This window comes from Chitinophaga sp. YR573, assembly GCF_900110995.1.
Lineage (GTDB): Bacteria > Bacteroidota > Bacteroidia > Chitinophagales > Chitinophagaceae > Chitinophaga.
Window position 1 is genome coordinate 1,211,101 of record NZ_FOJF01000003.1, and the last position, 57,671, is coordinate 1,268,771.

Consider the following 57,671-nt stretch of genomic DNA (forward strand, 5'->3'; position numbering starts at 1 on the left):
TATCCTCTAATGGAATAGCTCCCAATAGCGGCTCACAATCGCTGGGCAAAACTATAGCCCGACATATGGTAAGTCTATTTTTAAACCGTAGTTCAACAGGTCCAACGATATCACATTCTTGTTGTTCACCATCAGCTAATTCTACTATATGTCTTCCTAAAACACGACATTGTAAATGCGCCTGCATAGGTTCATTAATAGTGAGCATAACAGCTCCTGTGTCAACAAGTATTTTCTCAACCTTCAGTGACCTTACATCATCTTTACTGATAACGTTGTCATGTGCCCTGGTAAGATCATCCGCGTTAAATAATTCTACTTCTGCATAGATTAATCCCATAATGATAATTGTGTTTTAAAAATGAAAAAAAAATTATGCAGGTTATAAAAACACAGAACCCGGTAGCTGAATTACTCAGTACCACCGGGCGTTAAGAAGAAATGAAGGTATAGAAAAAAACAAATCAAACTTCACCCTCTCAAAAAAAAATGCAACTTTCCCCGAAAAAATTAATAGTTTAAGCAAACCATAAAAGAACCACGATTATGCTTAAACACCTTGCAATTGCTTTTTTTGTACTGTTATGCATGCCCACCAGGGCCCAAAAACAGATTTCCATAGAAACAGATCACCTGCAATTACTACTCTCAGTAAATGAAAAAGGTAAACTCTTCCAGAGTTACCTGGGTCAGAAACTACTGGAAAGTACCAATGTAGAAAGTGGCAAACACGAAGCCTATGTTTCCGCCGGTACCAACAACCTGTTCGAACCTGCCATCAGCGTAATACATACAGATGGTAACCCTTCTCTGGAATTATTATTCGTTGCTGATAAAACAGAGAAGGCAGATGATAATGTAAGTACTACCACCATCTCTTTAAAAGATCCTAAATACCCTTTTGAAGTACTGTTACACATCACCGCCTACCATAAGGAAGATATCTTTAAAAGCTGGACGGAAATCAAACACCAGGAGAAGGGGCCCGTTACACTCTATAACTTTGCCTCCGCCATGCTGCACTTCGATGCACATAAATACTGGCTCACCAACTTCCACGGTGACTGGGCAGAAGAAATGAAAATGAAAGAAAATGAACTCACCAGCGGTATCAAAATACTGGATACTAAACTGGGTACAAGAGCTGATATGTACCAGGCTCCTTTCTTCTTCGTTTCTCTCGATGAACCAGCTACCGAAACACATGGTTCTCTGATAGCAGGTACACTGGCATGGACAGGCAACTTCCGCTTTGCTTTTGAAGTAGATGAACGGAATTCATTACGTGTAGTTGCCGGCATGAATACCTACTCATCTCAATATAAATTACTACCCGGACAAACATTCGAAACACCCGCATTTATCTTCACTTATTCGGATAACGGAAAAGGGATCGCCAGCCGTAACTTCCACCGCTGGGGTGCTACTTATGGTGTACTGGATGGTAACATCCCGAGAAATGTATTGCTGAATAACTGGGAAGCTACCGGCTTCGATTTCAATGAACAAAAACTGGAAGGCTTATTTGATAACACCCGTAAACTCGGTGCAGATCTTTTCTTATTAGATGATGGATGGTTCGCTAATAAATACCCCAGGAACGATGACCACACAGGACTGGGCGACTGGCAGGAGAACAAAACCAAACTGCCAAATGGTATTGGACATTTAGTAAAAACAGCCACGGGGAAAAATATCAAATTCGGAATATGGGTAGAACCTGAAATGGTGAATCCTAAAAGTGAATTATATGAGAAACATCCCGACTGGATACTGAAACTCCCCAACAGAGATGAAGACTATTTCCGTAATCAGCTGGTACTGGATTTAGTAAATCCTAAAGTACAGGATTTCGTATTGGGGGTATTGGATAATATGCTCACGGCAAACCCTGGTATCGCCTATATTAAATGGGATTGTAACCGCATGATCACAAACGGGTATTCTCCTTATCTGAAAGATAACCAGTCGGCCTTATACATAGAATACACCCGTAGTTTATACCAGGTGCTTAAACGATTACGTACAAAATACCCGCATCTTCCTATTATGTTATGCTCAGGCGGCGGTGGTCGTGTGGATTACGGCGCATTACCTTATTTTACAGAATTCTGGCCAAGCGATGATACCGACGCATTTGAAAGAGTATTTATCCAATGGGGATATTCTTACTTCTTCCCATCTTTTACAGTAGCCAATCACGTTACCTCATGGGGAAAACAATCGCTTAAATTCCGTACAGATGTTGCCATGATGGGACGATTGGGATACGATATTGATCTGGACAAATTCAATGATGCAGAATGGAAATTCAGTCAGCAGGCTGTTATCAATTATAAACAGCTGTATCCTGTAATCAGTCATGGTGATTTATACAGATTAATCTCTCCTTATAATGAAAACAGGGCTGTATTAATGTATGTAGATAGCGTACAAACAAAAGCAGTGTTATTTTCTTATAATCTGCATACCCGCTATGGTGAAGATTTTGAACCGGTGAAATTACAGGGACTTAATCCTGTAAAAAAATATAGACTCAAAGAAATGAATATAGAGGAAGGAAAGTCATCTGCACTTAATAATAAAATTTATTCAGGGGATTATCTGATGAAAGTAGGATTGCCAGTTTCTCCCCGCCGGGAATTATCCAGTATAGTGATAGCGTTATACGCAGAATAAACACCGTGAAACTCCGGGAGACCTCCCGGAGTTTCTTTACCTATGGCTTATTGTACAACAAGTACTGCAAATTGGTCGCGTGCAACACTGCATGGTGATGTAAAAACTGCCAGAAAAAAATTTTGCAGAATAGTTTTTTAATGTACTTTCGAGAACCAAGAACAAAAATTCCATTTATGTTAACGTAGCCATTATTACCAAAGACCCATTTGATGAGATTATCCTTTTTGATTGTCCTATTATTCTTAATAATTTCGGTTTCCTCGCACGCTCAATCCACCATCAGAGGAACAGTCGTTAATAAAGAAAATAGTCCATTAGAGTTTGTTACGATATCACTTAAAAAAGATTCGTTAGTTAAAGCTACATCCTTTACCGATAGTATTGGCAGTTATGAGTGTCGCAATGTGCCATCCGGCATATATACATTACTTGTATCCCGCCTTGACTATGACAAGGTTAGTATTACGATCAATCTCACAAGGGATACTATCATCAATATACAGCTACCTGATAACACCAAACAATTAAAAGAAGTAGTCGTAGCTGGTAAAACGCCTCTTATCGAAAGAAAAATTGACAGAATGGTCTTTAATGTTGAGAACTCAATAGCTACTTCAGGCGGAGATGCATTGGATGCCTTGAAAATAACGCCGGGAGTACGTGTACAGGACAACCTGATTGGGATGGTGGGTAAAAGCGGGATAGCTGTGATGGTTGATGACAGAGTGTTACAACTTACCGGGGAAGATCTTGTAAACTTCCTGTCTACAATCAAAAGCGATAACATAAAAAGTATTGAAGTCATCACTAATCCTCCTGCAAAATATGATGCAGAAGGGAATGGAGGAATGATAAATATCAAACTTAAAAAAGCAAAGGCGAATAGCTGGAATGGAACATTTCTTACCAGTTATACACAAACCAGTTATCCGGCAGGAAACATAGGAGGGAACTTTAATTATCAGAAAGATAAGCTGTCATTTATATTTAATATTGACTATAAAAGAGGTGCACGAAGAAGAACAGAATCCGATGAACTCTATTATCCAAAGCAATCCTGGAATACAGATTTCGTCAAAAAAATAAATATCAATAATACAGCGGTTAATGCGGGAATTGATTATCAGGTGACAAAGAAATGGACTACCGGAATTCAATATTCAGGTACCTATAGCAAACCAGTGATAGATGAAAATGATGCAGGTGTAATTACGAACAGTGAAACAAACCTGGTAGACTCCTTCATCAACACGATCGCTGTTACCAGACGAAAAGTAAATTCAACTTCCCTGAACTGGCATTCGGATATAGACCTTAATAAGAACAACGGTAAACTGTTTCTGAATTTTGACTATTTCGATTTTGCCAATAACACCAACAGGGATTTCAGCACAGAGAATCAGACGGGTGAACATGTGCCTACCCCCGGAGGTTTTATGTCAACTAACAACATTGGTGTACAGGGACTGAAGAACTATACGGGGAAAGTGGATGTGGAAATGCCGCTTGAATGGATCAAATTAATGTATGGGGCAAAAGTATTATTTACCACCACCAATAACGATCTTAAATATTATAACACCACCTCCGGTATCCCAATATTAAATACGGACCAGAGCAATATCTTTAATTATAAAGAGAACACAACAGCGTTGTATATTTCAGGAGATAGAAAGTTTGGAAAGAAATGGCAGGCACAGGCTGGGTTGCGCATGGAAAGCACCCATACCCAAGGCACTTCCGTTACTTACAGCAAGGAGAACAAGAATAATTATGTGCAACTGTTTCCTACTGTTTTTATCTCTTATACGCCCAATGATGATCATTCTATTGTAATCGATTATGGAAGAAGAATCACAAGACCAGGATATGCAAGCCTGAATCCGTTTAAATTCTATTCCAGTCCTTACAGCTATACAGAAGGGAATCCATTCCTGACTCCGAAATATGCTGATAATATTGAAATAAAATACGGTTATAAAAATGCGCTTTATACAACACTCTATTTTTCAAAAGATATCCATGGATTTGGAGAAGTTCCTTTTGCAGATGAAGTAACTAAAGTGCAATATTTCACCCAGCTGAACTATTTTTCAAACAAGACGGCTGGCTTCTCCGAATCATTCAGTTTTAACAGGTTAAAGTGGTGGGAAAGTGAAACAAAAGTGGACGTTTATTATTCAGCTTCATCCTTTATTAAAGAAGTAAATCTGCAGAATACGGAAAGTTGGGGATGTTATGTAAGTTCTAACAATTCTTTCATCCTGAACAAAGCAAAAACTGTGAGAGGCGCTATTAATGTCTGGTACCAGGCCCCGGAATATTCATTGTTATATAAAAATAAATCAAGGGCTAACCTGGACCTTGCACTTAAATATTCTTTACTTAAAAACAGTGTGCAACTGGCTTTTGTAGTCCAGGACGTATTAAGAACTGCAAGAAATTACAGCTCAACATACACAAATGGGATCAGACAGGTATATTACGATTACAGTGATAACCGGTTTTTCAGAATATCATTAGCTTATAAATTTGGGAACAAGAAAATTAATATAGAAAAAAGAACTTTCGGAAACGAAGAAGAAAAAAGCAGAGCAAATAATTAACCCGGAACAAAAACTATAATCACCACCATACCCCGATAAATTTAACTCTAAATCGTATTTAGTATAAGATATTCATTGCGCAAGAATCGCGGGAATAATTGATACATTTTGTAACCCAAAGAAAAAAAACAAAAAACAGGAATCTACCGATGCCGACAAAGAAGGTGAATCTTAACTTCAAAAACAAATTAAAATGAAACAAGAAGAAATTGCAAATCTGACAGATTTCCTGGGTGTTAAAGTTCTGACTCCACTGGAAGAAAATTTGGTAATTGGTGGTCTGGCTATCGTTGAACCAGTTGACGTAGGTCACCATCATGACCATGATTCAGTTGAAGCTGCATAAGCCAAAACATGGAGCAGAGTAGAGGCATTTTCTCTACTCTCTCTCTCTTCTGTTACAAAATAACGTCCCCGGTTATTTAAGATCGGTCAATAGCTCCCTGTTAATCCACTATTGTCCGGCCCCGAAAATTATTTTATGTTATTAAAACTCATTTATAATGGAAACGTTACAGGAAATCGCCGTGAAAAAATTTGATGTCAACTGGTGGGATAACTTCCTCGAAACAACGCAAGACCAGACAAAGACAGCTGTTTTTAAAGACTGTATGGATAAAGAGGAAACCTTGCTGTTAAGGGGTTATGTACTGGATATACTGAAAGAATTAGCAAAATTAAGAACTATAAAATTCGGTTTCAGGGCTTATATAGATGGTAAAATACTCAACCTGGATGAGATGAACTACATCTATGATTCTCCTCCCCTGGAAAATGAAGATCTTGAAACCTGGTCACAGAGAGTATTTGGGGAAAAGAAATTCGGAATGATCATTAACCTTGGTGAAAAGTTCAATCTCCATTTATCAAAAATAATTGCACAGAAAATAGAACACCTGTTTGAAAAGGTAGGATTTCCAAGAGACGGTGTCAACTTTACATTGTTCATAGGTAATTATGATAAAACGCCCCTTGGTATCCACAAAGATCCAACCGGACAGAACGTGATCCACTTCCATTTAGGCCCTGGTGGTAAAACAATGTATACGTGGAGCAATGAGTTGTATGAAGAGCTGCTCGGCAAGGGTTACAAAAGAGAAGATGTAGAAGACCTTCTCCCTTATGCTACTGAATTTGCTTTTGAGGAAGGAGATGTATATTTCATGCCTGAAGGAGAATATCATATTGGTAAACAGGATGGACTTTCCATGGCAGTTACTGTTTGGCAATATAATCTTACAAAAGAAAAACTCGCCAAAAAATTACATAAAGTAATACAAAGACAATTCCTTCAAAAGGACGACAGGATTCTTATTCCTGACAGGTCACCACTGGATAATGCAGACCGTGTGGCAGATATACTGGAGGCCTTCACCATCCCCGCGGAATTATATAACTTAAGTTATATGGAACTGATGCGGGAAGCATACAGGGACCTGCGATATGCTGTAGGTAGTAACGGTGGCTACAGGACCAGCCCCTTCGCTAAGTCAGAACAACCTGCATTCCAGTTGGATGATACAATTGCACTGGAAGTACCCTTCAAAATTCTTTACAGAAATTCCGATTATTATCCCGGCAAATTGCAGATATATGTAAGAGGGGTAAAATTTGAGTTCAATGATTTTGCTTCCATCAGAACACTGATAGATAAACTCAATGAAGGAGAGGAAATCACCGTATCAGAGTTACTCTCTTACCTGGATAAAAGCTGGGATCCACGCGTGGGCCTGTATATTTTACAAATGATCTATGGTGCACATGGCATCAGGAAAGTAAACTAACATCCAATGGAAAAGATAGCAACCACATTCGATCCCATATGGTGGGACGACTTCCTGGATACAACTGATAAAATGACGAAAACGTCTGTTTTAAAGGATTGTATGACAAAAGAGGAAACTGCCGAAATGCGGACCTACATACTTGAAATACTGGCAGACATGGCCAGGAGACGTACAGACAAACATGGCTACCGTGTTTACATCGAAGGCAAACAACTCGAAAAGAACGAGATGTTCCGTATTTATGATTCACCGCCTTTGCCTGGTGAAAGCGTGGAGGATTGGGTACAACGTACTTTCGGAGAGAAGAAATTCGGGATGATCATTAATGAAGGCGAAAGATTTAATCTGGAGCTTTCCAATAAGATTGCCCTGAAACTGGCACCACTGCTGGAGAAAACGGGCGTCCCTACAGAAGGTATTATCTTCACCCTCTTTATCGGTAACTACGACAGTACCCCGCTCGGCATTCATCTGGACCTTCCCGGCAAGAGTGTGATCCACTTCCATCTTGGGCCTGGTTCAAAAACCATGTATACCTGGAATAATGAAGAGTATGAAGCGCTGGTAGGCGAAGAGAAGTATAACAATAAAGAGATCAGCAAATACATCCCCTATGCAGATAAACATCCTTTTGATGAAGGGGATATTTATTTTATGCCTGAGAATACCTATCATGTAGGTACACAGGAAGGACTTTCCATTGCTATTGCCTGCTGGTGTTTTAACCGCGCTAACTATGATTTTGCCGGAAGACTGCTGGCCATCATTAAAGAACAATATCTTCAGCGGTCAACATTGATGCTGAAACCGGATACAAATCCACTGGATAGCGTAGCCGGAGTTGATAAAACGCTGGATCTGTTTAAACTACCACCAGAACTGGAAGACCTCAGTTTTAAAGATCTGTTAAAGGAAACCTATAAAGACCTGCGCTATTCTCTCCATAGTAATGCGGGTTACAGAACATATCCTTTCCCCAAAACAGATGATAAAACATTCAGTGTTACAGACACGGTAGAAATAGAACAACCCTATAAGATACGCTATTACCGTACTGATAATGATAAGTTATTTATTTACGTGAGAGGGGTAAAAACGGAATTTAAATACTTTGAATGTTTAGAACGTTTTATCGATACACTCAATAATGATACTCCCATCCTGGTAAAGGATTTGTTGCAAACACTGGATCCAACATGGGATGAATCTGTAGGTCTTTATATTTTAAGATTATTCTATAAACATCACGGGATAAAGATTGTATGAATTTTGTAGCGCAGCATGACCAAATGGATTGTGGCCCGGCTTGTCTGTCAATGATAGCCCGTTTTTATGGTAAGCGATATGCTTTAAAATATCTGCGTGATCTTTCTTTTCTTACGCGGGAAGGGGTTTCTCTGGCCGGTATCAGTGAAGCTGCGCAGCGAATCGGTATGGAAGCCGTATCTGCTCAGCTTACTGCGGATGTACTGGCAACGATACCCCTGCCCTGCGTGTTGCATTGGAATAAGAATCATTTCGTTGTATTATACAAGATTAAAAAAAAGCGCTTCTCTGATCAGCTGATTTACAAAATTGCTGATCCGGGTTACGGGTTCATTTCTTTGTCTGCTGCTGAATTTGAGAAATCCTGGTTTTCCGATGAAGATACCGGTGTAGCCCTCATCCTGGAGCCTGCTGAAGAATTCCACCAGTTAAATCCTCCTCAGGAGGAAACCAACTTATCCTTCCGTCAGTTGATCGGTTACCTGACGCCTTACAGAAAGCAATTGCTGCTGATGTTCCTGCTGCTCTTAGCGGGCAGTGCCATCACCTTTGTTTTACCTTTCCTCACCCAGGATTTGATCGATAAAGGCGTACATGGTAAAAACCTGAACCTGATCAGCTTGATCCTGCTGGGACAACTGGGATTATTTCTCGGTACCCTGTTCATTGGCGTGATCCGGAACTGGCTCATGTTATATGTTGGTGCCAAGATAAATATCAAAATCATTTCTGATTATTTGCGGAAGCTGTTAAAATTGCCTGTACGGTTCTTTGAGACGAAGATGATGGGAGATTTTAATCAAAGGATCCAGGACCATGAAAGAATAGAGATCTTTCTTACTTCCCAAAGTTTGCTAACCCTCTTCTCCATACTTACCTTTTCCGCCTTTATGGGCGTGCTCTGGTACTATAATTATAAAATCCTGCTGGTATACCTGTTCCTGACCGCATTATCAGTTGGGTGGTCTTACTCTTTTCTCAGAAAGCGCCGTATTCTTGACTATTACCGTTTCCAGCGGCGTAGTGAGAACCAGGAATCCATTTATGAGATCATCAATGGTGTTACTGAAATGAAGCTGAATCAGCTGGAAGAATTTAAGCGTAATAACTGGGAGAAGATTCAGCGAAAGCTTTTTAAGATCAATATCCGGATCTTAAAATTAGATCAGGCGCAGTCTTCTTTTTTTGATCTGATTAATCAGGTAAAGAATATCCTGGTTACATTCCTGTCGGCTACCTATGTAGTTAAAGGAAGTATGACATTGGGCGAATTACTCAGTGTTTCATTTATTATCGGGCAGATGAATGCACCGGTGAATCAGCTGGTGAGTTTTTTCCGCTCCCTGCAGGATGCAAAACTAAGCCTTGAAAGGTTGAATGAGATCCAGCAACATCAGGAAGAAGAACAGCCGGAGCAGTTAAAGCTGGAGTTCGACAGGCCATCATTCCTTTATGAACAGAAAGGTATTTTCCTGCGCAATGTTCACTTCCGTTATGGGGCCAATGCGTCTCCGCAAATTTTAAAGAAGATTAACCTGACCATTCCCTACGGGAAGACAACAGCAATCGTTGGGGCCAGCGGCAGCGGAAAAACAACCCTCATGAAACTATTGCTGAAATTTTATGAGCCTACCAGCGGTGAAATCTATTTCAATCAGCTTTCTCTGAAAGACATTTCACCTGTAAACCTCCGGGAGAACTGTGGTGTAGTAATGCAGGACGGATTTATCTTTTCAGATACTATTGAGAGGAATATCATTGCTGCTGGAGAAGAGAAAGATACTGCCCGGTTTAATCATGCAGTGCAGGTTGCAAATATAGCCGACTTTATAGATTCACTGCCACTTAATGCAAAAACCAAAATAGGAGCTGGGGGAAATGGTATTTCAGGAGGGCAAAAACAAAGAATTCTGATAGCCAGAGCAGTTTATAAGAATCCTCATTATTTCTTACTGGATGAAGCTACCAGTGCGCTGGATGCTGAGAATGAAAAGATTATCCAGGATAATCTCAGTAGTTTCTTTAAAGGTAAAACGGTTGTTATTATAGCTCACAGATTATCTACTGTCCGGAATGCGGACCAGATCGTGGTGCTCAAAAATGGGGAGATCGTTGAACAAGGTGATCACACTCAACTTGTACAGCAACGATCCGAGTATTTTAGTTTAGTCCGGAATCAACTGGAACTGGGAGCCTGACCAGTTCTTTTATCTCTGTCATGTCTACAAAAAATTCCACTCTTAGTACAGATAAATCAATAAAATTGTAATAATAGCCGGAGCTGCCTGTACGAAAAAGATCCTCTTACCGGCGGTAAATCCGCCATAGATGCCTGCTACAGCAATGCAAGCCAGGAAAAACGTGGCTATGTGGAAGGCCCAGTCCTGGTCATGGATAAAGAAAGACCAGATCAGTCCTGCCGAGAGGAAGCCATTATACAATCCCTGGTTAGCGGCAAGGGTTTTGGTAGGGGGGAAGAGGTGTGCTGGCAGCTGTTTGAATACTTTGGGGGCGCGGGTAGTCCAGGCAAACATCTCCAGCCAGAGAATATATAAGTGTTCCAAAGCGCAGAATCCTATCAGAAATTTAATTAAGAGCAACATATGTAGTAAATTTAGTATTGGGTTCGATATTCGATAGAGGGCGAAGATATTAATAATTCCACGTACATGTCTACCTATGTTATTAAAAGCATCGTGCTGATGCTATTTTGTTGCTGTACACTACATTTGCCGGCGCAGAACCTGGTACCTAATCCTTCTTTTGAGGATGTGAACATTTGTACGGAGTACGTTGCGCCCTGTGCACCTAGTGCCTGGGTGGCGGTAGCGCCGGAGGTGATAAAGATGAAATACCTGTGTAATGGCACTGCCCTGCAGGGGCAGCACCATGTTTCCCTGTTACTGGAAGGCCGGGATAACCCGGATAGCAGGGTGTATATCCAGACCCGCTTATTATGCCCTATGGAAAAGGGAACTACGTACCGGGTACGTATGTATATCAATACCGATAACTATCCTTTACGGGCCGCTATCCGTTTCGATACGGCATTTATCTTCACAGAGAATGCAGGTTGTTTATCAGTACCTGCCAGTCTGGAATTAAATGAAAATGATCAGCAGAAGAAGTTATGGCGTTTGAATCATCCCTGGTATATACTGGAGAAAAACTACGTAGCTACACAAAGGACAACGCATATCATCATTGGTAATTTTAAAGCACCGCAGAAAAAGGAAGGATATGCATTGTACAGTAATGCACAGTTGTTCATAGACAGTATCAGTATCACTCCTTTAGAAGAAACCGCAGCGCTCTGCAAAGAAGCCGACAGCATACACCGCTTCCTGTACGCAGAGCATCACCGGCATACCATTCCTGACACATATGCTACTCCTCCTGGTAAACAAATCCTGCATCAGTTAAAAGGCGACTGTGATACCGTCATTTTAAAAGACGACCTCTTTTCTCAGGATCATACTACGATCAATAAAAACTACAATAAGCAGATAGAAGACGTACTGAAGGATTATCATAACAGCAGCAAGAACCGTATTCAGCTGATAGGCTATTCCTGGCAGGCTGCATCGGAAGAATATAACAAGATCATTTCTTATGATAAAGCAAAGGCGTTGGCCAGTTATTTAGTATACAACCAGGGCTATAGCTTTGAAGACTTTGATATCAGGGGAATGGGCAAAACGCAGCCACGGTATGACACTGCCAATGGAGATAACAACCGTATAGAAATGATTCTTTGTCATCCGAAAGACACTGTCATCAAACCTAAAATCATTCCCAAACCAGATACGCTCATTATTCCGGATATCCTTTTCCGTTTTAACAGCAGTGAACTAAACACCGCATTATACGGCGCACTGGACAGTCTTATCAGAAAAATTCCACGTGATGGTAGTGTACAGCTACAAGTAACAGGATATACTGATAGTGAAGGTGATGATAACTACAACTATACCCTCTCATTAAAACGCGCAAAAGCAGTGGCTTCCTACATGGAGCAATCAGGGTTAGGCAACGACATCCGGCAAATTACCGGTGCCGGGGAAACCTTGCCGGTAGCGGATAATCGCACACCAGCGGGTCGGAAAAAGAACCGGCGTGTCGAAATAATAATCTTCCATAGTGCGGATTAAGTAAAAGAAATTTTTGCTGGGATAAATTCATTTAAGTTGTATTAAATTCGTTACAACTTCGTGAATTTTTAATGTAAAAGTATTCGTGTATTATGAATATAGAGAGGATAACTATCAGAAATTTCAGGAATACAGGTGATGAGGAAAGGACGTACACACTGGATCCCAATTTTACAGTAATCATAGGTATTAACGGGATGGGAAAGTCTACTATCCTGCATGCATTACGTATAGCATGCGGTAGCTTTTTTCTCGCTATCCCCGATGTGAAAAATGTGCATATTCGTCCGGACGAAATCCGCCAGTTAAGTGTAAAGAAATTACTGGAACCGCAAAAACCGGTGAAGATAGAAGCAGAAGGTACTTTCCCTGATGTAGAGCATTCTGTTATATGGAGGCGTCAGATAAAAGCGAATAGTAATACAGTTTCCTCTACGGAAGCAGATGTAGGGATAATAAGAAGTATAGGAAAAGATAAGTATGATACAGTGATGAAAGAGGGAGATGATAGTGTATTCTTACCTGTTATTGCATTTTTCAGTATTTCAAGGGCGGCAGGTGGTGGCATACGGCACAGACATTCCCGGATAGGAAGGCAGATTTTTAAAGAAGGTTACCAGGATTGGTCAGATATGAAATTTACCAACTTTAAATATGAAGACTGGCTCAGTTCTTACGATATTTTAAAGACTCATGGGAAAGAATATGAACATACCAAAGATGCATTTTTCGAAGCTATTATACAGGCTAACAGGTATATAGAAGAGGTGGTTAGCATAAATGGAAAATTATGGCTGAGAGTAAAGATGAAGGATGAGATATCCGATCTTTTACCATTAGAGTTGCATAGTGACGGTATTCGTTTCTTTACAGAAATGGTGGCAGAAATCGCCTATCGTTGTATTGTTCTAAATGGATATCTTGATGCTACAGCTATCATAGAAAGCCGTGGGGTAGTAATGATCGATGAATTAGATCTGCATATACATCCGGAATGGCAGCGGCATTTAGTAAGTGATCTCAAGATGGCTTTCCCGGGTATTCAGTTTGTAGCTACCACTCACTCTCCTTTCATTGTACAGAGTCTGGAAGCCAATGAATTAATTAACCTGGATGTTACCGAAGGACTGGATGAAGCGCCTAATAAATATAGTATTGAGGATATCTCAGAGTTCGAAATGGGGGTAAAGAATGTAGAAAGAAGTGAAAGGTTCCTTGAAATGAAAAGAGCCGCCACCGAATTCTTTGAGCTGGTGAAAAATACCGCTGATGCCACATCTATTGCAAAGGCAAAGATAAAACTGGATGAATTAAGGCTGAGATACAATAATGATCCTGCCTATGTTGCATTACTGGAATCAGAATTACCAAAATAAAATATGAGACCTGTCATTAAATCCATTCGTTATAGTGCCCCCAATGTTCCATTAGAAGTTACTCACTGGCAGGAAGCCAAAGAGGAGTTAACAAATGAAATAGGAACTTTTTGTTCATACTGTGGCAAGTATAATAGTCGTTCTGCATTACATGTAGAACATATTTACGGAAAGAAATGTGTAGATGCAACAGGCAATCTAAAATACACTCATCTTCAGAACCGCTGGGATAATTTCCTGTTAGCCTGTGTGAATTGTAACAGTATTAAAAAAAGTAAGGATATAGCTGTATCAGATCCATATTTACCACATCTGAATAATCTGCTTCATTTTATTGAAATACTGGCAGGTGGCATTATTCGGATAAAACCTGATGTTACCGGAAGAGATCTTATACGAACAAAGGCTTTTATTGATTTGATTGGTTTAGACAGAATTCCCGGTCATCCTGAATATTCAAATAAAGATGATCGATGGGATAGTCGAATGAAGGTGGCAGATATTGCTGAACGACAACGCATCAGGTATACGCAACGGGCAACCGGTATTGAAACAATCATTGATCTTGCTGCAGCAACAGGTTACTTTAATATCTGGTATACCACCTTCTATGCATTTGAAGAAGTGAAACATGCGCTGATCAATGGAGTTGCATTTCCCGGAACAGATATTCAATCATTTGATCCTCAAAATCATTACGCCACCTTACCTCGTCCCTGATCTCTGCCAACCCCGGCCATGACCCTGCTTAGATTAAAATTAAACAGATATAACATTTACTTGCGTAACAATTAATCATTTGTTATTTTTATCTCCATTCGGTGCATAATAACCTGTGCATTTATTCTATAGTTATCAAGGGACCCATTTTTTTGCTAAACGACCAAAATCCTCCTGCACATGTGGCAATAGGTACATCTCATTTTTAAATTAAACAATTGAGCTTATGAAAATTTCTACATGGCTGGTGGTCATGCTATTGTTAGTTACCTGCTCATCCGTATTTGCTCAGAAGAATAGAGTGATACGCGGAACAGTGTCGGGTGCAGATAACAAGCAACCACTGGAAAGAGTTGTCATCATTGAGAAAGGAACCCAGAATCATGTGTTTACCGACGCTTCCGGTAATTATGAAATTATGTTGAGCGGAGATAATGCCACCCTCGTATTTTCTTATGTAAGTTACACTACACAACAATTGTCCGTAGGAGATCAGACTACATTGAATGTAGCAATGCCTCAGAGAGATCTGAATGAAGTGGTAGTCACCGCATTTGGTGTTAAAAAAGAGAAACGCTCACTGGGGTATACGGTACAACAGGTAGATAATAAAGACCTGAATATTAATCATCAGTCGAATGTAGTGAATGCATTACAGGGAAAGGTAGCTGGTGTACAGATATCCAGTGCAGGTGGTGGTCCGGGCCAGGGATCAAGGATTATTATAAGGGGGATCAATTCACTGGCAGACAGGAATAATCAACCCCTGTTTATTGTAGATGGCGTAGAGATAGATAACAGCACTTACACTACCGGAGGCGCTGAAACAAGAGGCATGAGCAATCGTGCTGCGGATATCAATCCGGATGATGTTGAAAGTGTATCTGTACTGAGAGGAGGCGCCGCTACCGCATTGTATGGTATCAGAGCTGCCAACGGGGCGATTATCATTACAACGAAATCCGCGAAGGCAGGCAAGCTGCAGGTTACTTACAGCGGGATGTACGGCTTCGACAAAGTGAATAAAATACCTGATGTACAAGACCGCTTCTCCCAGGGATACCTGGGTGTATATGATCCTGCCAGTTTCTGGCCATCCTGGGGGCCTACAGTGGCAGAAGCAAAGGCGCTGGATGCTACTCACCCGGCACAACTGTACAACAACTATAAACAGGCATTTAAGACAGGTACGCAAACCAGGCATACCGTCAATGTAAGCGGCGGAACGGAAAAAGCGCAGGTGATAGGATCTTTTTCTTATGCAGACCAGAATGGGGTGATCCCGTTCAGTTCATATACCAGTTACAACGCCCGTGTGAATGCACAGTTTAAGATCAGCGAAAAGATCAGCGCGGGGGCTTCTTTAAATTACATTAACTCAGGTGGTAACAGGATTAATGCAGACAGATACGGAGAACAGATCATTTACTGGTCGCCCAGATGGGATATGAAAAACTACCTGAAAGCCGACAATACACAACAAACTTACAGCAGTGGCACCAATAACCCGATGTACACGCTGTATTCAAATAAATTCAGGGATAATGTCAACCGTACTATCGCCAGTGCTTTCATCAGATATGCACCTGCCAAATGGCTGAACTTCTCTTATCGTTTCGGTAATGACTTTTATACAGATGGCAGAACACATAATGCACCAGGGCCACTGGGACTGGTAGGAGAGCTTGTGAACCTGGATGATAACGGATATGGTTTTGTAGATGAATACAATCTCCGCAGCCGTATCATCACCTCCACATTTATGGCCAACATCACCCATACTATCAAAGATAAATTCAGTATAGACCTGAAACTGGGGCATGACCTGCGTGATCAGAAACTACGTCGCAACAGCGTAGAAGGAGATACGCTGGTAGTACCGGACCTCTTCCTGCTGGGTAATGCAAAACGCATAAGGGGAGAGTCCTACATTTATGACTACAGGAACTACGGATATTTCGCAGATCTTACATTGGGACTGAATAACTACCTCTTCCTGGAACTCACCGGCAGGAACGATCTCACGTCCACCTTATCCACTGATAACCGCAGTTATTTTTACCCTTCTGTAAGTCTGAGTTACATCTTCAGCGATCAGTTTAAATTACCTTCCTGGTGGACATATGGCAAATTCAAATTCTCCTATGCCAAGATAGGTAAAGACGGAGATCCTTATGCGATTACAAACGGTTATTCAGCTGGTAGTTCCATCGGTTTCTCCATTCCTTTTTATCAAAGCAGGACCCTGGGTAACCCGGTATTAAGACCAGAATTTACCCAAACAACAGAAATAGGAACAGAATTGAGATTCCTGGATAACAGGGTGGGACTGGAACTCGCCGTATACAAACAAAAAAGCAAAGACCTCATCATACCCGTTGCAGTATCCAATGCCACCGGTTTTGACAGAGCTTATGTAAACGCAGGTGAAATGGAAAATAAAGGACTGGAAGTTACCTTATCTGCCACACCTGTACGTTCAAAAGATTTCAGCTGGGATTTCAGGATGAACTTTTCAACTAACAGAAATAAAGTTATCCGCCTGAACCAGGACCTGAGTGAAATAGCCATCTCCACACAATCAGGATATCTCAGCTCCAGTGTTACCAGTAAGCTGGTTCCGGGCCGGGCTTATGGTTCTTTGTTTGGCCGTAACTACCTGCGTTATTATGCGAACAGTGCAGATGATGATAAAGTAACGCTGAGAAGGGATCTGCCGGTCGTAATAGGCGCCAATGGTTTCCCTGTACTGGAAAGCGCCTCTGTACAAAGATACCTGGGCAGTACATTACCCAAATGGATAGGCAGTACTTTACAGACTTTCCGTTATAAACAACTGTCGTTATCTGTGCTGATAGATGTACGTCAGGGACAGTATAAATACAATCAGTTATCGAACTTCCTGGCCGCTTTCGGAAAATCAAAGATTACAGAAAACAGGGACCAGACAATCGTATTCAAAGGAGTACTGGCAGATGGAACACCTAATACCAAGGCCGTTTACCTGGGACAGGGCAAAGGGCCTGATGGCGTAGATTATGGGGTAGGCTTTTACAGGAACTATTACCGCGGGGCCAGTGAGAACTTTGTAGAAGATGCATCCTGGGTAAGACTCCGTTCAGTATCCCTGTCTTATGCATTACCATCAAAATGGCTGAACCCTACTAAAGTTATCAGCGGCGCCTCTGTATCCTTCACCGGTAATAACCTGTGGTTACATACCAAATACACCGGCTTTGATCCGGAGACCAGCTCCACATCTGCCGGCAGTAATGCCTCAGACAGTTTTTCCGGGTTTACCTATCCGGCTACCAAAAGCTATTTATTTAGTGTAAACCTTCAATTCTAAGCTCATGAGAAATATATATCTGATCATATTATTGTTTTTAATTCCAGCCTGTAAAAAGGGATACCTGGATGTAAACCAAAGTAATCCTAATCTCACGGATAAGCCACCTATCAACGGTTTACTGGCAGCAACCACTTACGAAACGGGTAAGAATGTTTTTTACACAGGATATATCGCGTCTTATTATGTACAGCAACTGGCATCTCCCAATGTAGCCAGTGGTTCTGATATTTATGATGATGTAGACAGGAGTGCTACCTGGAGAACACTTTACCTGGCAGTGGAAGATATCCGTCAGATGGAAGCGCTGGCAGCAGAGAAGAAAGCATACGAGCATATAGGAGTAGCTAAAGTGCTGGAAGCATTTAATATCAGTATGCTGATAGATATCTTTGGAGATGTGCCCTATTCCCAGGCATGGAATAAAACCATTTTTAAGCCCAAGTATGACAGTGCAAGGAATGTGTATGATACCTGTCTTACTTTACTGGATGCCGGTATTGCTGCTTTTAACCAGGCAGACCCGCAGGTAAAACTGGATGCTGGTAATGACCTGATCCATTCCGGTAACAAAACGGCCTGGATTGCTACAGCTTATGCACTGAAGGCCAGATTACTGAACAGGGTAAGCAAACAACCGGATTACAACCCGGGTGCTGTACTGGAAGCATTAAGTCATGCCTACACGTCTAATGCAAATGATGCCCAGATGACCCGCTTTGAGAATTTAAGTCCCTGGGATAGCGTAGCTGCCAGGAATGCCAGTGCTAACCTGGACGGCTGGTTGAGCGCTACTTTTGTAAATGCATTGAACGGCACCACTTACGGTGTCTTTGACCCACGCTTACCGCATATTACCGATACAACGAAATACGGTGATTACCGGGGTACAGTGAATGGCGCCGGCAGGGTAGGATCAGGTACGGATACCGGGCAGTGCTATTTATCGCTTAAAGGGTACTATTCTGCCCCCGGAGCCCCTTTGCTACTACTCACCTATGCAGAGCTGAAATTCATCGAAGCAGAGGCTTATTTCAGCACAGATAAGGCAGCTTCCTACCAGGCATACCTGGATGGTATCGCTGCTAATATGAATAAGATGGGGATACCCGCAACAGACAGGGACGCTTACCTGGCTAACCCGGTAGTGGCGGTAGGCGTTGCAAATTTTACAAAAGCATTGTTATTCAAAGAGAAATATGTGGCTACATTCCTGCAGCCGGAGACATGGACGGATGCACGACGGTTTGATTATCAGTATAAAGATTTCGCATTGCCACAAAATGCTTTACTGAATACATTTATCAGGAGATCAGGGTATCCTTCTTCAGAAACCAGTCGTAATTCGGAGAATGTACCTGTAGTAGGTTCACTGGCTGATAAATTATGGTGGGATAAATAATAAGTAACCCCTTCAATTATTTAGTGATGGTGCGAAGCACCATCACTAAATAATCATATTAAGCTGATAACAGTTCATTATTAGCCGCAGCCTCTGTAACCGGTATGCTGGCATAAAACGTTGTACCCTGCCCGGGAGTACTTTCATACCAAAGCTCCCCATTCTGCAAGGCCAGCAGTTCCCGGCATAACACCAGTCCCAGGCCTATCCCTTTCTCATTATTGGTACCATAAGTAGATTGTGTTCTCAAAGAGAAAATCTCTTCTTTCTGTCCGGGATCAATCCCAATTCCGTTATCAGTAACCATCACCCGGCAATGAGTGTCTGTAATCTGAAGGTTAATGGTTACCTGTCCGCCGGTAGGCGTGAACTTGATCGCATTATTCACCAGGTTACGGATAATCAGTTCCAGCATATTATTATCCGCTGTTACATACACGGAAGGATCAACCCTTGAAGTAAGGCTGACGGACTTCTTATCCGCCAGTATTTTCTGGATAGACAATACCCTTTCCACCACATCATATACGTGTACATCAGATAAGCGGACTCCTCTGCCATCCATCTGCATTTTGGACCAGGTAAGGAGATTGGTAAGCATATTGGAAGTATTCTTGGTAAGGGTGAGCAGTTCATCCCCCAGCATTTTCTTTTCGTCTTCTTTCAGATCATATTCTGCAATCAGGTGCAGGGTAGTGATAATAGAGTTGAGAGGGCTTTGCAGATCGTGTGCGATAATAGAGAACAGCTTATCCTTTTTCTGGTTCAGTTGTTCCAGGTTGATATTCTGTTTATCAATTTTATCTGCTCTTTCTTCTGCATTGTGTTTTTCCCTGTCATAATTCTTGCGCAGATAATTCGTGATGAGATAGGTACATACTAACGTGATCGCATAACTTGATAAGATATCTATATACCTGTTTTCAGCGCTCATGTAATTATCCTTTATCCAGGATGGATGCAGGTATTCCCTGGTGAGCAGTATCATTGGTAATAGTACGTGTAAACAGGCCCATATCCAGTGCCGGTTCCTCGGACTAAAAGCGATCAGCAGGTTAAAAGTAAGGAAGAACAATAAGAGGGCAGGGCCGTGGCTGCCGGAGTTGAGGTAATAAGTGGCTGTCAGTGTAAGGTAGCTTACTATCACATAAGCCAGCATGCTGATACCATAAATACGTCTGTACCGGGAAAGGTAAAAGCAGAAGAGTTGTAACACCATTAATACAGCTACAATGACAGATACCAGTGTAAGCCCCAGTATTATATTGAAGGGCAACAGTATTGTGAGCAATGTCATGGTGATGACACTGATAGAATTAAATGCCCTGTTTTCCAGTGAAAATGTAGCTGGATCGCCAACAAGACTCTCCCAATAGTTGGTAAGTATACGTAGAACCCTCTGCAAATTTGGTCTTATTAGTTGCTGATCTTAAGTTAGGCAAAGTTCCCCGTTTATTACAGAAAATTTTATAACACAAATATGTGATACATACAAGATTATGTAACTATGCCTTTATTTCTTTATATATATTGTCCCGGCTCAAAGATAGGTTCATTTTTCTTTCTTATTCTACAAATTGTGGAATGATATTAGCAGTTTTTATCTAAAATATTTTTATGAAAAATGTAAGTGTTGGACTCACACTATTAATTGTGTTGTTTTCTAATGTATTACACGCACAAAAAAAGGACGATTTAAAAAAAGAGATCATAGAAAAAGCAATTACTGCCCGTAATTATGTTTTTAAGGCACAAACAGTAATGCCGAGCGGCGCTGTTCCCAACAGACAGTTAAGTTACGGCTATGATCTGCGCGTTTCGCAGGATACCGTAGTTAGTTATCTGCCTTATTTCGGACGGGCTTATACTGCACCTATGGATCCCTCAAAAGGTGGCATTCAGTTCACATCCACCAAATTTGAATATAAAGAAACAAAACGTAAAAAAGGGGGATGGGATATCATGATAAAACCCCAGGATACACAGGATGCTACCCAGATGACATTAACTGTTTCAGAGACGGGATTCGCTTCCCTGCAGGTGATTAGCAACAATCGTCAGCCTATTTCTTTCAGTGGTTATGTAGATGAGAAGAAATCAAAAAGATAAGTTAAAAATTTGGGGTGATGGCATAAAGGAACAATTGTTGCCTTTATACTGTGAACCAAAAAATTAAACCATGTCTAAGAATAGCATAGAAGGTGTTAAGCAATCAATACAGGGATTGGCCATGGGCAATTACAGAAGTTATCCGGAGGATTACAGTGTTGCTAAGGTTGAAACAGAAACAAATGTAGAATCCCTTGCGAAAGGTTACTGGGATAGTCGTGAAAGTAAGGAAATAGAGCGTGATGAACGCCTGGGAATCAATTTTGAAGATTATATTCAATGGACACAGGAGGCATTCTCTGTGTTCATGCGGGATAATGAAAATTCATTGAACTAAGGTATATTCTTCTACTTCTCTCTAATCCGGCTCTGTCTATTGGCAGAGCCGGATTTTTTTTATTATCTTTAAAACACAACTTAATCCGTTATGAAACTTTATCTGCTACTCATTGCATTTTGTACCATGTCAACAATTTCCTTTGCCCAATCAAAAGATGAAAAAGCTGTTATTGCTTCCGTAGAATCATTGCGTAAGGCAATGGTGGATGCTGATAAAGCTACCTTAGAAAAACTGGCTGATACAAAACTCAGTTATGGACATTCCGGCGGTAAAATAGAAAACAAAGAAACCTTTGTTGATAATATCGTTAGCGGAAGATCTGATTTTGTAACAATAGAACTGGCAGATCAGACGGTAGCTATTACAGGGAACACTGCTATTGTAAGGCATAATTTAAATGCTACCACTAATGATAATGGCAAACCTGCGGAAGTGCATCTTCATGTATTAACAGTGTGGGTAAAAGATGGCAATGCGTGGAAATTACTGGCCAGACAGGCAGTACATGTAACTCCACCTGCGCCCGCTAAATAGCACCTGAGCACGTATTCATATTTACCCATAGTGATGATTCTACTACCTGTATTTCTACGCTATACACGTAAATAGTTCCTTATCAGCGTGATAATATGTTGTGGCATAATTTTTCTGCTGTATGGATAACGATGAGTGTTAAATACTTAATCCGTTAACCAAACAAAAACGATTTTATGCAAGCAACAATTGAAACCATCGAAATTCTGAATGATCTGATACAGATCAATAATGATCGTATTGAAGGTTATGAAAAAGCACTTCATGAAACTAAACCTGAAGATGCAGATCTGAAAGCCCTCTTTTCATCTATGATCAATGAAAGTCACGAAATTCGTATGACGCTGGGTACGGAAGTAAATGCATTAGGCGGGGATATGGATAATTCTACTACTAACAGTGGTAAGATTTATCGTGCCTGGATGGATGTGAAAGCAATATTTACAGGTCATGACCGTCACTCTGTTTTGGCTAATTGCGAAGCAGGTGAGGATGCTGCCCAGAGAGCTTACAGAGAAGCATTATCTGATGAAGATTTACCGGCATACCTGCGTGAAATGGTATCTGAACAACAGCAGATTTTGAAGCGTTCGCATGATAAAATAAAAGCTTTGCGTGATGCAACAAAATAATTTTTAGGAGCAGGGCGAGACACCTTCAATCTTTTTGTAATGGTGCGAAGCACCATTACAAAAAGATTGCTCAATATTACTCTTCCCCGAAATTCTCCAGGTCTTGCAGCATCATAGGTTGTATCTGCCTGAAAGTATGCAGCAATCTTTCCACTCCCGCCTGCACATCATCATTCCATGTCTTTGTCTCATCTATCACCGCTATTACTTCTTTCGCACCCTGTACTTCCAGGCTTAATACACTTGGTTTTAATTTATGAATGATCTTTTGCAGATCAGTGATATCTTTTGTAGTAACTAATCTATCAAGATCAATGATATATTCCGCCAGTGAATTCAAAAATAATGTGATCATTTTTTTGATGAACACAGGACTTGTACTGGATATTTTAAAGAGGTACTGATATGAGTATAAGTTATGCTGTAGCTTCATCAGGATATTAAATTATGCGCCTTCAATCTCGCCGGTCTGTAACATTTTGTAGATAGTAGATTTGCCTATATCCAGTTTCTCCGCTACCAACAGCACGTTATCATCATAACGTTTCAGGTAATTACGGATAATCAGCCGGGTATATTCGCGCAGGGTTAATTCAGAATTGAGTACTGCGTTTACGTCATTGGTATTTCCGGAAAGGAAAGTAATATCATCAGGTTCGATCAGATTATTTTCAGACATCACAGCTGCCAGCTCTACCACAGATTTCAACTCACGTATATTACCCGGATAGGCATAACTCAGCAGCTTTTCCCTGGAAGCAGGAGAGATCTTAATTTCAGCTACCCCGTTTTCTTTGGAATAACCTGTCAGAAAATGCTGTGTAAGCAGGAGAATATCTTCTTTACGTTCGCGGAGAGGAGGGAGAGTGATAGGCAAGCCAATTATACGGTAGTAAAGATCTTCCCGGAAGTTGCCCTTTTTAACCTCTTCCGCCATATTTTTATGCGTAGCGACTACTAAACGGAAATCGAGTTTTATTTTACTTGTGCCGCCCAGTCTGGTTAATTCCTTTTCCTGTAGAACACGCAATAACTTACTCTGAATATTAGGGTCCATTTCTCCGATCTCATCCAGAAAAAGCGTCCCGCCATTCGCTTCTTCAAACCTGCCTGATTTACGGTTCTGTGCGCCGGTAAATGCGCCTTTCTCATAACCAAACAATTCGCTTTCCACCAGTTCCTTTGGTATAGCCGCCATATTCACGGCAATAAAAGGCTGACTGCTTCGATTGGAATTATAATGCACAGCTTTGGCTACCAGTTCCTTTCCTGTGCCCGTTTCGCCGGAAACAGATACATTGATAAGAGAACCAGCTGCTTTATCTATCAGCTTGAAAACCGCCTGCAATGCGGGGCTATTCCCAACAATAGACCTGGAATGGTCATACTTGGTTTTAAGTTCAGCTTTTAATTCGGAGATTTCATTTTTGAGAGATTGTTTCTCGCGGAGCCTGATAATGGCATTCCAGAGCAACTGTTGTGTATTGTCTGCTTTTACAAGGTAATCTTCCACGCCCATTTTGAGAAGGTCTACGGCAGTGGTGATTTTTTCCTGGGCACTGATAATAATAACCGGGATATTGGGCAGGGCCTGCCTGATTTTTTTAAACAGCTCTTCGCCGTTCATATCTGGTAGTCCGAAATCTATAGTAACTAAATCTGGTTTACGATGGAGTTGTGCCAGGCATTCCTTACCTGATTCTATGAGTGTTACTTCGTAATCAGGATTCTGGCTGAGGTAGTGATGAAGTAATCCTCCGTACCATTTATCGTCTTCAACAATGAATATCTTAAAATCGAGCATTCATGGAATTTTCCGGTAAATTAGGAAATTTTCCAATCATACCCTGACCCCCCATCCAATATCTTCATTTACTGCGTCACAGGGGGTGGGTTGATAGCTCCTCGGTTGACTTAATAATTTCAATTGTTCACTGTTCCATACATCACCGAACCCCCTTCCAAAGTGTCTCCCTCTATTTCACCGGGGGTCGGGATGATGCTCTCTTAATCCACAATAAGTTGAATTGACAATCTTTTTAATTTTCATCACCGGACCCCTGTTCAAACAGTTCTTTCAATTTCACCAGGGGCCGGGATGATGCACTCACGAGTTGGACAATCACATTAATATCTTAGTTCATTGCACTGTTAATATATTCCTGCAGGGCAGCGGGGTATAATAATACCTCAGTTTGAAATTCCGGTTTCTTGGCAGTTGTGAATAAGGTGCCTTCCAGAAAAATATCTTCTACCTGCTGTCTGAAAAGTTGTGGTTTGAATTGAGAAGCAACAAGCTGAGCTGCACAACTCATATCTGCATACAAAGGTTTGTTGCTTAATAACTGTTCTACATGTTTGCGTACCTGTTCTACATAATGTCCGCTGATGCGGTAACCGTTCCATCCGTGTGCTACCAGTTCATTGGCTCCGCCGGCCAGCGGTACAATTACCGGCCTGCCGTAACTCATCGCCTGTAAGATGCTGATGTCGAAAGTTTCCTGTTCTAAATGACCCTGTGAAAGATTTAATACTACTGCAGCACGCTGGTAAAAAGGATGCATGTCCAGCTGTGCATCAAACACCGTTACGTTGTTCGGAATAAAGAACGGACTCATATACCGTTCTATATCCGTGTTGGTCGCATTCAGCACCAGTTCAAACTTCACCCTGGGCATCACTGCTGCCAGCTCCAGCAGTTCCGGAACACCGTTCTCTCTGTCCAGGTCTGCGACCATTAAAGCTGTTTTACGTACTCCTCTGTTGGCATTGATTATGGCGTCGTGTAAAAACGATTCCGGAAGACAACTATGTACTACATGTTTTTCCGACATCGGAAATGCAAACTGCGACTGTACAAAGCGCGATGCAAATACTACGTGTGTGGCATACTGCTGTGCAGTTTTGGTCATGAACCTACGCAACATGGCTGGTTGTACAGCAGTTTCGTGAATGTGATAAATAATCGGCGCCTGCTTCAGCCTGCCGGCAAGTGCTGCTCCAAAAGGCTGCAGTGTATTGATATACACTTTGTCTTCCGGTTCATACAGCTTCATGATCTTAACAAAAATCAGCAGCTGTGCCAGCAGGAAACTGAAGAGTGTACGCCATTTGTTCCCCCGTTCTGTATAATTTATATAATGATATTGTACACCAGGTATACCTGTAAGAAACCCTTGTGTATCTTGCTTGCGATTAGTGATAAGATGAATCTGAACACTTTTATCAGATAATGCTTCCAGTGATTGGCGGAATACCATGGTACTGCCGCTCCTGTCGTTATGTAAATGAATGGCAATGATCTTCATAAAATGCGTGTTTAAAATAAAACAGGTATAGAGATAAATAGAACCAATTGATTGTTGTAGGTATAAATAGGCTGTTGTTATTTCGAAAATGTCTCGTAAAAGAAACTGATAATCATGGAAACTGCCACCGCCAGGCTAAAGAAAAAGAAGAAGCGGTTATTACGTTTTTTCTTCTTTAGATAATCTTGTACCACAAATAATTTGTTTAATGTAAGTGTTATGTGTTCTAAAACATTATCATCTTTTATGATATAGTCAAAGGCTCCATTTTTGAGGGATGCGGCTGCAATATCATGTTGTTGCCTTGCGCTGGCGAAAATGACAAATATGTTGTTGTTGAAATTCTTTATCTCTGTTAACAGTTCCAATCCCGTCATATCTCCCAGGTCGTGGTCCAATAACACAATGTCCGGTTCGTCTGAAAGCTTTTGCAGAAACTCCTGCCCTGATGAAAAACAAGTGATGCTTTTGTATCCCTGTGCTCTTAGGTGCTTGTCATATGTTGCCAGGCAAAATGGATCATCATCCACCACGTATACTTTGCTTTCAAACTTGTTAGCCATATGCTGCGGTTTGATAGTATAGAATCCATTTAAGTGCCACTTTGTAGAACGGTCCTAAACCCTTAATGGTGAAGGGTTTCTGTTTTGGCATAGTTGAAAAAGGGTCTATATTCAGGAAATAATTCCAGAAAATGGAAGGATTTAGGGGTGGTAATACGATTTAGTAGAGGGGAAAAGTTCGATTTAAGGGCAAAAGTTCGATTTTGGGTGCAGGGCGAAGCTCTGCAATCTTTTTGAGATGGAGTGGGAAGCACCATCTCAAAAAGATGATAAAAAAACAGCCCCTTATACAAAAAACGATGCCGGAAGAGATCGGTTATCCTCCGGCTTACTATAATAAGATGTATGTTATAATTACTGTTGAGGCTTCTCGCTTCTTCTCGGACTGCTATTCCTGTTGCCGCCACCACTATTCCGGTTACCGCCTTGTCCACCACCAGGGCGTTTCTTGCCATATCCACCACGGTTTCCACCTCCGCCACCACCACGCTGGGACTTAGGCGTATATTCAGGTACAGGGCCTAATTGTGCCGGTGCCACTGCCTTGGTAACAGGTTTACCCAGCACCTCTTCAATACGGGCAAATTTGCGCTGTTCCTTCTCGCTGATGATAGTATAAGCAGTACCATCTGTGGCTGCTCTGGCTGTACGCCCGATACGGTGAATATAATCCTCTGCATCATTCGGTACATCGTAATTGATCACCAGGTCTATATCTTCTATATCTATACCACGGCTCAGGATATCCGTCGCCACCAGCATTTTCAGTTTCTTGTTTTTAAAGTCCATCAGCACCTGTTCGCGCTTATCCTGTTCAAGATCGGAATGGATCTCTTCCACAGAAAATTTCGCACGCTGCAGTTCATGGGCCAGCTGCTTCACATTCTGCTTACGGGAGCAGAAAACGATAATACTGCCGAATTCCTTTTGCTGCAGGATATGTTTGATCAGGGGAATCTTCTGTTCTTCGAATACAACAAAGGCTTCCTGTACAATCTTCTCAGGTGGCTTGGAAATAGCAATATTGATCTCTTCCGGATTATGCAGGATCTTCATCGCCAATGCACGGATCTTATTCGGCATGGTAGCAGAGAACAGCAGATTTTGCCTTTGTTTAGGCAAAAAGGAAGTAATCTTTATGATATCATCGTTGAAACCCATATCCAGCATACGGTCTGCTTCATCCAGTACCAGGTACTTTACGGAATCCAGCTTTACGTACCCCATGTTCAGATGGGCTATCATACGGCCAGGCGTACAAATAACCATGTCTACACCAGAAGAGAGTGCTTTCTTTTCTGCGGAGAAAAGGGCACCATTGCTACCACCGTAAACGGCAATAGAACTCACATTCGTGAAATAAGACATCCCTTCAAGCGTTTGCGCTATCTGTACTGCCAGTTCACGGGTAGGCACTATGATCAGTGAATTGATCTTATGTGCTTCATGAGGTTCTGTAATTAACCGGTGTATAATTGGCAACAGAAAAGCAGCTGTTTTACCAGTGCCTGTCTGGGCGCAGGCTAAGATATCTCTACCTGCTATAATAGGGGGTATTACTTCTTGCTGAACAGGTGTAGCTGTTGTATAGCCCATGGCGTCTATGCCATCTAGTACCCTGTCATCCAGGTCAAATTCATCAAAATACAAAATAAGTATATGTTTTAAATAATTGAATATAGTCTAAAGATACGTAATTGAAATGACTGGACACGGTATGTTCTTTGCGGATAAGAGCATGATTACCATAAATATGACTCATTATGCTGGAAGACTTACAGAAAAATTTACATTTCCCCCCTTTTCTGTGGAACATAATACTGGGATGTGCTGCCGTACTCACCGGATTCGTTATTAAACTGCTGTTAACCGTATTCCTGAAGTATACCGCCAGGAATATCACCGATTATTCCCTCGTAAGATCTGTTGTTAACCGGCTGGGAAAACCTATTAACTACTTTCTGCCGGTACTGGTATTCAATATGGTACTGCCCTTTATGGAGCTGTCACCCGAACCATCAACCATTCTCAGCAAGATCGTGGAAATCTGCCTCATTATCTCTTTTGGTTTTATGTTAACCGGACTGGTAAAGGTTTTTGAAGATTACATGTACCACACCTACGACCTTAAAAAAGAGGATAATTTAAGAGAACGCAAGCTGCGGACACAATTACAGTTTGTCCGAAAACTCACCATCAGTATGATCCTGGTATTGACCCTCTGTGCGGTGCTGCTCAGCTTCGACAACCTGCGCAAAATAGGAGCAGGGTTACTCACTGGTGTGGGAGTAGGTGGTATCATCGTAGGTTTCGCGGCACAACGCTCCTTATCTAATTTTCTGGCAGGTATGCAGATCGCCTTTACACAGCCAATAAGAATAGATGATGTGCTGGTAGTGGAAGGAGAATGGGGCAGGGTGGAAGAGATTACCCTTACCTATGTGGTACTGGCTATCTGGGATGAGCGTAAACTGATACTGCCTATCAATTATTTCATCGAAAAGCCTTTCCAGAACTGGACACGCACCGGCTCCAACATTCTGGGTACAGCATTCCTTTACCTGGATTATAATGCTCCGGTAGATGCTATACGCACAGAGTTTGAACGCTTACTGGAAGATCATCCTTTATGGGATAAAAGAGTGAAAGTCGTACATGTCACAAACATTACCGACAGAGTGATGGAAATCCGGCTTCTCATCAGTGCCAGAAGCTCCGGTAAGGCATTTGACCTGCGTTGTTTCCTGCGGGAGAAAATGATGCTGTTCATACAGGAAAAACACCCTTATTGTCTGCCTAAAACCAGAGCGGAGTTTGATAAAAAGCCTTCAGACCAGCTGCTTTAATATTTATCATCATTCACTTCTATCCAGTATCCTTCAGGATCTGTAAAATAGACCTGTTGTACACCATCTACCCGTTTGGTAGGTATACCGGCTTTACCAGCCCAGTTCTCAAAAGGAATATGATGCGCATTCAGCCTGGCGATAAATTCGTCCATAGATGTAACGCTGAAGCAGAGGTGTGAATTCTTATCGTGTGTGGTAATTTCCTTTGCGCCCTGTATCAGGTGCAACTGGCTGTGGGTACCTATCTTAAACCAGGTATGACGGCCGTCGTGAAAGGGTTCGGGGATAGTATCAATCTGAACAATATCCCGGTAGAAAGTGGTACTTTTTTCCAGGTTAAACACATATACAGCTATGTGATTGAGGATCGGGCTTTTCTTTTGGGCTGATGATGGCATGGCAAAACCTATCATAGCCACACATAATAGTGGAATCAGTGTTTTCATGATTCCAAGATACTACAACTTTACTAACAATTTTGCGACTGACAAACCAGTATCCATTTTAATATTTACTACATAAACACCGGGTACCCATGCAGAAGTATTGAAGGTATACAGTAAAGCATAATTACCCTCCGGAAGCACTACATCTGTAAAGATCAGTTGTCCTATCCTGTTCAGTACGCGGATATCTACTTTGGTAGTACCGGTGTCGAGTGCAAACTTGATGGAAGCCTGATCTTCAGCCGGGTTGGGATAAAGTATCATATCATCTGCTCCTGTTGCTGTCCGCACAGGACCGCTGGGTGGCTGTTGAAAGCCCTGGGTAAGTGCAGGATCTGTATAGATCAGGGGTACAACTACCGCTTCGCCTATAGTAAAATCCAACTGTATTGCCTGCAGTGTTTTGCTATAGCCGGTACTCGATTTTACCTGTCTTTCAAACGTAGGATTTTGTGCCTTCGCTCTTGCTGCTGCCATTAGCAGCAGGCATACAGTGATGAATTTTTTAGATCGAAAAAATAATTCCATGATTATTGCTGTTCAGTAAAGATCTCCATTTCCACACGCCTGTTCTTTTCTCTTTCTTCTTTTGTCTGATTCGTTGTCAGCGGTTTTGTTTGTCCGTAACCGATAGTCGTAATGCGTTTCGCATCTACGCCTTTTGTTTCCAGGTATTGTTTTACGGCTTCACTTCTTTTTTCTGATAATGTCTGGTTGAAAGCAGCTGTTCCTTCATTGTCTGTATGGCCGCTCAATTTCAGGGTCCATTCAGGATGTGCCTGTAACAGTGTTGCCATTTTATCCAGTGAAGTGAAAGAGGAAGCGGCGATTACTGCTTTGCCTGTAGAGAACTGCAGGTTAGAGAATGCTTTGCTTACCACTTCTTTTTCTTCTGTTTTCAATATGGCTTTTGCAGGTGTTGAAGTTAAACCGGTATCAGGCATGATTACTTTCATCGGATCCGGCGCCATTGCAAAACGGGCATCAGAATAACCGATAGTTGCACCACTTGCATCTGTTTCATCAGCACGGGACGCTACGATCTGCCAGGTAAAAGGCACATCGGATTTACCACCCTGTAACTCTTTTACATCAAATCCTTTAGCTGATTTATTGGTAACAAATACACCATTACATTCACCTTCCAGCTGTATAAATACTTTCAGCGGATGTTTTTCATCCACACGAATACTTCTTGTCAGTAATCTTTCCAGATCAATATGTGTAGTACCACCTTTCAGTTGTCCTGCTCCAAAATCCTGGAATAAAACTTCCGGTGCTTCTGTACAGAATAACAGGCGGCGTTTACCTTCATCATCTTTTACGATGGTAGATTTAACACCTGATGATGCGATACCTACATAAATATTAGAACCGGACCCACTGTCGAATAAACGTCCTGCCAGGTAACTGTACACCAGTGTCGCAGACGCATATAGATTAGATGTTTTGTATTCGAAATAACCACCCCAGCGACTGAGTTCAGGATTGGAGGCAGTAGAAGCTACTGCGAATCCTGATACACCCACATTATAACTGCTTCCTGATACACCTGCACCACCTGCCGGTACAATAGGTTTTGTAGAGGTACCACCACCCAGCACACCTACACCAACAGTAGACATACCTACACTGTAGGTCCCGAACGGATTACCAATACCTGCTAACCCTGCACCCATAGGATAGGATGCCAGACCTGTAGACAGTGGAATACTTGTTCTGTAATCTATGTTGTTACCTACACCCAGTACACCTATACCATCTGCATTTCCTCCAAGTCCAAGTACACCACTTCCGTAGTTGGAAGTATTGTTGAACACTCCCGGAGAACCGGTAGCTCCTACAACACCATAACCACCGTTTATAGAAGAGGTTTCTCCTCTGATGGGCACAGAAGCCCTGTTAGAAGCATATCCATATATACCTATACCTGCAGACGAAACACCTTTCACACCATACCCTGTACTGGCATTTCTACCCTGGATAGCGGCTGAGTTTCCCGCAGCATATGCGTTAATACCATTTTTTAATGTTGCGTCAGCATTAATACCCTGATCTGTATTTCCGGAGAAAACTGTAAACAATGCCAGACCATTTACCGCAGAAGTATCGGTAGTTCCATTCACAATAATACCCGGCCCGCTGGTAAAACGGATTCTCTCATTGGAAGTACCGTTACCATTTGTTTTAATCATGAAGGGCTGGGTATCCAGCGTACCTATAAAGTCTGCATTACCTCCGTCAGTTCCTTTATTACCACCTACTAACCATGCTCTGCCATCAGTAACCACACTGTCTCCCAGTGAAGTCGTCAGCACTGTTTCACCACTGGGCTGATAATAGATTTTCTTGATCACAAATCCACTACCACCCTCGGCCAGTACCTGCCAGGCCGTACCATCATATATATAAGAAGCTCTGTCTGTTGTATTATAATAACCCTGGTTTAAAGAAGGAGAAGCCGGAGCGGTGGCAGAAGAGCCTAACCAGCTGAGAGAGACTCCGGGAATACCATCCTGACTTAATATCTGCCAGGCGGTACCATCATATATGTATGCTTTTTTATCGGTAGTACTGTAATAAGCCTGGTTGAGTGTTGCTCCTACAGGTTCAGTAGCAAAAGCCCCTAACCAATAAACGGATACGCCGGGACTACCATCTTCAGTAATGATCGTCCAGGTACCTGTACTGTCATATATATATGATTTCTTGTCTGTACTGTTGTAATAAGCCTGGTTTTGAAGCGGACCGGCAGGAGCAGCTGTAAATGTACCCAGCCAGGTAATGGAAACGGCATTAGTGCCATTACCACCGGAACCACCATTGGCCGCATACAATGCATAAGGAACGCTCATGAAAGGCATTACACCAATAGGAGTGAAACTACCAGCCCCTGTTATATCGATGTCTACCTGGAGATACTGATTACCTTTACTCCATGGGATACCGGCAAAGGTTCCGAACTGGGGAGTTCCCTGACCAATAACCAGTGTAAACAGGCCTTGTGCAGTGGTTGTTACGCTGTGCTGTTCAATATAAACCGGAGACCCGGTTGCAGAACCATCAAGAATACTGAGCCTAACCTCAAGAGGCTGCATAGCCATTATCGCACCTTTACCATCTCTGGCTATTGCCTGATAATTAATACCCTGCAGTCCGGTTTGCTGAGCCTTAGCACTACCGCTCCAACACATTAGCAGGGGAACAATTAAAATGAGTAGAATACCTTTCATCTCATAGTATATTTTGTGATTGTATAATATAAAATTATATTATATCTTATATTATAAATATAGTAAAGATAAGAATTTAATTCTATTCTAAACTTGTTTAATGTCTTATTTGCAGGCCTCACACATACGTAGTATGATAAAATGTCTTAGTTACACAGGGTAATGAACCTCATTTTGTTATGGTATATAATAATTTAAAATGTCAGATTATACTTACCTAGATGTTGGTTGTCAGGGAGTATCAGCTCCTCTCATTATGATTGATTACGAACTTTTTTTGAAATCTGAATGTTCCTTTTTCACTGTATTTTATGTTACCTAAGAATAATGCAGATATTTACAAACTCATGACAATCTCTCCCGTTTAAATTAGTCTGCTTTCCTTTCTGCCTTCCATGCCGTATCTTGCCGGCTTAAAGGTTTTAGAGATATGCAATTGGGTCTTAAGCAATACCGTCTGCTGGCATTATCACTGCTTTGCACGGGTTTTCATGTACACGCACAGCAGAAGAAAATAGCTGCACTAGATTCACAGAAGAAAATAACTGCGGAACACAAACCAGTAGAATATGTAGACCCTTATATAGGGTCAGGTGGTCATGGACATGTCTTCGTAGGGGCCAGTGTACCTTTTGGTGCCGTACAGGTAGGGCCTACCAATATTGTGAAGGGGTGGGACTGGTGTTCCGGTTACCACTACTCAGACAGCGTAGTGATAGGTTTCCCGCAAACTCACCTGAGTGGTACCGGTATCGGCGACCTGGGTGATGTATTAATTATGCCTTATACTGGTAAAATCAGGACCAGCCACGGCACCCAGGAAGATCCAACTTCGGGTTATGGTTCACATTATTCTCATGCACACGAAAAGGCCGCTCCCGGTTATTACTCCGTAATGCTGGACGATTATAAAATTAAAGTGGAACTCACTGCTTCTGAACGCGTTGGGTTTCATAAATACACTTTCCCTCAAGGTCAGGAAGGGCATATCATCATCGACCTGAAAGAAGGTATAGGATGGGATGCTCCCGTAGAAACCTATATCACTAAAAAAGATGAGTATACCCTGGTAGGTTACCGCTATTCCAAAGGATGGGCTGTTGACCAGCGCCTGTGGTTCGCTATTAAAAGTAATGTTCCCCTCAGGGAATTTGCCGTATTTGAAGGTGATACCCGGCAACAGGGTAAAGAATTAAAAGGAGTGAAAGTAAAAGGAGTGATCTCCTTTGATAAAGCGCCTGCACAGGTGTTACTGAAAGTTGGTATCTCTCCTGTAAGCAGCGAAAATGCACTGGCTAACATCAACGCTGAAATTCCGGGATGGGATTTTGCAGCTACTGCTGCCACTGCTGCTAATAAATGGAATACAGAGTTATCTAAAATAAAAGTGGAAACAAAAGATGAGAACACGAAGAAGATCTTTTACTCCGCTTTTTATCACACAATGATAGCGCCTATATTATTTAATGATCATAATGGCGCTTACCGCGGTACAGATAAAAAAGTATATCCAAACCCGAGCTTCGATAACTACACCGTATTCTCTTTATGGGATATCTACCGTTCCGACGCTCCTTTATATACACTTACACAGCCTGAAAGAGTAAACAGTTTTGTAAACTCTATGGTGACGATCTTCAAACAACAGGGCAAACTGCCTATATGGCCGTTGATGGGCAGCGAAACCAACTGTATGGTGGGTTACAGCGCAGCACCTGTGATTGCGGATGCTTACCTGAAAGGCTTTAAAGGATTCGATGCCAATGCTGCTTTCGAAGCTATGAAGACTTCTGCTATGCGCGACGACCTGGGCATGAAAGACATTAAAGCAAAAGGATACATTCCTGCTGATAAAGAATACGAATCCGTTTCAAAAGCAATGGAATATGCAGTGGACGACTGGTGTATTGCTGCTATGGCAAAGAAACTGGGCCGTAATGAAGACTTTAACTACTTCTCAAAACGTGCTGGTTACTATAAGAACTATTTCGACAGCAACATCAAATTTGTTCGTCCGAAATTAGATGATGGCAGCTGGAAAATACCTTACGATCCATTCAACTCTATTCACGAGAAAGGCGACTTTACCGAAGGTAATGGCTGGCAGTATACCTGGCTGGTACCACAGGATGTGGAAGGATTGATCAGCCTGATGGGTGGGGATCATGCGTTCACCAAAAAGCTGGACAGCCTCTTTGTGGCTACAGGTAGCATGGGTGCACAGGCATCCAATGATATCTCTGGTCTGATAGGTATGTATGCACATGGTAATGAACCAAGTCATCACGTTACTTATATGTACGCTTACTCCGGTAACCAGTGGAAAACTGCTGAAAAAGTAAGACAGGTAATGAAGGAATTCTATACTGCTACACCGGAAGGTCTGGCTGGTAATGAAGATTGTGGCGCCATGTCTTCCTGGTTTGTATTCTCTTCCCTGGGCTTTTACCCGGTGAATCCTGCCAAAGGCATTTATGTATTTGGTAGTCCGCTGTTTGATAAAGCCAGTATGAAAGTACAGGGCGGTAAAACATTCACGGTAGAAACGATCAGCAACAGTGCACAGAATATTTATATCCAGAGTGTTACACTCAATGGTAAACCCTATAACTACAGTTATATCAAACATGAAGATATACTGAAAGGCGGGGTACTGAGATTAACCATGGGTAGCACACCCAATCAAAACTTTGGCAAGCTGGCCTCGAACCGGCCAGATTCAAAATACTAATGATAAAGAGGGGCTTCGGCCCCTTTTTTATTGTCCAAAATCAGGAATTATGGCAAAGACCAGCAGTGGTATTCTCTTATACAGAAAAAAGCAATCAGTTCTGGAAGTTCTTTTAGTACATCCTGGCGGGCCATTCTTTGCCCGGAAAGATGAAGGTAGCTGGACTATCCCCAAAGGGGAATTAATGGAAGATGAAGACTCTTTAGAGGCTGCTATACGGGAGTTTGAAGAAGAAACAGGATATAAGCCTTCGGGAGATTTTATCCCCCTGAATGCTGTAAAACAGAAAGGAGGGAAGACTGTACAATGCTGGGCTGTAGAAGGAGATCTGGATGCAGCTGCCATTATCAGTAACACTTTTGAAATGGAATGGCCCCCACGTTCCCAAAAAATGAAATCATTCCCCGAAGTAGACAAAGCCTCCTGGTTAGAACTACCCATAGCCCGGCAGAAAATCAATGAGCGTCAGGTTGATTTTATAGACCAGTTAACCGCCTTACTTCATATCACGATCTGAACGCAGTTATTTTATACAGGAACGTAGCAGCAATATTTTCTGCTCTCTTCTTTGTCAGCTCCGTTACAGGCCCTTCAAAACCTTCATTCAGCGTGGCATTAAAGTGACGTAACCAGGTCTCGAAATGCAGTGAATCTATCGGCAGATGAAGATGTTTTGGGAAAGGTTGTCCTGTATATTCACGTACGCCAAAAATGGCCATGTTCCAGAAGCTGTACATATTACCGAGATGATGGGTCCAGTCGTCTCCGAGTTTAGACTGAAAGATAGGCCCCAGCAGATTATCTTCACGGACTTTACCATAAAACGTATCTACCATCCATTTAATGTCTTCTATTCCTTCTATGTCTTTCATTATGATACAAAGGTGGCTAATAAAAGGTAAAAACATCTCTTATTGGCTGGTTTTTTTCTGAGGAAGTCTGTGGAAGAGAAGAATGAGTATAAGCAGGCATACCAGGATAATAGACATCAGTTTGAAAATGTGCATGTTCGTCAGTAGTTGCGACTGTACCGTTAATGCCCTGGTGATATTACCGATAGAAAGCGCATTTGCCTGGTCGGCAGTAAATCCCCTGGAACGGTAGAGCTGTATAAACAGGTTCTGCTCTCCGGAGAAGTTATTATCAAGTGTATTGAGATGCCGCAGGAAAGTCTCTTTGTTCAGCTGGTTATAATGCAGCTGTAACGTATAAAATCCGGCTATACTGTTTAGCGTAGTGGTAAACCTGACCAGTGCCGCAAAAGTGATACCGGTAAACCCTGTATAGGCAGGAAGAGAAGAAACGGTATAGATGATGATAGGTACGAACAGGAACCCGGATGCGGCGCCCTGCAGGAATATGGGTATTGCCAGGTCTGCAAAGGAGAGGTCCGGTGTAAAGATCCTGTACATCCATATATGATATAACAACATCATAAGGAAACCGGTCACAAACAAGGGTTTCACCTGCACTTTTTTACTAAGCATCAGCCTTGCTGCTATCACCATAAAAATAACCACACCAGCGAGGTTCACAGCTGCCAGCCACATGATTTTATAAGTATCCCAGCGTACTACTACGGCACAATAACCATAGATCAGGGTGATACTGTCTTTAACTCCATAATAAATCAACAGTAAAGCTATCCCTATGATAAACTTTTTGTACTTAAATACATCAAGATTCAAATAGGGTCTTTTTAGCGTTGTTTGTCTGTAGAAGAGTAGTACGAGACCTATGGTTGATAGAAAGGCAGATAACTGTATACGCTGGTCCGTGAACCAGTAATATTTAGGGCCGTAAATAATTGTGTATGCCAGGCAAATGGCAGTCGTCAGACACAGGATAAAACTAATCCAGTCAATCTGGTATAAAGGGTAGCTTTTTACCCCTGCATTTTTATTTAGCAGTACCAGTGTAACTACCAGGGTAAGTACCTGGAAGATGATCAGGTATCTGTATACATCGTACCAGTTGGAATTATCGGTCACCCAGGCAGATAGAATACCTACCAGCACTACATTGCTTAATATAGTGCCATAGAAAACAGAAGACGCGACAATCACAGACCTTTGCGGATGCACAGCGGAGAACATCAGCATCAGTACAGCACCAGCGAGGCAACATACCTCGATACCCGTTAATACACGAAGTACCATGAACTGGTAAATATCTACCGCGTTCATACTGGCGAGACTGAGCAGGATCCCACAGGTAATTACAAATAGCAGGTATGATCTCCGTTCAAAATATCTTATAAACCTGAACTGCACAGGCAATGTGGCCAGGATACCCGCATAGGTGAGCTGGGAAGATAAGCTCACATCTTCCGGCTGTGCACCGAAGTAACTGATAACATAGTTCTGGTTGAGTGCGAATAAACCAAACTGCACCATTGCGGAGAGTAATAACAGGAACAGGGAAATCCTGATACCCCATTGCCAGTCTTTTATCCAGGGTTTGAAGAAGTTCATGGTAATTATTTTTTAACTGAAACGGTAGCGCTCATCCCTGCTTTTACACCAGCAAGACTACTATCTGTAAATACTACTTTCACCGGTATACGTTGTGTAATCTTTACAAAGTTCCCTGTTGCATTATCAGGGGGTAATAAAGAGAATTTAGCTCCTGTACTGGCAGAGACAGATTCAATCTTTCCTTTAAAGGTTCTGCCTGGAATAGCATCTAATACTATTTCTGCGGGCTTACCCTCATATACGTTCGACATCTGTGTTTCTTTGAAATTGGCAATCACCCATTTAGTGTTTTCATTCACAATCACAACGAGTGGTTGACCTGCTTGGATCTGTTGTCCTTCCTGAATCGTCTTTCTGCCTAATCTGCCAGTGTAAGGAGCTGTAATGATGGTATAGTTTAAGTTGATACGGGCAAACTCCAGTTGGGTCGTTTTCCTTTTGATATCAGCTGCTAATAATGCCTGTCTGCTTTTGAGTTCATCTATCTTTGAATAACTTGTTTTAAGTGTATTTTTAGCGGCATTGGATTCACTCACAGCGATATCATACTTCGCTTTCACCTGTTCAAATTCCTGTCCGGTAGCGGCTTCTTCTTTCACCAGGTTTTCATAACGTCTGATATCCTGTTTCTGCTGCCATAATCTTGTTTCTGCGGAAGAGATCTGGTCCATGTTGATACTCGTACCCGTTTTGGCAGCAGCGATACTGGCTGCCAGTACTATCTGCTGAGCATGGGAATCTTCGAGTGCGGCTTCTGCTTCCTGTACTTTATTCCTGTATTCCCTGTCGTCCAGTATCACAAGTGTATCTCCCTGTTTTACCAGCTGATTTTCTTCGAACTTTATTTGTTGAATATATCCTGCCGCTCTGGCGGATACAGGATTGATGTATGCTTCTACCTGTGCATCGTTCGTTTCTTCGTATGCACTGCTTCTGCTGAAAAAGCCGAAGAAATAAATACCTGCAACGATAATGATGATGACAGCAACGATGGTCATTATAATATTTCCGATATGAGATTTCTTTGCCATTAGTTTAAAGTTTACCAGTTGTATATAAAAGACGATAGTAAAAAGCCAATGCGTCTGTTTGTGATTTAATAAGGTTATATCTTGATTCCAGGTAGAGGTTATCTGCGTCCAGTAAATCGGTCAGTAAAGCCAGCTGGTTAAAGTATTTGGCGCTTACTATTTTGTAGTTGGCAGATGCCTGTACGATCGATTCTTCTGCAACTTTTATCCTGTTTAAAGATTCTCCGTATTTAACAGACAATGCATTCACTTCCTGGTTCACATTATCTTCAATAGCAGATTGTTGTGTCTCTAATGTGGAGAGTCTTATTTTGGCTGCCTGTTGTTTATATTTATTATGATAAAGGGAAGAGATATTATACTGCATTTTTACGCCAACGAATCCCAGCAGGTAAAACTGGTTTACCGGTGGAAAGCCCAGGTAGTTGGGATAGTTTAATCCATATGCAGAATAAGCCTGTAAAGTAGGTGAGTTATTCGCCTTAATTGCTTTGATCCTGTTTTCCTGTAGCAAGATGTTTTGTTTTGCTTTGAGGATAGGATAAGCGTTTGCTGTATTTAATAAATCAGCAAGATCAGGTTTTGTACCACTCACACTATCTGTAGGCAGGAACTGTGTTTGCTGGGGAAGGTTGAGGATAACCGCCATTCTTGTCATAGCAATGCTGATATCATTCTCTGTTTGTTCCCTGCTGAGTTGCTGGTTGGAAAGATTGAGCTGTGCCCTTAATAAATCACTTCTTGTTACTTTCTGATTATCAAATAATACCTGTATGTTTTTTAATCTTGTTTGCGCTCGTTTCAGTTGTTCTCCTATCAGTGAGTCCTGATCGTTAAGACGTATGATATCCAGGTAAGCAGATATAACCTGCAAAGAAACAATCCCTGTTTGATCCAGTGTATTCAGAGAGGCGATATCTTTTTTGATGTCCTGTTCTTTGATAGCCGTTTTGAATTTTCCACCGGCAAAGATGGTAACAGCAGCATCTGCACCCAGGTTAGCGTTATTAGGTTCTGGTCTTCTTTCTACATTATGGCCATTTGTGAGCCCGTCTTCGTACAATCTTACTTTGGAGAAACGCTGGTAGTTGCCATTGATACCTATCTGAGGCAGTTCGGCATTCCTGGCATCTTTTGCATCGGCATTCACGGCCTCCTGTTCGGATTGCGCCATGTTGATGTACTTGTTCTTTTGTTTTGCCATTTGAAGGGCATCATTCAAAGACAGGCGCATCTGTGCGGATGAAAGGAAGGGGAAAATGATCCCCGCGATTATGATCAATAAATGTTTCATCTGTGGTATGAACTTTCTTTATGCAAAGTTCATACGAAGAGGAGGGATCTGAAAGGGTAGAACTACGGGACAATTAGTCAAAATGGCGTATTCGTCGGCCGGAATTATCGCATTTGTTGTCTGGATTACACTAAGGAGCTGCGATAGGTAAGGGGAGGGATGCCTGTATTCACGTGAAAATATTAATTATCAGATTTATGCCTGATCTTTTCTTCTTCTAAATCCAGTATCTCCTCATATTTTCTTATCACATCTTCATCTGTTCCCTCTTTTTTATTCAGCTCATGTAAAAAGATGCGCTGATGTTGCAGCAACTGTAAATAGATCTGCGAATAATCATCCTGATCTGATTTCACATCGGGGTCCATGATAGACATTTCCCTTTCAAAGCGTGCTTGCAGCATTTGCAGGGAAGGGTTCGTCTGTAATTTATCATGGTACTGTTCCTGCAGATACGCCAGGCTATGCTTCGCCAGTTTCTTTCTTACATGTAAATGCTGTTCCTCAGCAGGCGTATATTGGTCCCGGTCTTCCACATTAATCCATTTGATCACCAGGGGTAAAGTAAGACCCTGTACCAATAGAGTAAGTAAGATGACCATGAAAGTGATAAAGAGGATGAGATTACGCTGCGGGAATGCCATTCCATTGCTCATAAAGGCGGGTATAGACAAGGCTGCGGCCAGGGATACCACTCCCCGCATGCCAGCCCATCCGAGTATAAGCGGACCTTTCCATCCCGGCCTGCTGTCGGCCGTAGTAATGTAACGGCTGATGAACACTGTGAATACAGAGGCACCCAGTGTACAGAGTATCCTGGTAACGATCAGCACAAATGTGATAAGCAAACCATAACCAATCGCTTTCTGTAAGCTCACAGGCCCTAACTGCTCAACGATCATAGGCAGCTGCAGGCCTATCAGCATAAATACCAGTCCGTTCAGCACAAAGCCTATCGTAGACCATACATTTGATCCCTGCAGACGGCTGCGGAAATTGAAGATGGTCTGGCTGCGGCTGGAAAGAAACAATCCCCCGCTTACAACAGACAGTACGCCGGAGAAATGGAAGTTTTCTGCCGCAATATACATCACATAAGGAGCGGTAAGGGTTAATACAATATCCATATTCGGACTGGTAGGCAACCAACGCAGTACCGCATAATAAATCAGCCCTACAATGAGGCCGGTACCAATACCCATCACAATCACCTCTACAAAACTGATAGCTGCTTCATGGAAAATGAACTGACCGGTACTCACCGCTATCAGCGCAAAACGAAAGACGATCAAACTGGACGCATCATTTAATAGGCTTTCTCCTTCAATGATAGCAGAGAGCCCTCTGGGAACTTTCACATATTTCAGGATAGAAGTAGCGGATACTGCATCAGGAGGAGAAACGATAGCCCCCAGCAAGAAACCCAGGGCCAGCGTAAAACCGGGAATGATCCTGCTGGATATAAAAGCAACCACAAAAGAAGTGAGGATCACAATCAGAAAAGCGAAACTGGAGATGACCCGCCGCCACTTCCAGAACTCTTTCCATGAAGTATACCATGCCGCCTCATAAAGAAGGGGTGGCAGGAACATCACGAGGATCATTTCCGGGTTGATGTTAATAGCAGGTATTGCATGGGTGATACTTAGTATCAATCCACCTATTACAAGTACAATAGGGTATGCAATTTTAAGTTTGTCTGCAACCATTACCAGGAATAAAATGATAATGATCAAAACGATATATTGAATAAAGATGGTGAGCATGCAAGATTTTGGTTAGTAAGGTCAGAAGTAGTAAGATAAAGAAATTACAACAATCCAGAGACCAGGTTTTCGATAAAGGTCTTAAGGACACTTTTATCCCTGATCAGATTTTCTGTTGCAAAAATACAATTCGTCAGGGGTCTTTATGTTGCAAAATTCAACCTTACAATTGTGAAATTCAAACAATTGCTAAAACGAGTAAGCCTCCCGTTCTGGTTGGTTATGACAAAATAGTATTATGTTGAGTGTAATTAATATCAGTTATTGCAAAATAATAATATAAATAACAAATTGTTAGCAGAACCATTAACTGGTAATTAACAGTTTGAATGAATGGATGTGTGTAGCTTCATGCAATAGATTGCAGAGATTCCAACGTTATCCCAGTTTATGTGGAAAACGGAAACCTCCAAAATTCAGCAATAAAATGAATCACGAGCGTATTTACCAGCTATTGTTACAAAAGCGCAACGGAACTATCAGTGAGCCAGACAATGAGTATGTTACCGGGCTTATTAATATTCACGAAGATATAGAACTGATGTGGAAAGCAATTAAACACAGTCCATCTATCCAGGGTGAAGAAAGATTCTGGCATGAGATGAATACGGATGCTGCCTGGCAACTGGTAGAGGAGAAGTTACAGCCTCGCCCCAGAAGAATGTGGTGGTCCAGCAGGTGGTTAATAGCTGCCCTTGTAACAGGTGTTGTGGGTACCGGGCTTGTTTTTGTGTGGCAGTCGGAACAAATGAGAACTCCCCAGCCAAAAGAACTGGCAGTAGCAGTAACAGCGGAGAAACCAGGATTACAATTAAAACTGGCCAACGGGCAAACAGTGATGTTGCCTTATAATCAGAATAGTCAGCAACTTTCTGCCGGAGATGTAAAATTGAGTGCAGGGGCTAAGAAATTACAATATACAGGAACAGGAGAAGGATTTAACACATTGGTAGTTCCACCAAAAATGGATTATAAACTGATGTTGTCCGACGGAACTGAAGTATGGCTGAATGCTACTTCCAGGCTCCGTTTCCCCTTTACTTTCAACGGAGACAAGCGAGAAGTATTCCTGGAAGGAGAAGCCTTCTTTACAGTAGCTGAAAATGCTACGAAACCATTCATCGTACACACCCAAAAATCTGATATAGAGGTACTGGGTACAACCTTTAACGTTAGTGCCTATAAAGACGCTGTGATGAGTACTTCGCTGGTAAGCGGGGCCATCGCTTCCAGGACAGGCAAAACACAGGTGATTTTAAAACCAGGACAGGAAGCGGTACTGGAAGGTGAAAAATTTGATGTTCGTAAGTTTGATGAAGATGAAGTATTAGCCTGGATGCGGGGTATCTATATCTTCCACAATACTTCCCTGCAGGATATTGCCGGAGTAATAGGGCGCTGGTATGGTGTGAAAGTAGCGTTTGATAATCCTGAAATAGCAACTAAGAAATTCACCGGTGGATTAGAGAAACTACAGAACCTGGATTATTTCCTGGAAACATTAGAAATAGTAGGTAATGTGAAGCATTCTTATGATAAACAGGGGGTGCTACATTTTAAATAGTTCTGAAGGCTCCTGATGGAGCCTTTTTCATTAGAACGCTTCTCCCAGATTGAGTTTTATTGCACTGTATCCTTTACTCATGCCATAATCAATACAGATATTGGTATTTGATCCCTTATTAAATTTAATCCTCAGACCCGTTCCAACAGCAGGGTTCCACGTTGTGAACATAGATCCCGATCCACTTACCGTATTTATATTCGCAAACACAACAAAGCCGAATAGTCCGTCATCAGTAATATCTCTCCTGTATTCACTTTCCAGGTAAAGTAATCGTGTACCACGGTAACGGTTCTGATCTATCCCTCTTCCCGATCTGTTACCCGGGTCCCAGCCTATACTTGGTAAATTAAGATAAGGCGTATTACTGCGTAATGATGTCCAGTAGTAAGTCCAGAATGCTAAACTATTCTGCCTGTTCGTTTTGATGGCGTTTAAAGAGACATATTTCCTCGCATCAAGGTACAATGATTGCCAGTTACTGTTACTGCCAAGGAACCTGGGGTTAAAACGATATACAACGTTAGCATAGGCACCAGGTAATGGATTAATGGAGTTATTACGGGTATCATATAATAAGTTGATAGTTAAACCGGATGAAAAAGACCTGCCATCCGTTCCGTAAGGATAATTTGTGAATGTCTTTAAATTCACTGCTGTATCGCTGCTCTTTACATTAGCGTAGTAATCCAGGTTGTAACCGCCACCGGCGTACAGGTAAGGCGTAATGCGTTTGAGGGCGCTCTGGTAAAAGCGCAGGTACCTGTAATCTACTAAAGTCCTGTCATCGTAATCATGACTGGTACCCAGTCCCCAGGTATATTGCGGATATACCAGCAGCCTTGTATCTCCCTGCATGATCCATGAATTGTTCGGCATCCATATGCTTGTCCGCAGTGGCAGTCCAAACCGTCCTTTGAAGTTGAAATATGGTGCAAATGTAGCACTGGATATATTGGTAGTGCGGCGTGGACCTAAGTAAATACCCGCAGTGGTACTGGTGACCAATGCATGCCCGCTTCCGCCCGGAACACTACCGCTGACAGGCAGAAATGAGAAATACACTCTTTTATCTTCCAGTCTTCTTGTTCTTGTGGGTTTAATCTTAAAGAGGCTTTTTGCAATGTCTACCAGATCTTTTTGTCCTGATGTATCTTTTACTACATCCTTTTTAGGTATTAAATTAGATGCATCCTGTGCGAATAATATAAATGGGAATAAGAGTAAAGCTGTGAATATGATTTTTAGCATGCAATTGGGCAAGTGGTGGTCTGAAATTATCCGCATTGTCTCTTACTTTAAATCAAATACTATACCAGCGCCATTTTCCGCATATTTTTAAAAAATAATTCCCGAAAACGATTATTTTTATAACAACAGGAGGGTTCACATCAACCAAAAAACAGATATGGAAGCAGTAAAGCCATCAATGACTGCTTTATACAAAGCATTACCACAGGAAGAGCTATGGGATAACTTCCGGAATGGAAGCCGGGACGCATTTGCCATGATCTACCAGGAGCATGTAGATGACCTGTACCATTATGGTGTGCATTTCTGTGGAGATGGCGAACAGGTACGTGATTGCTTACAGGAGCTTTTCCACGATCTGTGGCAGACCCGGGAACACCTGGCAGACCAGTTGCAGAATATCCGTTATTACCTGCTCAGCAGCCTTAGAAGGCGCTTACTCCGTGCCCTGGAGAAAGACCGCCGTCACCGCGCCCAAACTTCCGAAATACCCTTCGATTTTGAACTGATCCCCCCCAGGGAACATTTCATTATACAGGACGAAAAACAACAGGAACAACAACAGCAACTCTATGCAGCCCTGGCCGCCTTACCCCGCCGCCAGAGAGAAGCTATCTATCTGAGGTTTTTCCACGAACTCTCTTACCAGGAAGTAGCCGACCTGATGTCTATGAAAGTAGACTCCGTATATAATATTATCTCCAAAGCTATCGGTGTACTCAAAAAGATGCTCCCGGCCACCGTATTATTACTGCTTTTCAGCCCCGGAAAATAAATTTTCCCAAAAACGATGAGATTTGTTTACTCTCCGTCTCTTTATATAAAAGAGACAGTTTGCAGCAGTACCATATATATACAGCACGTGATTTTGCACTGGATGAAAACTTCCAGGAATGGGTACTTAAACCGGACGTAAAGAACAATTACCAATGGGAAAGCTGGCTCAGACAACATCCTGAGAAACAAAAAGTGGTGGACGATGCCATCATACTGGTGAAATCTATCCAATTCAGGGATTATCCGCTGTCAGGTGAACAAAAAGACCAGCTCTGGGATGCCATCTGGGATGATATCGCCACAGATGAACTGCCGGTACAGACCCTGCCACAGAAAAGCCGTTTACACAGGCTGTTTTCCTGGAAATACGCCGCCGCTGTATTACTGGCCGTTTTACTGGGAACGCTCTGGATAACGCACGAAAACAGGCAATTCCAGGCGCTTACGCTCAGTACATCGGCTGCACCAGGGGAAACGAAAAGACTGCTGCTGCCGGATAGCTCGGAAGTTGTTTTAAATGCAGGCTCAAGACTGGTATACGCACAAAAAAATGCAGAGGTGAGAGAAGTATGGCTGGATGGCGAAGCATGGTTCCATGTGCATCACACAAAAGAAAATACAAAATTCATTGTACATACGGACGACCGTCTATCTGTAGAGGTATTAGGCACACAATTCAATGTCAGCAACTTTGGAAATAAGATAGCTGTAACACTGCAACAGGGAAGTATCAAACTGCATATTACAGAACAGCAAAGCCAGAATGAAACACAACTATACCTGCAACCCGGCGAAATGCTCCGCTATAATAAACAGGACGGAGAATACACCAAAAGCAGAACAGATGTAACGAAAATAGTAGCATGGACGCACGGGCAACTGATGATGGACGAATATACTGTAGCCGATGCGATTCAGTTTATGCAGCAGGTATTTGATAAACAGGTGTCTGTAAAAGATACAAAGATGCTGCGGTACCGGGTTTCCGGTTCAATGCCCATCGTATACAATGCAGATACCATGCTGATTCAGTTTGAAAAGGCTTTTGGCGTACATTTTTATAAACATTAATCTGAACCACGTAGGGAAACGGATACCCTAAATTTTTATTAACCAAAATCTGAATTGCACATGAATAAACATTTACGTGTGCTGCTGGTGCATGCTATTGCATTATGTGGCCTGTCGCCTTGTGCTATTGCTATACCTGCATCTGTACTACATCCACAGGAACAGCAGGAGGAAGTATTATTAAAACAGTTATTCCGGCAAACGGAAGTGAAATTCGGTGTTTCTATTGCGTATAAAAGCGACCTGGTGAAAGACCAGAAGGCAAAAGTAGATCTCGATGCCTGTAAATCACCGGAAGAAGTGCTGGAAAAAGTATTAGCACCTTTCAACCTCTCTTATCAGAAAGTGCGGGAACACTTTTATCTCATCACCGCAAAAGAAGCTACACATTCTTCCGCTACAGATGCCGTTTCACGGCCTGTACATGGTAAGATCACAGACGCTAAAGGCGCTGCCCTGCCAGGTGTTACGGTACGTGTAAAGGGTACTTCCATAGGGGCTGTAACAGCACCGGACGGTACCTATACGCTCAACATCCCGGGTACTGGTAATGAGGTACTGGAAATCTCCTTTGTAGGATATGAAGCAAAGTCGGTTGTAGTAGGTAGTCAGTCTGAAATAAACATCACACTGACAGAAAATACCAGCACCCTGAATGAAGTGATCGTTACCGGTTACACTACACAACGTAAAAAAGACCTCACCGGTGCAGTAACTGTCGTAGACATAGGGGAAATGGTGAAACAGCCGTCCGGACAGGTAACCAGCCAGTTACAGGGACAGGCATCAGGCGTTACCGTTATAGGGTCCGGTCAGCCCGGCCAGGAACCTGTAGTACGTATCCGCGGTGTCAATACCTTTGATAATAATACACCACTGTATGTAGTGGATGGTGTACCCACCCAGAGTATCAATGACCTGAACCCGAATGATGTGGCATCCATGCAGGTATTGAAAGATGCCGGTGCTGCTTCTGTATACGGTTCCCGCGCTTCCAACGGGGTTATCATCATCACCACTAAAAAAGGGACCGGTAAAGTAAAAGTAAAATACGATGCATTTTATGGCCGTCAGTATCCTAAAGGTGGCAATGCTTTTCATACATTGAACTCGCAGGAAATGGCAAACCTTCGCTGGCTGTCTTATAAAAACACAGGTACCCCATTGAGCGATACGCTGTACGGTAATGGTGCTACTCCCAGGTTACCGGATTACCTGCAACCTGTAGGATTAATGGAAGGAGATCCCCGCGTGAATCCTGATCTCTATTATGTAAATCCGAATTATACAGACCAGGACGATTACAACAGCTTTTACTACATCACAAAGGCTAATAAAGCAGGAACCGACTGGTTCCATGAAATCTTTAAGCCCGCGAACATGACCAGTCATAACCTGTCTGTAAGCGGCGGTAGTGACAGGGGCAATTACCTCTTCTCTCTGAACTATTATAATCAACAGGGAACTTTGACGAATACTTATCTGAAAAGATATATTATCCGTTCTAACAGTCAGTTCAACATCTCGAAGAATATTAGGGTAGGGGAAAACTTGTCTTTCTCTGTTACAGATAACCCAACGGTAGACCTGCTCACCGCCAGTGGGGCGGTGGGTATGGCTATCCGTGAACAACCTATCATCCCCGTATATGATATCAAAGGCAACTTTGGTGGTTCAAACGGGATAGGATTAGGGGATGCAATGAACCCGGTTGCCATGCAATACCGCACCCGTAATGACAGGGGACAGGTAAACCGTGTATTCGGTAATATCTATGCGGATGTAGACCTGCTGGAACACTTCACCTTACATACCAGTTTTGGTGGTGAAGTAAACTCAGGCTGGCGCCATAATTTCACCTATCCTCAGTACGAGAATAAAGAAAATGCCGGCGTAAACTCTTATACAGAGACGACCGATTTTGCGCACAACTGGACCTGGACCAATACCCTGAATTATCATAATACCTTTAATAAAGTACATAACCTGAATGTACTGGTAGGTACAGAAGCGTATGATGAACGTACCCGTGAACAGATAGGTACTACCCAGGATTATTTCTCCTTCGATCCTGATTACGTAGATAACGGTACCGGTTCAGGCGGACAAACGATTAAGTCTACACGTTATTCTGCCGGTTTATTATCACTGATAGCAAGAGTAGATTACAGCTTTAATGATAAATACCTGATCAGTGGAACACTACGCCGCGATGGTTCGTCTAAATTCGGTGTCAATCACCGTTATGGCATGTTCCCTGCAGCCAGTGCCGGATGGCGTATCTCTCAGGAAGCATTCCTGAAAGACGTAAGCTGGCTGACAGACCTGAAAATCCGTGGAGGATGGGGTATCATGGGTAACCAGTTAAGTCTTACTCCGGGTAACGCCTTCACATTATATGGCGGTAATAAGAATACTTCCTATTATGATTTACAGGGCACCAATAACAGTGTTTTACTGGGCTTCCAGCAGGTACAGATCGGTAATCCTGATGCTAAATGGGAGAGTGATATCAATACCAACATTGGTATAGATGCAACCCTGTTTGGTGGTAAACTGGAAGTCTCTGCGGATTATTTCCAGAAGAACATCAAAGACCTCTTATACAACAGTGAATTACCCGGTACCTATGGTACAGCACCAGCACCCTATTCCAATGTGGCTAACATGAAGAACCAGGGTGTTGACCTCACTGTTACTTCGCATACAGACATCACCAAAGACCTGAAATTTGATGCGACAGTAACACTCACCACCTTCAAAAACAGGATCGTTAAAATAGCGAAAGGAGTAGATTATTTCGACAGTGAGGCGCGTAACTTCAGCGAAAGCATTATCCGTAATGCAGTGGGACAGCCTATTTCCAGCTTTTACGGTTATAAGATCACCGGTTTCTGGAATAGCCAGGACGAAGTGGATAAAGCAGACCAGGAAGCCCAGGCGAAAACCAATGATCCCAGTGCTACTTTCCAGGAAGCCGCCGCTCCCGGACGTTTCAGATACGCAGACCTGAACCATGATGGCGTCATCAATTCAGACGACCGTACCTTCCTGGGTAATCCAAATCCCAAGGTATCTTATGGTATCAACCTCGGACTTACCTACAAACAATTCGACTTCAGTATGTTCCTGTTCGGGGTACATGGTAACCAGATCTGGAACCAGGTAAGATGGTGGACAGACTTCGCTTCTTCTTTCGACGGAGCTAAGAGTAAAACAGCGCTTTATGATTCCTGGCTGCCGGACCGTACCAACGCTAAAGCGCCCATACAGGAAGGGGAAGGCTCTTTCAGTACCAACAGTGTACCCAATTCTTATTATGTAGAAAGCGGTGCTTATTTACGTTGCAAGAATGTGCAGTTAGGGTATACTTTCCCTCAGCAGTTTGGCAACAGGAGCCATATAGAAAGACTGAGGATCTATGTACAGGCAGCCAATCTTTTCACTATCACCAAATACAGCGGAATAGATCCTGAAATAGGTGGAAGTGATGTAAGGAGTTTTGGGATTGATGAAGGTACTTATCCCAGTCAGCGCCAGTTCCTGGCAGGTTTAAATCTTACGTTCTGATGTTAAATCTTACAACCATGAAACTCAATAAAAATATAAGTATAGCAATCCTGGCAGGAATAGGGCTTTGTAGCCCTGCCTGTAAAAACTTCCTGGACCGTGTGCCGCCCTCTTCCTTAAAGGAAAACCTTGTTGCCAATAAGAAGGGGATCAATGCCCTGCTGGTAGGTGTGTATGGTGCTCTGGACGGGCAGGATTTTACAGATGGGGACATGACCAACCTCTCCGGTGGAGCAGGGTTTGCAGTATCTCCTGATAACTGGATCTATGGCAGCGTATGCGGAGGAGATGCCCATAAGGGAAGTGATCATTTTGATGCACCGCCTATACTGGACCTTGCCCGTTATACAGCCGGTGCTACCAACAGCTTCCTCAATGATAAATGGAGGGTAGACTATGAAGGCGTTACCCGTTGTAATACGGTGCTCCGCCTGTTACCCCAGGTAACAGATATGACTGACGAAGAGAAAACCGAGGTGCAGGCAGAAACACATTTCCTGCGTGCTCATTACTACAGCGACCTGAAAAAGATGTTTAACATGGTGCCGTGGATAGATGAAACGACCACGGACATGAAAACACCTAATAACAAGGATATCTGGCCCAATATAGAGGCAGATTTCCAGTTTGCCTGGGAGAAACTGCCATTGACACAGTCGGAAGTTGGCCGCCCCAATAAATGGGCTGCTGCCTGTTACCTGGCAAAAACATACATGTATGAGCATAAATACCCTGAAGCGGAAGCGCTGTTTGATCAGATCCTCGTTTCCGGTGTTACTTCAAAAGGAGAGCATTACCAGTTAAGGAACCGTTTTGAAGATAATTTTGATGCTGCCACAGAGAATACATCGGAATGCGTTTTTGCCATACAATTCGATGCCAATGATAATTCCGGTACCACTGCCAATGCTAATCAGGGCGAAATGCTGAACTATCCCTACAACGGGCCTTTCAGCTGTTGCGGCTTTTTCCAGCCCACCCAGGACCTCGTAAATTCTTATATCACAGACGCCCAGGGATTGCCTTACCTGGACGATTACAACAGTCACAGCATTACTACGGAGACTCTGGACCCCCGCCTGGACTGGACAGTAGGAAGGCAGGGTATTCCATACCTCGACTGGGGCGTGCATCCGGGTGATGCCTGGATCAGGGAAGCCTCTACTGCTGGTCATTATTCTCCGAAAAAGAATGTGTACTGGCAGGCTACCCAGGACAAATATTATGATCCAAGAGGATGGGCGCCGGGTAATGCCATCAACTACAACCTGATCCGTTATGCCGATATCCTGCTGCTGGCAGCAGAATGTGCCGCCCAGCAGGCGAACCTCGATAAGGCACAGGCTTTAGTGGATAGCGTGCGGGGCAGGGCTGCGAGACCGGAAAGCGAAGTATACCTGTATAAAGATGATTCGGCGCCAATGGATGGCTTCCAGGATGTACCGGCGGCTAATTATTACATAGCCCGTTATCCGGCAGGTACTTTCGCTACAAAGGGCAAAGACTTTGCGCTGAAAGCCATCTACTTTGAGCGTAAGCTTGAACTGGCGATGGAAGGTCACCGCTTCTTTGACCTCGTGCGTTGGGGAATAGCGAGTGAAACGCTGAATGCTTATTTTGCTTTTGAAGGGAATCTCACACTGGACGTTGAGGGTGCCAGCTTTACCAAGGGTACCAATGAATATTTTGCGATCCCACAGCGGCAGATAGACCTTACCACCAATGGTGGGACCAATACATTACAACAGAATAACGGATACCATTAACTAGGACAGGGGACAAATAATAGAACGGGGGACAAAACTGTCTAACCCAATTCTGTATTTGTAGTAAATTCAAAGCTCCGTTAGGAGCTCCGTGTTTGTAGAAAACATGTTAAATAACAAAACACAGACTCCGTAGGAGTCCCCTTCTATTCGCAATTTAGAGGGGACTCCTACGGAGTCAATTAAAGAGAAGATCGATTTTATCTACAAACACGGAGCTCCTAACGGAGCTTTGATTTATCCACAAACACGGCGCTAACAGAGCTTTGATTTTACTTTAACCGGCTTTGGATTATCTTACTTTACATATTAAGATAAAATCCGGTATTGCTGGGTAAGGTTTTTAATAGCGTATTTAATCAGGGAATTATGACCGGTGAGGTTCAGCTTTTTAGAGATATTATGTCGGTGATTCTCTACCGTTTTGATACTGATATTTAATGTCTGGGCAATCTCTTTTGTACTCAGACCTTCTGCAATCATCTGCATAATCCTGAATTCCGTCTTACTCAGTTTATTATGAATTTCAGGTGCAATAACAGGCATTGATACGATCGTTGTATGTTTTCTATCCCTTCCCTGAATATTAAAAATCGTAAACCGGATCAACCTCGATTTAATACTCATAATCAGTTCTTTGCTTTTAAATGGCTTGGTCAGGAAATCATCCGCGCCCAGGTTCATGCCCATGCGCATATCTTCTTTCCCCTCTTTTCCACTGATAAAAATAAAAGGAATGTGTTGAAGCGTAGGGTCATTACGCAATTCCATAAGGAAGTGGAAACCGCTGCCACCACGCAGCTTTACACCAGATACTATCAGGTCGGGTCTGTATTGCCGGCTCATAAAAATACCTTCTTCTGCAGAAGTGCAGGTGATGACATCGTAGTTGTGTAAGGTCAGTAACTGCTGAATCTTTTTTATCAAAGTGATATCTTCCTCGAGCAATAATATTTTATAGATAGGATCCTTCATGTGTTAATAAATTTGAGGTAGTTTATACGTACCTGTTATACCACTATGATAAAACGCATAACAACTGGATGTGGTATAAATTTTCATCCGCATATAGATTTAGTGTGAATACGAACATTTTGATTGTCAATAGAACGATGTGGGATAACTTCCTGAATAGTTTTTCTCTGTGCAGGTAGCGGTTGTGATAAAATGAAGCATGAGTAAAAGAATTTTCAAAGTATGTTTTTTAATGATAGGTAATTACTTCCATCCCTTATTATAGTATCTAACTTTTTAAGGATAATTTATTGTGAAGTCTTTCAAGAGAAGATATGGGGTATGTCTAAAGTCGGTCAGTGTACACGTAAATATGCGTTAAATAACGGCGGTTTCAGAATGTTTGGCTTTCGACAATGCTTAAAATAAGTGTTAGCACCTAGGAATATGTGTGTCCTTACTCATTTTCCAAAAGGGCAACTGAAATTTACAAAATCTACCGCATCTATTGTACATCTTTACAGTAGAAAATGTATAAAGCATTTATCACCAGGCATATTCATCATAAAAAATTATACCAATGAGCATTTTAGCAGATATGTGGTATAATCAGAAAGTTGCCTGGGAGTAATAATGGAGAGCCATATCCATAATAAAGCCAAACTCTCGTTAAGCCTGGTATGCTTAAGTGAATGTGTACCAGGCGACTGCGAAAGATTTGGGACCAGCTCCCGTAAAGTGATTTATACACAGGTTTTCATAGGATAGATAACTAAATTGCCGCCTAATCCTGGGCGGCATCTTTATTTTATTGGTTAAATTTATTAGTTTTAGTTCTTCATGCAGGTCTTTATAACCGCAATGTATACACTTAATCTAATAATTCCATGCAACAGAAAACTCATTCCAACCGGAGAAATTTCATCCGGAACGTATCCCTTGGTAGCCTGGCTGCGATAAGCCTTCCATCTCTGGTTTCCGGTAATGCCAAAGAAAGTCTGGCAAAAAAGATAACATTGAAAAAGGATGCGGTAGTCCTCTTTCAGGGAGATTCCATTACAGATGCAGGTCGTAAAAGGGATAAAAGTGACGCCAACAATCCGGGCGCTCTGGGTGATGGATATGCTTTCCTGGCAGCTGCACAGTTGCTGCAACAATTCCCGGACAAGAACCTGAAAATCTTTAACAAAGGCATAAGCGGCAACAAAGTATACCAGCTGGCAGAACGCTGGGAAGAAGATTGCCTGCAATTACAGCCTGATGTGCTGAGTATCCTGATCGGGGTGAATGACTTCTGGCATACACTGACCAATGGTTACAAAGGCACTATAAAAACTTATACGGATGATTTAACCGCATTGCTGGACCGTACCAAACAGAAACTGCCTGCTATACAGCTGGTAATAGGTGAACCCTTTGCAGTGATTGGTATAAGAGCAGTAGATGAAAAGTGGTATCCTGCTTTTAATGACTATCGCGCTGCAGCGAAAGAAATAGCAGATAAATATGGGGCGGCATATATACCTTACCAGTCAATTTTTGACAAGGCACAGAAAGTAGCACCGGGTTCTTACTGGACAGGAGATGGGGTACATCCAAGCCTGGCAGGAGCGGAGCTAATGGCTGCTTCCTGGTTGGAGACGGTAAAAAAATAAAGCAACTGATATACCTTGCAGTAAAACTAAAAAGGCTCCGTGAGGAGCCTTTTTAGTATCTGATTATACCCTTATTATACCTAAAAGAGGTTCTGATCGGCTCTTGAACAGGTATTGAAGAGGTTCATCCTACGTTCATCCTACGTCTTTAACGTAGGATGAACGTAGGATGAACCTCTTCAATACCTGTTTTATTCCTGTTCTGTTCCTCTTTTATAAGGATTCAGCCTTTACCTTGGGAGGCATCAGTTTATACACTACCGGCGTCACTATTCTGGACAACAATGTAGAACTGATCAACCCACCAATCAGTACAATAGCAAGCGGCGCTATTAACGGATTGGTAGAGATGGCAATAGGGAATAATCCGCCAATCGCCGTGAGAGAGGTCAGCACGATCGGCAAGAAACGTACTTCCCCGGCTTCCCGGATAGCCGTTTCCAGTGGTTTACCCTGTTCCCTCAGCTGGTTGGTAAAGTCTACCAGCAGGATCGTATTCTTCACCTCAATACCTGCCAGGGCAATCATCCCCACAATAGCAATGAAAGACAGTGAGTTACCTGTAACCCATAACGCAATGGCGGCACCTACAATACCCAGGGGTATTACAGATAATACGATCAGCGTACTTTTAAAAGTACCAAACTCCAGTACCAGCACTGCGATAAACAGGAAGATGGTTACGATGATAATGCTCATAAATCCACCAAAAGAATCCTGTCTTGATTCCACTTCTCCACCCATCTCATAACTATATCCTGCAGGCAGCTTCATCCCATCCATCTTTTGGATCACATCATTGATCACACGGTCTACCAGGAAACCTTTCTGCACAAAAGCAGTAACAGATACCACACGTCTTTTTTCCTGGTGATGAATACTGAGCGGAGAGGTTTCCAGACGGAGATCTGCCAGCTGGGTAAGCGGGTAGGCTTTACCAGTACGACTGTTCACATACAGGTTATTGAATACATCCAGGGTAGGATGTCCTTCCTTATTGCGGGTAAGCAGGATATCGTAGTCGTTGTCATTGTTATCAGAATAATGCCCGAGGTTCAGTCCGGCTACTGCCAGTCTTACCGTACGGTCTATTGTCACACTGGAAACATCCAGCAGCTGTGCCTTTTCATTATTAATCGCCACACGCACATCGCTTTTCAGCAGATTCACCGGGTTATTGACATAAATAGCGCCCTGTGTATGCTGTAAAAGAACTTCCGCACGGGCCGCCAGGTTACGCAGGGTATCCAGGTTATCACCGAACAGGCGGATCTCTACAGGGGCAGGAACGGCAGGTCCCTGTTCAAAGTTGGTTACTTCCACTTTAGCACCGGGATAGGGTGTCCATAACTTACGCAGCTTTTCAATGAGCGCCAGTTTTACATCCGGAGAAGTATGTTCATTCAGTTGCACAAAGATCTGTGCATAGTCGGTCCTTTCATGCTCCGGTACAATGTTGTAATAGATCCGCGGATTACCTTTCCCGATATTGGAAGAATAGTATTTAATCTGAGACTCATTTTTCAATACCTTCTCAATGTCTCTGGCAATACTATTGGTATACGCAAGACTGGACTGAGGTGGTGCCGTGATATTGATCAAGAACTGAGGTTTCTCCGAAGCTGGGAAGAGACTGAAGCCCACCACCTTGAAGAGGACCAGAGAGGTACCAAAGATAACCACGGTGGCCAGGATGGTCAGTACGGGTCTGTTCAGGGCCTTATCCAGTAATTTGGAATAACTGCCGTGAATGAGGCGCTTAAGGGCACGCATGAAGATATTACCATCAGGGTGGCCGGTATGTTGAGATAATAATTTACTGGAAAGGAAAGGGATGATGGTTAATGAAACCAGCATAGAAGCAAATACGCTCATGATCACTGCCAGCGGTAAACCACGGATGAAATCCCCGGCGCCTTCCGGCAGAAATACCAGCGGCATAAAGGCAATCATCAGTGCTGCTGTACAACCTATTACAGCTTTCCCTATCTGTCCGGTGGCTTTTAAAGTAGCTTCCATACGGGTATGTCCTTCCAGCATCCATCTTTCTATATTCTCTACTACCACAATGCTGTCATCCACCAGTAACCCCAATGCTACTACCAATCCCACAATACTTAACTGGTTCAGGTTATACCCGAATAATTGCAACAGGATGACGCCGATAGCTAAAGATAAAGGGATAGAGATCATTACGATCAATGCAGGGCGGAAGCCTAAAGGAAGCAGTGTAACCGCTACCAGCAGGATGGCGATGAGGAAGTCTTCTCCTAATCCACCCAGGCGGTGGTTTACATTGTCTGCCTGGTCAAAGCTCTGTACCAGGTCTATATTTGAAGGTAAGGTCTTTTTAAACTGAGCGATAACGGGTTGATACTGCTTTTGGGTCTGACTGATATTTTCTCCCTCTT

At 42.5% G+C, this 57,671-nt stretch carries 43 protein-coding genes (2 of these 43 only partly in view); 24 read left to right on the forward strand and 19 right to left on the reverse strand.

Going from position 1 to position 57,671, the window contains the following annotated elements:
- On the reverse strand, positions 1 to 340 hold the 5' portion of the coding sequence (locus BMW86_RS31210; RefSeq protein WP_089787700.1) for a pepsin/retropepsin-like aspartic protease family protein. Its footprint begins 134 nt before the window's first position; the window shows 340 of its 474 coding nt (coding positions 1-340); the start codon lies at positions 338 to 340; its stop codon lies beyond the left edge, outside the window.
- A gap of 206 nt (positions 341 to 546) precedes the next feature.
- Here BMW86_RS31210 and BMW86_RS31215 point away from each other — a divergent pair, with 206 nt between their 5' ends.
- The 6 genes from BMW86_RS31215 (at position 547) to BMW86_RS31235 (ending at position 10,539) form a co-directional block, all read left to right on the forward strand.
- A complete protein-coding gene (locus BMW86_RS31215) occupies positions 547 to 2,679 on the forward strand; it encodes an alpha-galactosidase (RefSeq protein ID WP_089787702.1) in 2,133 nt (710 codons plus the stop codon).
- A 212-nt stretch (positions 2,680 to 2,891) separates the two neighbouring features.
- Complete coding sequence (locus BMW86_RS31220; RefSeq protein ID WP_089787704.1) at positions 2,892 to 5,288, forward strand: TonB-dependent receptor; 2,397 nt, start codon at positions 2,892 to 2,894, stop codon at positions 5,286 to 5,288.
- Between the two features lie 193 nt (positions 5,289 to 5,481).
- On the forward strand, positions 5,482 to 5,634 hold the full coding sequence (locus BMW86_RS32955; RefSeq protein WP_177189457.1) for a hypothetical protein: 153 nt from the start codon (positions 5,482 to 5,484) through the stop codon (positions 5,632 to 5,634).
- Positions 5,635 to 5,791: 157 nt separating this feature from the next.
- Positions 5,792 to 7,072, forward strand: coding sequence for a hypothetical protein (locus tag BMW86_RS31225; protein ID WP_089787706.1), 1,281 nt, complete (start codon positions 5,792 to 5,794; stop codon positions 7,070 to 7,072).
- 6 nt (positions 7,073 to 7,078) lie between these two features.
- Positions 7,079 to 8,341 (forward strand): hypothetical protein, encoded by a 1,263-nt coding sequence (locus BMW86_RS31230; protein WP_089787707.1) that lies wholly within the window; start codon positions 7,079 to 7,081, stop codon positions 8,339 to 8,341.
- The gene (locus tag BMW86_RS31235; RefSeq protein WP_089787709.1) at positions 8,338 to 10,539 is read left to right on the forward strand and encodes a peptidase domain-containing ABC transporter; all 2,202 of its coding nucleotides are present in this window, start codon (positions 8,338 to 8,340) and stop codon (positions 10,537 to 10,539) included. The genes BMW86_RS31230 and BMW86_RS31235 overlap by 4 nt, the downstream gene beginning before the upstream one ends.
- A gap of 42 nt (positions 10,540 to 10,581) precedes the next feature.
- On the opposite strand, the gene BMW86_RS31240 is transcribed toward BMW86_RS31235, so the two are convergent.
- Positions 10,582 to 10,944 (reverse strand): DUF1304 domain-containing protein, encoded by a 363-nt coding sequence (locus BMW86_RS31240; protein WP_089787711.1) that lies wholly within the window; start codon positions 10,942 to 10,944, stop codon positions 10,582 to 10,584.
- Positions 10,945 to 11,010: 66 nt separating this feature from the next.
- Between BMW86_RS31240 and BMW86_RS31245 the strand changes: the two genes are divergently transcribed.
- The 5 genes from BMW86_RS31245 to BMW86_RS31265 all read left to right on the forward strand — a co-directional run bounded on the left by BMW86_RS31245 (position 11,011) and on the right by BMW86_RS31265 (position 19,339).
- The gene (locus tag BMW86_RS31245) at positions 11,011 to 12,492 is read left to right on the forward strand and encodes an OmpA family protein (RefSeq protein ID WP_089787713.1); all 1,482 of its coding nucleotides are present in this window, start codon (positions 11,011 to 11,013) and stop codon (positions 12,490 to 12,492) included.
- A 92-nt stretch (positions 12,493 to 12,584) separates the two neighbouring features.
- Positions 12,585 to 13,868, forward strand: a complete 1,284-nt coding sequence (locus tag BMW86_RS31250; protein WP_089787715.1) for an AAA family ATPase — start codon at positions 12,585 to 12,587, stop codon at positions 13,866 to 13,868.
- Positions 13,869 to 13,871: 3 nt separating this feature from the next.
- Positions 13,872 to 14,588 carry an HNH endonuclease gene (locus tag BMW86_RS31255; RefSeq protein WP_089787717.1) on the forward strand — a complete coding sequence of 239 codons (717 nt, stop codon included), beginning with the start codon at positions 13,872 to 13,874 and terminating at the stop codon, positions 14,586 to 14,588.
- Between the two features lie 226 nt (positions 14,589 to 14,814).
- The gene (locus tag BMW86_RS31260; RefSeq protein WP_089787720.1) at positions 14,815 to 17,937 is read left to right on the forward strand and encodes a SusC/RagA family TonB-linked outer membrane protein; all 3,123 of its coding nucleotides are present in this window, start codon (positions 14,815 to 14,817) and stop codon (positions 17,935 to 17,937) included.
- A 4-nt stretch (positions 17,938 to 17,941) separates the two neighbouring features.
- A complete protein-coding gene (locus BMW86_RS31265; RefSeq protein ID WP_089787722.1) occupies positions 17,942 to 19,339 on the forward strand; it encodes a SusD/RagB family nutrient-binding outer membrane lipoprotein in 1,398 nt (465 codons plus the stop codon).
- Positions 19,340 to 19,397: 58 nt separating this feature from the next.
- On the opposite strand, the gene BMW86_RS31270 is transcribed toward BMW86_RS31265, so the two are convergent.
- Complete coding sequence (locus BMW86_RS31270) at positions 19,398 to 20,744, reverse strand: sensor histidine kinase (protein WP_143056749.1); 1,347 nt, start codon at positions 20,742 to 20,744, stop codon at positions 19,398 to 19,400.
- A gap of 212 nt (positions 20,745 to 20,956) precedes the next feature.
- Between BMW86_RS31270 and BMW86_RS31275 the strand changes: the two genes are divergently transcribed.
- The 4 genes from BMW86_RS31275 to BMW86_RS31290 all read left to right on the forward strand — a co-directional run bounded on the left by BMW86_RS31275 (position 20,957) and on the right by BMW86_RS31290 (position 22,954).
- Positions 20,957 to 21,448, forward strand: a complete 492-nt coding sequence (locus BMW86_RS31275; RefSeq protein ID WP_089787728.1) for a DUF4251 domain-containing protein — start codon at positions 20,957 to 20,959, stop codon at positions 21,446 to 21,448.
- 70 nt (positions 21,449 to 21,518) lie between these two features.
- Entirely contained in the window at positions 21,519 to 21,785 is a 267-nt protein-coding gene (locus tag BMW86_RS31280) for a hypothetical protein (RefSeq protein WP_089787729.1), read from the forward strand.
- A 90-nt stretch (positions 21,786 to 21,875) separates the two neighbouring features.
- A complete protein-coding gene (locus tag BMW86_RS31285; protein ID WP_089787731.1) occupies positions 21,876 to 22,322 on the forward strand; it encodes a nuclear transport factor 2 family protein in 447 nt (148 codons plus the stop codon).
- Positions 22,323 to 22,498: 176 nt separating this feature from the next.
- The gene (locus BMW86_RS31290; protein WP_089787733.1) at positions 22,499 to 22,954 is read left to right on the forward strand and encodes a PA2169 family four-helix-bundle protein; all 456 of its coding nucleotides are present in this window, start codon (positions 22,499 to 22,501) and stop codon (positions 22,952 to 22,954) included.
- 76 nt (positions 22,955 to 23,030) lie between these two features.
- Here BMW86_RS31290 and BMW86_RS31295 read toward each other — a convergent pair whose 3' ends face one another.
- The 5 genes from BMW86_RS31295 to BMW86_RS31315 form a co-directional block, all read right to left on the reverse strand.
- The gene (locus BMW86_RS31295; protein ID WP_143056750.1) at positions 23,031 to 23,309 is read right to left on the reverse strand and encodes a hypothetical protein; all 279 of its coding nucleotides are present in this window, start codon (positions 23,307 to 23,309) and stop codon (positions 23,031 to 23,033) included.
- A 90-nt stretch (positions 23,310 to 23,399) separates the two neighbouring features.
- Complete coding sequence (locus BMW86_RS31300) at positions 23,400 to 24,758, reverse strand: sigma-54-dependent transcriptional regulator (RefSeq protein ID WP_089787737.1); 1,359 nt, start codon at positions 24,756 to 24,758, stop codon at positions 23,400 to 23,402.
- A gap of 331 nt (positions 24,759 to 25,089) precedes the next feature.
- A complete protein-coding gene (locus BMW86_RS31305; RefSeq protein WP_089787739.1) occupies positions 25,090 to 26,262 on the reverse strand; it encodes a glycosyltransferase family 4 protein in 1,173 nt (390 codons plus the stop codon).
- Positions 26,263 to 26,339: 77 nt separating this feature from the next.
- Positions 26,340 to 26,825 (reverse strand): response regulator, encoded by a 486-nt coding sequence (locus tag BMW86_RS31310; RefSeq protein ID WP_089787741.1) that lies wholly within the window; start codon positions 26,823 to 26,825, stop codon positions 26,340 to 26,342.
- Between the two features lie 354 nt (positions 26,826 to 27,179).
- Entirely contained in the window at positions 27,180 to 28,475 is a 1,296-nt protein-coding gene (locus tag BMW86_RS31315) for a DEAD/DEAH box helicase (protein ID WP_089787743.1), read from the reverse strand.
- Positions 28,476 to 28,588: 113 nt separating this feature from the next.
- Between BMW86_RS31315 and BMW86_RS31320 the strand changes: the two genes are divergently transcribed.
- Complete coding sequence (locus BMW86_RS31320) at positions 28,589 to 29,671, forward strand: mechanosensitive ion channel family protein (protein ID WP_089787745.1); 1,083 nt, start codon at positions 28,589 to 28,591, stop codon at positions 29,669 to 29,671.
- On the opposite strand, the gene BMW86_RS31325 is transcribed toward BMW86_RS31320, so the two are convergent.
- Genes BMW86_RS31325 through BMW86_RS31335 form a run of 3 tightly spaced genes read right to left on the reverse strand, consistent with a single transcriptional unit; the run spans position 29,668 to position 33,353 of the window.
- Positions 29,668 to 30,120, reverse strand: coding sequence for a VOC family protein (locus BMW86_RS31325; protein ID WP_255373052.1), 453 nt, complete (start codon positions 30,118 to 30,120; stop codon positions 29,668 to 29,670). The two genes, BMW86_RS31320 and BMW86_RS31325, sit on opposite strands and share 4 nt — an antisense overlap.
- A gap of 12 nt (positions 30,121 to 30,132) precedes the next feature.
- The gene (locus BMW86_RS31330) at positions 30,133 to 30,648 is read right to left on the reverse strand and encodes a T9SS type A sorting domain-containing protein (protein WP_089787747.1); all 516 of its coding nucleotides are present in this window, start codon (positions 30,646 to 30,648) and stop codon (positions 30,133 to 30,135) included.
- 2 nt (positions 30,649 to 30,650) lie between these two features.
- Positions 30,651 to 33,353 (reverse strand): OmpA family protein, encoded by a 2,703-nt coding sequence (locus BMW86_RS31335; RefSeq protein ID WP_089787749.1) that lies wholly within the window; start codon positions 33,351 to 33,353, stop codon positions 30,651 to 30,653.
- Between the two features lie 430 nt (positions 33,354 to 33,783).
- Between BMW86_RS31335 and BMW86_RS31340 the strand changes: the two genes are divergently transcribed.
- Together BMW86_RS31340 and BMW86_RS31345 are read left to right on the forward strand one after the other, a co-directional pair.
- Positions 33,784 to 36,084, forward strand: coding sequence for a GH92 family glycosyl hydrolase (locus BMW86_RS31340; RefSeq protein ID WP_089787751.1), 2,301 nt, complete (start codon positions 33,784 to 33,786; stop codon positions 36,082 to 36,084).
- Positions 36,085 to 36,133: 49 nt separating this feature from the next.
- The gene (locus tag BMW86_RS31345; protein ID WP_089787753.1) at positions 36,134 to 36,601 is read left to right on the forward strand and encodes an NUDIX hydrolase; all 468 of its coding nucleotides are present in this window, start codon (positions 36,134 to 36,136) and stop codon (positions 36,599 to 36,601) included.
- On the opposite strand, the gene BMW86_RS31350 is transcribed toward BMW86_RS31345, so the two are convergent.
- The 5 genes from BMW86_RS31350 to BMW86_RS31370 all read right to left on the reverse strand — a co-directional run bounded on the left by BMW86_RS31350 (position 36,591) and on the right by BMW86_RS31370 (position 42,652).
- A complete protein-coding gene (locus BMW86_RS31350; RefSeq protein WP_218149269.1) occupies positions 36,591 to 36,956 on the reverse strand; it encodes a group III truncated hemoglobin in 366 nt (121 codons plus the stop codon). The genes BMW86_RS31345 and BMW86_RS31350 overlap by 11 nt on opposite strands.
- Before the next feature lie 39 nt (positions 36,957 to 36,995).
- Positions 36,996 to 38,558, reverse strand: a complete 1,563-nt coding sequence (locus BMW86_RS31355) for an MFS transporter (RefSeq protein ID WP_089787755.1) — start codon at positions 38,556 to 38,558, stop codon at positions 36,996 to 36,998.
- A 5-nt stretch (positions 38,559 to 38,563) separates the two neighbouring features.
- Entirely contained in the window at positions 38,564 to 39,592 is a 1,029-nt protein-coding gene (locus BMW86_RS31360; protein WP_089787757.1) for an HlyD family secretion protein, read from the reverse strand.
- Between the two features lie 4 nt (positions 39,593 to 39,596).
- On the reverse strand, positions 39,597 to 40,886 hold the full coding sequence (locus tag BMW86_RS31365; RefSeq protein WP_089787759.1) for a TolC family protein: 1,290 nt from the start codon (positions 40,884 to 40,886) through the stop codon (positions 39,597 to 39,599).
- Between the two features lie 182 nt (positions 40,887 to 41,068).
- On the reverse strand, positions 41,069 to 42,652 hold the full coding sequence (locus BMW86_RS31370) for a Na+/H+ antiporter (protein ID WP_089787761.1): 1,584 nt from the start codon (positions 42,650 to 42,652) through the stop codon (positions 41,069 to 41,071).
- Between the two features lie 427 nt (positions 42,653 to 43,079).
- Between BMW86_RS31370 and BMW86_RS31375 the strand changes: the two genes are divergently transcribed.
- Positions 43,080 to 44,216, forward strand: coding sequence for a FecR family protein (locus BMW86_RS31375; RefSeq protein ID WP_177189458.1), 1,137 nt, complete (start codon positions 43,080 to 43,082; stop codon positions 44,214 to 44,216).
- A 30-nt stretch (positions 44,217 to 44,246) separates the two neighbouring features.
- On the opposite strand, the gene BMW86_RS31380 is transcribed toward BMW86_RS31375, so the two are convergent.
- Positions 44,247 to 45,467 (reverse strand): BamA/TamA family outer membrane protein, encoded by a 1,221-nt coding sequence (locus tag BMW86_RS31380; protein ID WP_089787764.1) that lies wholly within the window; start codon positions 45,465 to 45,467, stop codon positions 44,247 to 44,249.
- A 157-nt stretch (positions 45,468 to 45,624) separates the two neighbouring features.
- Between BMW86_RS31380 and BMW86_RS31385 the strand changes: the two genes are divergently transcribed.
- The 4 genes from BMW86_RS31385 to BMW86_RS31400 are packed head-to-tail and all read left to right on the forward strand — an operon-like array spanning position 45,625 to position 52,651.
- On the forward strand, positions 45,625 to 46,242 hold the full coding sequence (locus tag BMW86_RS31385) for an RNA polymerase sigma factor (protein WP_089787766.1): 618 nt from the start codon (positions 45,625 to 45,627) through the stop codon (positions 46,240 to 46,242).
- Positions 46,243 to 46,301: 59 nt separating this feature from the next.
- Positions 46,302 to 47,315, forward strand: a complete 1,014-nt coding sequence (locus BMW86_RS31390) for a FecR family protein (RefSeq protein WP_089787769.1) — start codon at positions 46,302 to 46,304, stop codon at positions 47,313 to 47,315.
- A 60-nt stretch (positions 47,316 to 47,375) separates the two neighbouring features.
- Complete coding sequence (locus tag BMW86_RS31395) at positions 47,376 to 50,885, forward strand: SusC/RagA family TonB-linked outer membrane protein (protein ID WP_089787771.1); 3,510 nt, start codon at positions 47,376 to 47,378, stop codon at positions 50,883 to 50,885.
- 17 nt (positions 50,886 to 50,902) lie between these two features.
- The gene (locus BMW86_RS31400; protein WP_089787772.1) at positions 50,903 to 52,651 is read left to right on the forward strand and encodes a RagB/SusD family nutrient uptake outer membrane protein; all 1,749 of its coding nucleotides are present in this window, start codon (positions 50,903 to 50,905) and stop codon (positions 52,649 to 52,651) included.
- 309 nt (positions 52,652 to 52,960) lie between these two features.
- On the opposite strand, the gene BMW86_RS31405 is transcribed toward BMW86_RS31400, so the two are convergent.
- A complete protein-coding gene (locus tag BMW86_RS31405) occupies positions 52,961 to 53,626 on the reverse strand; it encodes a response regulator transcription factor (protein ID WP_089787774.1) in 666 nt (221 codons plus the stop codon).
- 866 nt (positions 53,627 to 54,492) lie between these two features.
- Between BMW86_RS31405 and BMW86_RS31410 the strand changes: the two genes are divergently transcribed.
- Positions 54,493 to 55,260, forward strand: a complete 768-nt coding sequence (locus BMW86_RS31410) for an SGNH/GDSL hydrolase family protein (RefSeq protein ID WP_089787776.1) — start codon at positions 54,493 to 54,495, stop codon at positions 55,258 to 55,260.
- A 213-nt stretch (positions 55,261 to 55,473) separates the two neighbouring features.
- On the opposite strand, the gene BMW86_RS31415 is transcribed toward BMW86_RS31410, so the two are convergent.
- On the reverse strand, positions 55,474 to 57,671 hold the 3' portion of the coding sequence (locus BMW86_RS31415; protein WP_089787778.1) for an efflux RND transporter permease subunit. 853 nt of this gene lie beyond the right edge of the window; 2,198 of the gene's 3,051 nt are visible here — the last part of the coding sequence; its start codon lies beyond the right edge, outside the window — the gene reads right to left on this strand; it ends in the stop codon at positions 55,474 to 55,476.

Bases quoted from the DNA above. Each gene is read 5' to 3' on its own strand.
- BMW86_RS31395 (WP_089787771.1), top strand. From the start codon at position 47,376: ATGAATAAACATTTACGTGTGCTGCTGGTGCATGCTATTGCATTATGT.
- BMW86_RS31355 (WP_089787755.1), bottom strand. From the start codon at position 38,558: ATGAACTTCTTCAAACCCTGGATAAAAGACTGGCAATGGGGTATCAGG.
- BMW86_RS31250 (WP_089787715.1), top strand. From the start codon at position 12,585: ATGAATATAGAGAGGATAACTATCAGAAATTTCAGGAATACAGGTGAT.
- BMW86_RS31305 (WP_089787739.1), bottom strand. From the start codon at position 26,262: ATGAAGATCATTGCCATTCATTTACATAACGACAGGAGCGGCAGTACC.
- BMW86_RS31220 (WP_089787704.1), top strand. From the start codon at position 2,892: ATGAGATTATCCTTTTTGATTGTCCTATTATTCTTAATAATTTCGGTT.
- BMW86_RS31375 (WP_177189458.1), top strand. From the start codon at position 43,080: ATGAATCACGAGCGTATTTACCAGCTATTGTTACAAAAGCGCAACGGA.
- BMW86_RS31340 (WP_089787751.1), top strand. From the start codon at position 33,784: ATGCAATTGGGTCTTAAGCAATACCGTCTGCTGGCATTATCACTGCTT.
- BMW86_RS31245 (WP_089787713.1), top strand. From the start codon at position 11,011: ATGTCTACCTATGTTATTAAAAGCATCGTGCTGATGCTATTTTGTTGC.
- BMW86_RS31290 (WP_089787733.1), top strand. From the start codon at position 22,499: ATGCAAGCAACAATTGAAACCATCGAAATTCTGAATGATCTGATACAG.
- BMW86_RS31260 (WP_089787720.1), top strand. From the start codon at position 14,815: ATGAAAATTTCTACATGGCTGGTGGTCATGCTATTGTTAGTTACCTGC.
- BMW86_RS31295 (WP_143056750.1), bottom strand. From the start codon at position 23,309: ATGATCACATTATTTTTGAATTCACTGGCGGAATATATCATTGATCTT.
- BMW86_RS31310 (WP_089787741.1), bottom strand. From the start codon at position 26,825: ATGGCTAACAAGTTTGAAAGCAAAGTATACGTGGTGGATGATGATCCA.
- BMW86_RS31370 (WP_089787761.1), bottom strand. From the start codon at position 42,652: ATGCTCACCATCTTTATTCAATATATCGTTTTGATCATTATCATTTTA.
- BMW86_RS31265 (WP_089787722.1), top strand. From the start codon at position 17,942: ATGAGAAATATATATCTGATCATATTATTGTTTTTAATTCCAGCCTGT.
- BMW86_RS31330 (WP_089787747.1), bottom strand. From the start codon at position 30,648: ATGGAATTATTTTTTCGATCTAAAAAATTCATCACTGTATGCCTGCTG.
- BMW86_RS31320 (WP_089787745.1), top strand. From the start codon at position 28,589: ATGCTGGAAGACTTACAGAAAAATTTACATTTCCCCCCTTTTCTGTGG.
- BMW86_RS31235 (WP_089787709.1), top strand. From the start codon at position 8,338: ATGAATTTTGTAGCGCAGCATGACCAAATGGATTGTGGCCCGGCTTGT.
- BMW86_RS31255 (WP_089787717.1), top strand. From the start codon at position 13,872: ATGAGACCTGTCATTAAATCCATTCGTTATAGTGCCCCCAATGTTCCA.
- BMW86_RS32955 (WP_177189457.1), top strand. From the start codon at position 5,482: ATGAAACAAGAAGAAATTGCAAATCTGACAGATTTCCTGGGTGTTAAA.
- BMW86_RS31400 (WP_089787772.1), top strand. From the start codon at position 50,903: ATGAAACTCAATAAAAATATAAGTATAGCAATCCTGGCAGGAATAGGG.
- BMW86_RS31345 (WP_089787753.1), top strand. From the start codon at position 36,134: ATGGCAAAGACCAGCAGTGGTATTCTCTTATACAGAAAAAAGCAATCA.
- BMW86_RS31380 (WP_089787764.1), bottom strand. From the start codon at position 45,467: ATGCTAAAAATCATATTCACAGCTTTACTCTTATTCCCATTTATATTA.
- BMW86_RS31230 (WP_089787707.1), top strand. From the start codon at position 7,079: ATGGAAAAGATAGCAACCACATTCGATCCCATATGGTGGGACGACTTC.
- BMW86_RS31215 (WP_089787702.1), top strand. From the start codon at position 547: ATGCTTAAACACCTTGCAATTGCTTTTTTTGTACTGTTATGCATGCCC.
- BMW86_RS31285 (WP_089787731.1), top strand. From the start codon at position 21,876: ATGAAACTTTATCTGCTACTCATTGCATTTTGTACCATGTCAACAATT.
- BMW86_RS31365 (WP_089787759.1), bottom strand. From the start codon at position 40,886: ATGAAACATTTATTGATCATAATCGCGGGGATCATTTTCCCCTTCCTT.
- BMW86_RS31360 (WP_089787757.1), bottom strand. From the start codon at position 39,592: ATGGCAAAGAAATCTCATATCGGAAATATTATAATGACCATCGTTGCT.
- BMW86_RS31410 (WP_089787776.1), top strand. From the start codon at position 54,493: ATGCAACAGAAAACTCATTCCAACCGGAGAAATTTCATCCGGAACGTA.
- BMW86_RS31240 (WP_089787711.1), bottom strand. From the start codon at position 10,944: ATGTTGCTCTTAATTAAATTTCTGATAGGATTCTGCGCTTTGGAACAC.
- BMW86_RS31275 (WP_089787728.1), top strand. From the start codon at position 20,957: ATGAAAAATGTAAGTGTTGGACTCACACTATTAATTGTGTTGTTTTCT.
- BMW86_RS31280 (WP_089787729.1), top strand. From the start codon at position 21,519: ATGTCTAAGAATAGCATAGAAGGTGTTAAGCAATCAATACAGGGATTG.
- BMW86_RS31335 (WP_089787749.1), bottom strand. From the start codon at position 33,353: ATGAAAGGTATTCTACTCATTTTAATTGTTCCCCTGCTAATGTGTTGG.
- BMW86_RS31385 (WP_089787766.1), top strand. From the start codon at position 45,625: ATGGAAGCAGTAAAGCCATCAATGACTGCTTTATACAAAGCATTACCA.
- BMW86_RS31300 (WP_089787737.1), bottom strand. From the start codon at position 24,758: ATGCTCGATTTTAAGATATTCATTGTTGAAGACGATAAATGGTACGGA.
- BMW86_RS31405 (WP_089787774.1), bottom strand. From the start codon at position 53,626: ATGAAGGATCCTATCTATAAAATATTATTGCTCGAGGAAGATATCACT.
- BMW86_RS31350 (WP_218149269.1), bottom strand. From the start codon at position 36,956: ATGAAAGACATAGAAGGAATAGAAGACATTAAATGGATGGTAGATACG.
- BMW86_RS31225 (WP_089787706.1), top strand. From the start codon at position 5,792: ATGGAAACGTTACAGGAAATCGCCGTGAAAAAATTTGATGTCAACTGG.
- BMW86_RS31325 (WP_255373052.1), bottom strand. From the start codon at position 30,120: ATGAAAACACTGATTCCACTATTATGTGTGGCTATGATAGGTTTTGCC.